The 48,981-nt window shown below is 59.6% G+C and carries 38 protein-coding genes and 1 pseudogene; 19 read left to right on the top strand and 20 right to left on the bottom strand.

The features are described 5' to 3' along the window. Positions 1 to 215: 215 nt before the first annotated feature. From Q0C28_RS12790 to guaA, 4 genes are all read right to left on the bottom strand, one after another. The gene (locus tag Q0C28_RS12790) at positions 216 to 1,118 is read right to left on the bottom strand and encodes a DMT family transporter (RefSeq protein WP_293576397.1); all 903 of its coding nucleotides are present in this window, start codon (positions 1,116 to 1,118) and stop codon (positions 216 to 218) included. Positions 1,119 to 1,272: 154 nt separating this feature from the next. Beyond that, entirely contained in the window at positions 1,273 to 2,043 is a 771-nt protein-coding gene (locus Q0C28_RS12785; RefSeq protein WP_293576395.1) for a TylF/MycF/NovP-related O-methyltransferase, read from the bottom strand. Next, on the bottom strand, positions 2,036 to 2,734 hold the full coding sequence (locus Q0C28_RS12780) for a phytanoyl-CoA dioxygenase family protein (protein ID WP_293576393.1): 699 nt from the start codon (positions 2,732 to 2,734) through the stop codon (positions 2,036 to 2,038). The genes Q0C28_RS12785 and Q0C28_RS12780 overlap by 8 nt, the downstream gene beginning before the upstream one ends. A gap of 223 nt (positions 2,735 to 2,957) precedes the next feature. Beyond that, on the bottom strand, positions 2,958 to 4,517 hold the full coding sequence (gene guaA / locus Q0C28_RS12775; RefSeq protein WP_293576392.1) for a glutamine-hydrolyzing GMP synthase: 1,560 nt from the start codon (positions 4,515 to 4,517) through the stop codon (positions 2,958 to 2,960). A 407-nt stretch (positions 4,518 to 4,924) separates the two neighbouring features. Here guaA and Q0C28_RS12770 point away from each other — a divergent pair, with 407 nt between their 5' ends. After that, positions 4,925 to 6,478 (top strand): trimethylamine methyltransferase family protein, encoded by a 1,554-nt coding sequence (locus Q0C28_RS12770; RefSeq protein ID WP_293576391.1) that lies wholly within the window; start codon positions 4,925 to 4,927, stop codon positions 6,476 to 6,478. On the opposite strand, the gene Q0C28_RS12765 is transcribed toward Q0C28_RS12770, so the two are convergent. Continuing rightward, positions 6,475 to 7,089: a DUF6477 family protein gene (locus Q0C28_RS12765; protein ID WP_293576389.1), complete on the bottom strand. Its 615-nt coding sequence runs from the start codon at positions 7,087 to 7,089 to the stop codon at positions 6,475 to 6,477. The two genes, Q0C28_RS12770 and Q0C28_RS12765, sit on opposite strands and share 4 nt — an antisense overlap. Before the next feature lie 237 nt (positions 7,090 to 7,326). Between Q0C28_RS12765 and Q0C28_RS12760 the strand changes: the two genes are divergently transcribed. Then, positions 7,327 to 8,577: a DUF6456 domain-containing protein gene (locus tag Q0C28_RS12760; protein ID WP_293576387.1), complete on the top strand. Its 1,251-nt coding sequence runs from the start codon at positions 7,327 to 7,329 to the stop codon at positions 8,575 to 8,577. Positions 8,578 to 8,613: 36 nt separating this feature from the next. After that, entirely contained in the window at positions 8,614 to 9,543 is a 930-nt protein-coding gene (locus tag Q0C28_RS12755) for a hydrogen peroxide-inducible genes activator (protein ID WP_293576385.1), read from the top strand. 179 nt (positions 9,544 to 9,722) lie between these two features. Here Q0C28_RS12755 and Q0C28_RS12750 read toward each other — a convergent pair whose 3' ends face one another. Continuing rightward, positions 9,723 to 10,271 (bottom strand): peroxiredoxin, encoded by a 549-nt coding sequence (locus tag Q0C28_RS12750; protein WP_293576383.1) that lies wholly within the window; start codon positions 10,269 to 10,271, stop codon positions 9,723 to 9,725. 744 nt (positions 10,272 to 11,015) lie between these two features. Here Q0C28_RS12750 and lipA point away from each other — a divergent pair. Together lipA and Q0C28_RS12740 are read left to right on the top strand one after the other, a co-directional pair. After that, positions 11,016 to 11,966 carry a lipoyl synthase gene (lipA, locus tag Q0C28_RS12745; RefSeq protein WP_293576381.1) on the top strand — a complete coding sequence of 317 codons (951 nt, stop codon included), beginning with the start codon at positions 11,016 to 11,018 and terminating at the stop codon, positions 11,964 to 11,966. Continuing rightward, positions 11,963 to 13,108 carry an amidohydrolase gene (locus tag Q0C28_RS12740; protein WP_293576379.1) on the top strand — a complete coding sequence of 382 codons (1,146 nt, stop codon included), beginning with the start codon at positions 11,963 to 11,965 and terminating at the stop codon, positions 13,106 to 13,108. Before lipA ends, Q0C28_RS12740 begins: the two co-directional genes overlap by 4 nt. 234 nt (positions 13,109 to 13,342) lie before the next feature. Here the strand turns inward: Q0C28_RS12740 and hpt are convergent, their stop codons facing one another. Then, positions 13,343 to 13,888 (bottom strand): hypoxanthine phosphoribosyltransferase, encoded by a 546-nt coding sequence (hpt, locus tag Q0C28_RS12735; protein ID WP_293576377.1) that lies wholly within the window; start codon positions 13,886 to 13,888, stop codon positions 13,343 to 13,345. A 73-nt stretch (positions 13,889 to 13,961) separates the two neighbouring features. On the opposite strand from hpt, the gene Q0C28_RS12730 reads away from it, so the two are divergent. After that, positions 13,962 to 14,411 (top strand): type II toxin-antitoxin system RatA family toxin, encoded by a 450-nt coding sequence (locus Q0C28_RS12730; protein ID WP_293576375.1) that lies wholly within the window; start codon positions 13,962 to 13,964, stop codon positions 14,409 to 14,411. Between the two features lie 89 nt (positions 14,412 to 14,500). On the opposite strand, the gene Q0C28_RS12725 is transcribed toward Q0C28_RS12730, so the two are convergent. The 4 genes from Q0C28_RS12725 to Q0C28_RS12710 all read right to left on the bottom strand — a co-directional run bounded on the left by Q0C28_RS12725 (position 14,501) and on the right by Q0C28_RS12710 (position 18,343). Further along, positions 14,501 to 15,682 (bottom strand): ammonium transporter, encoded by a 1,182-nt coding sequence (locus Q0C28_RS12725; RefSeq protein ID WP_293576373.1) that lies wholly within the window; start codon positions 15,680 to 15,682, stop codon positions 14,501 to 14,503. Positions 15,683 to 16,029: 347 nt separating this feature from the next. Next, positions 16,030 to 16,527, bottom strand: a complete 498-nt coding sequence (locus Q0C28_RS12720; protein WP_293576371.1) for a CinA family protein — start codon at positions 16,525 to 16,527, stop codon at positions 16,030 to 16,032. 71 nt (positions 16,528 to 16,598) lie between these two features. Beyond that, the gene (locus tag Q0C28_RS12715; protein WP_293576370.1) at positions 16,599 to 17,105 is read right to left on the bottom strand and encodes a phosphatidylglycerophosphatase A; all 507 of its coding nucleotides are present in this window, start codon (positions 17,103 to 17,105) and stop codon (positions 16,599 to 16,601) included. Further along, on the bottom strand, positions 17,102 to 18,343 hold the full coding sequence (locus Q0C28_RS12710) for a bifunctional 2-C-methyl-D-erythritol 4-phosphate cytidylyltransferase/2-C-methyl-D-erythritol 2,4-cyclodiphosphate synthase (RefSeq protein ID WP_293576368.1): 1,242 nt from the start codon (positions 18,341 to 18,343) through the stop codon (positions 17,102 to 17,104). Before Q0C28_RS12710 ends, Q0C28_RS12715 begins: the two co-directional genes overlap by 4 nt. 181 nt (positions 18,344 to 18,524) lie before the next feature. Here Q0C28_RS12710 and dusB point away from each other — a divergent pair, with 181 nt between their 5' ends. The 5 genes and pseudogenes from dusB to Q0C28_RS12685 all read left to right on the top strand — a co-directional run bounded on the left by dusB (position 18,525) and on the right by Q0C28_RS12685 (position 26,048). After that, positions 18,525 to 19,529, top strand: a complete 1,005-nt coding sequence (dusB, locus tag Q0C28_RS12705) for a tRNA dihydrouridine synthase DusB (RefSeq protein WP_293576367.1) — start codon at positions 18,525 to 18,527, stop codon at positions 19,527 to 19,529. Then, positions 19,526 to 20,863, top strand: coding sequence for an ATP-binding protein (locus Q0C28_RS12700; RefSeq protein WP_293576366.1), 1,338 nt, complete (start codon positions 19,526 to 19,528; stop codon positions 20,861 to 20,863). The genes dusB and Q0C28_RS12700 overlap by 4 nt, the downstream gene beginning before the upstream one ends. A gap of 3 nt (positions 20,864 to 20,866) precedes the next feature. Beyond that, positions 20,867 to 22,264, top strand: a complete 1,398-nt coding sequence (locus Q0C28_RS12695; RefSeq protein WP_293576364.1) for a response regulator — start codon at positions 20,867 to 20,869, stop codon at positions 22,262 to 22,264. 99 nt (positions 22,265 to 22,363) lie between these two features. After that, a pseudogene (locus Q0C28_RS12690) lies at positions 22,364 to 24,642 on the top strand (PAS domain-containing sensor histidine kinase). Beyond that, positions 24,639 to 26,048: a sigma-54 dependent transcriptional regulator gene (locus Q0C28_RS12685; RefSeq protein ID WP_293576360.1), complete on the top strand. Its 1,410-nt coding sequence runs from the start codon at positions 24,639 to 24,641 to the stop codon at positions 26,046 to 26,048. Before Q0C28_RS12690 ends, Q0C28_RS12685 begins: the two are co-directional and overlap by 4 nt. Positions 26,049 to 26,196: 148 nt before the next feature. Here Q0C28_RS12685 and Q0C28_RS12680 read toward each other — a convergent pair whose 3' ends face one another. Then, a complete protein-coding gene (locus Q0C28_RS12680) occupies positions 26,197 to 26,727 on the bottom strand; it encodes a hypothetical protein (RefSeq protein WP_293576358.1) in 531 nt (176 codons plus the stop codon). A 45-nt stretch (positions 26,728 to 26,772) separates the two neighbouring features. Here Q0C28_RS12680 and trkA point away from each other — a divergent pair, with 45 nt between their 5' ends. The 4 genes from trkA (at position 26,773) to hflX (ending at position 31,345) form a co-directional block, all read left to right on the top strand. Next, entirely contained in the window at positions 26,773 to 28,149 is a 1,377-nt protein-coding gene (gene trkA / locus Q0C28_RS12675) for a Trk system potassium transporter TrkA (protein ID WP_293576356.1), read from the top strand. After that, positions 28,149 to 29,705: a potassium transporter TrkG gene (locus tag Q0C28_RS12670; protein WP_293576354.1), complete on the top strand. Its 1,557-nt coding sequence runs from the start codon at positions 28,149 to 28,151 to the stop codon at positions 29,703 to 29,705. Before trkA ends, Q0C28_RS12670 begins: the two co-directional genes overlap by 1 nt. Before the next feature lie 129 nt (positions 29,706 to 29,834). Beyond that, positions 29,835 to 30,074 (top strand): RNA chaperone Hfq, encoded by a 240-nt coding sequence (gene hfq / locus Q0C28_RS12665; RefSeq protein WP_008204623.1) that lies wholly within the window; start codon positions 29,835 to 29,837, stop codon positions 30,072 to 30,074. Beyond that, positions 30,074 to 31,345 (top strand): GTPase HflX, encoded by a 1,272-nt coding sequence (gene hflX / locus Q0C28_RS12660; RefSeq protein ID WP_293576323.1) that lies wholly within the window; start codon positions 30,074 to 30,076, stop codon positions 31,343 to 31,345. The genes hfq and hflX overlap by 1 nt, the downstream gene beginning before the upstream one ends. 93 nt (positions 31,346 to 31,438) lie before the next feature. Here the strand turns inward: hflX and Q0C28_RS12655 are convergent, their stop codons facing one another. Next, positions 31,439 to 33,931 carry a penicillin acylase family protein gene (locus Q0C28_RS12655; protein ID WP_293576321.1) on the bottom strand — a complete coding sequence of 831 codons (2,493 nt, stop codon included), beginning with the start codon at positions 33,929 to 33,931 and terminating at the stop codon, positions 31,439 to 31,441. Between the two features lie 132 nt (positions 33,932 to 34,063). On the opposite strand from Q0C28_RS12655, the gene Q0C28_RS12650 reads away from it, so the two are divergent. Continuing rightward, positions 34,064 to 34,966, top strand: a complete 903-nt coding sequence (locus Q0C28_RS12650) for an NAD(P)-dependent oxidoreductase (RefSeq protein WP_293576399.1) — start codon at positions 34,064 to 34,066, stop codon at positions 34,964 to 34,966. A 210-nt stretch (positions 34,967 to 35,176) separates the two neighbouring features. Here the strand turns inward: Q0C28_RS12650 and Q0C28_RS12645 are convergent, their stop codons facing one another. Both Q0C28_RS12645 and hemB read right to left on the bottom strand, forming a co-directional pair. Beyond that, on the bottom strand, positions 35,177 to 35,752 hold the full coding sequence (locus Q0C28_RS12645; RefSeq protein WP_293576319.1) for a YSC84-related protein: 576 nt from the start codon (positions 35,750 to 35,752) through the stop codon (positions 35,177 to 35,179). Between the two features lie 375 nt (positions 35,753 to 36,127). After that, positions 36,128 to 37,129, bottom strand: a complete 1,002-nt coding sequence (gene hemB / locus Q0C28_RS12640) for a porphobilinogen synthase (RefSeq protein ID WP_293576317.1) — start codon at positions 37,127 to 37,129, stop codon at positions 36,128 to 36,130. Between the two features lie 234 nt (positions 37,130 to 37,363). Between hemB and Q0C28_RS12635 the strand changes: the two genes are divergently transcribed. Then, the gene (locus Q0C28_RS12635) at positions 37,364 to 37,888 is read left to right on the top strand and encodes a component of SufBCD complex (protein WP_293576315.1); all 525 of its coding nucleotides are present in this window, start codon (positions 37,364 to 37,366) and stop codon (positions 37,886 to 37,888) included. Positions 37,889 to 38,007: 119 nt separating this feature from the next. Continuing rightward, positions 38,008 to 41,475: a transcription-repair coupling factor gene (mfd, locus tag Q0C28_RS12630; RefSeq protein ID WP_293576313.1), complete on the top strand. Its 3,468-nt coding sequence runs from the start codon at positions 38,008 to 38,010 to the stop codon at positions 41,473 to 41,475. 105 nt (positions 41,476 to 41,580) lie between these two features. Here the strand turns inward: mfd and Q0C28_RS12625 are convergent, their stop codons facing one another. From Q0C28_RS12625 to Q0C28_RS12615, 3 genes are all read right to left on the bottom strand, one after another. Then, the gene (locus tag Q0C28_RS12625) at positions 41,581 to 42,804 is read right to left on the bottom strand and encodes a multidrug effflux MFS transporter (RefSeq protein WP_293576311.1); all 1,224 of its coding nucleotides are present in this window, start codon (positions 42,802 to 42,804) and stop codon (positions 41,581 to 41,583) included. Positions 42,805 to 43,018: 214 nt separating this feature from the next. Beyond that, positions 43,019 to 43,672 (bottom strand): DsbA family oxidoreductase, encoded by a 654-nt coding sequence (locus Q0C28_RS12620; protein ID WP_293576309.1) that lies wholly within the window; start codon positions 43,670 to 43,672, stop codon positions 43,019 to 43,021. Further along, positions 43,669 to 45,336 carry a class I adenylate-forming enzyme family protein gene (locus Q0C28_RS12615; RefSeq protein WP_293576307.1) on the bottom strand — a complete coding sequence of 556 codons (1,668 nt, stop codon included), beginning with the start codon at positions 45,334 to 45,336 and terminating at the stop codon, positions 43,669 to 43,671. Before Q0C28_RS12615 ends, Q0C28_RS12620 begins: the two co-directional genes overlap by 4 nt. Before the next feature lie 64 nt (positions 45,337 to 45,400). On the opposite strand from Q0C28_RS12615, the gene Q0C28_RS12610 reads away from it, so the two are divergent. Next, positions 45,401 to 46,024: an XRE family transcriptional regulator gene (locus Q0C28_RS12610; RefSeq protein ID WP_293576305.1), complete on the top strand. Its 624-nt coding sequence runs from the start codon at positions 45,401 to 45,403 to the stop codon at positions 46,022 to 46,024. A gap of 138 nt (positions 46,025 to 46,162) precedes the next feature. On the opposite strand, the gene Q0C28_RS12605 is transcribed toward Q0C28_RS12610, so the two are convergent. Then, complete coding sequence (locus Q0C28_RS12605; protein ID WP_293576303.1) at positions 46,163 to 46,393, bottom strand: hypothetical protein; 231 nt, start codon at positions 46,391 to 46,393, stop codon at positions 46,163 to 46,165. A gap of 387 nt (positions 46,394 to 46,780) precedes the next feature. Then, positions 46,781 to 48,505 (bottom strand): extracellular solute-binding protein, encoded by a 1,725-nt coding sequence (locus tag Q0C28_RS12600; protein WP_293576301.1) that lies wholly within the window; start codon positions 48,503 to 48,505, stop codon positions 46,781 to 46,783. Positions 48,506 to 48,981: the final 476 nt, after the last annotated feature.

Below are 48,981 nucleotides of genomic sequence, written 5' to 3'. Positions count from 1 at the left end.
CCCGCTTCGACGCGTGCGAACGCAGCAGCCCAAATCTCCAGTCGCCTACGGCTCGTTCCGATTTGGGCTGCTGCGGTACTAACTGAAGCGGACAATTGGCATGTTACCTACACCGGACAATTCAGAATGTTCTCGACATGTTTACGCAGGGGTAGGTAACGCAACGACGTTTTCCGCCTGTGACATAACTCGTGTAACGATTGGCTTGCCCCGTTTCAAACGACTGGCCGACGTCTTTCTTTGGAACGCAATTTTCCGGCTGCATCAAGTATATTGATGTAATTGGCCGAAAAAATCACCACAGCGCCAATCAGGATCCACAGATCCAGCGCCTCGCCATAAAGCACCATGGCCAACAGCGCGATGGTGGGCAGGCGCGCAAAATCAATCGGCATCACCACTGTGGCCGGTGCAATGGCCAGCGCCTGCGTCATGCAAAAATGCGCTGCAAGACCGGCGCAGCCGATGATCAGCACCCAGGGCAGCACGTCTGCGGTGGGCAGGGCCATGCGACCGTCCCACCCGGCGGTGATCAGCCCCATCACCAGCTGCATCAGCGTCAGCCAGAACAGGATCGAGGCAATCGGCTCATGGCGGGTCAGCTGTTTGGTGATGATGATCGTCAGGGCAAAGAAGATGGCAGAGGCCGCGGCCGTCACGATCCCGATATTGATGCTTTCCGGGCTGGGACGCGCCACAATCAAGATACCGACAAAGCCCAGGGCCGCGGCCAGAACACGGGGTCGGGTCAGCCGTTCGCCGAGAAGCAGGGGCGACAGAAGCAACGCCCATAGCGGTGAGGTGAATTCCAGCGCAAAAACCTGCGCCAAAGGGATCAACGTCACTGCGAAGAACCACAGGTTCTGTCCAGTGAAATGAGCCGCATTGCGCCAGAGATGGCGCCTAAGCCGGTCGCGCCGCACGTCACCCCAGCGGCGCGCCAGCGTCAGGCCCGCAAGCACAATCACCAATCCCACCGCACTGCGGTACGTCATGATTTCAAAGGTATCAAGCGCGCTCCCGGCTTCGCGTCCCGCGATGGCCATGGCAGAGAACGACACAATCGCCCCCACCATCCAAAGCGCCGCTTTGCCAATCTGCGCAGTCTGCTCTGCCATCGTGCCCTCAACCTGTCCGCGACTGAGGGGATAGGCAAAACCGAAGCCAGGTCAAGAGCTGTTGTCCCTATTGGACCAACGATGTCCGCGAAGATCATCAGTTTAGCATTTTTACATATGATGCGTTAGCCAACAGGTGCTTTTGCGGTTAGGGCTATTCAATCACCGCGTATGACACGTAACTATCAAAACTGAACCGCTGAATTTGAATATTGCTCAGTCCAAGGACTTCATCGACAGCACGTGTCTCACCCGGGAACATCTTCGCGTTCAATTCATCAAAGACAATAATCGCACCCTTCGGCATTCTTGGAACGAAAGTTTCAAGAAGAACCTTTGTCGGTTCGTAGAGGTCGACATCTAGATACAATAGACTGACTACCAGGTGCGGGTTGTCCTCGAGATAGGCAGGTGCGGTCTTTGCAATGTCACCTTCTACCAACTCTACCTTCTGGATATGGTTCAATGGGCGATTGAGATCGTAGGTATGAACCGCCTCTTTCACTCTGTCCAAGGGAGACCCCTTGAGTTCGCCAATTTTCGTCAGTGTACCGTCGTTGCCGCGCAAGTCTTTTTCATCGACGGACGGAAACCCACCAAATGTGTCAAACCCAATGATCTTGCGCGTGTGATTGGTCGGTTCCAATATGGACGAAAGTTTTGCCCAGGCCATCGTCCCACCACCGTGGAGAACCCCGCCTTCGACGATGGAACCGTTTACGTTAAGAATTTTTTGAAAGATCTCGTATTTCGTCAGGAATTTTGCAATCGACTGCCGGGAAGCGTATTTTGGAAACGCATCGAGGCGATCAACAATGCTGTCCGTATCCGAAAGAAAGAGATCTTCCATGGCTGCGAATTGATTCAAGTCGCCCGATGATTGATTTCGTGGTTCACGACTGTGTTTTATCATTGGTTCAGACATTTACGGTTCCTTTCATCAACGTCGAATGCGGTCCGGCAGTTGAAGATGAGTAGCGGAGTTGGATTGAGTAGCGGATCTGATCAGAAATGTTCAGATTTGACGAATGGATGAGGTATGAGCTGAAGAACAGCGCGCTGCCACGTTCCATTTCGATGATGTTTACGGGTTGATGAAAGATCCCAGTGGGCAGAGATTTCTTTCCAACTCGATATGTGTGCGGTATCGGTCCGGAACTGTGACTTGATGTCATGACCGACAAAGCACCAGTATGTGCAAATGTATCCTGTAGGGGGATCCAAACGGTTAGTTCTTGACTATTTCCCTGCACGTAGAAATCGTCTTGATGCCAGAAAGCGAGCTCTTTGTTTTCAAAGGGAACATCAATCCTGAGAGGGATCTTGTTGTAGAGCACGGGCGCGTCGATGAGCGATTTTACAACATCGACAATACTTCGATTGTGCCCAAGTTCGAGGATGCTTGGATGGTCCCTGATTGCATCATAAACAGAGGTAACAATCTCAGGCCTGTTTTTCGCAAGTTCAATCCATTCGGGATCTTGAATCGACTGCGATTGCGGTAAATGTTCGCGAATTTCACTCAGGATAAGTGCATCAATCGCCGACAGGTCGACAGATGAAAGAAGACCCTCTGAGAGATGCCAGCCCTGACGCTGGTAGTCCGTATCGTTCAAGCGACCAACCTTCCAATCTAAATCTTTGGCTTTGCAAAACACCGGAGCTCCCGTTGATCGGAAGCGCAACCCTAGGTCGTTGGAACAGATATCTCAAAAGAACCTAACTATTTTACTAATTTCGAAATAAATTTCTTCTCATTGGCGCACAGTGGGTCGCTCTAATGCTAAAGAGAAAACCCCGACCAATGGGCCGGGGTTTGCGTGTATTGGATTTTGGTGGTTATTCCCACTCGATCGTGCCCGGAGGCTTTGAGGTGATGTCATAGGTGCAGCGGTTGATGCCCTTGACCTCGTTGATGATGCGCGTTGCGGTTTCGCCGAGGAATTCGTGGCTGAACGGGTAGTAATCCGCCGTCATGCCGTCGACCGATGTCACCGCGCGTAGGGCGCAGGCGTAGTCATAGGTGCGACCGTCGCCCATCACGCCGACGGTGCGCACTGGCAGGATCGCGACAAATGCCTGCCAGATCTCATCATAGAGGCCATGTTTGCGGATCTGGTCGATGTAGATCGCATCCGCTTCGCGCAGGATCTCCAGCTTTTCGCGGGTGATTTCGCCGGGGCAGCGGATCGCAAGGCCTGGTCCGGGGAAGGGGTGGCGGCCGATGAAGCTCTGCGGCAGGCCCAGTTCGCGGCCCAATGCGCGCACTTCGTCCTTGAACAGCTCGCGCAGCGGTTCCACCAGCTTCAGGCCCATCTTTTCGGGTAGGCCGCCAACGTTGTGGTGCGATTTGATCGTGACCGAAGGGCCGCCAGAGAAGCTCACCGATTCAATGACATCGGGGTACAATGTGCCCTGCGCCAGGAACTCGGCGCCTTCGATCGTGTTCGCATGTTTCTGGAACACATCGATGAACAGCTTGCCGATGATCTTGCGCTTGGTTTCCGGATCCGACTGACCGTCCAGCTCGCCCAGGAACAGCTCTTGTTCATCCGCGTGGATCAGCTGAATGTTGTAGTTGTCCCGGAACATCGAGACCACTTCTTCTGCTTCGTTTTTACGCAGCAGGCCATGATCCACAAAGACACAGGTCAGCTGGTCGCCAATCGCCTCGTGAATGAGGATCGCGGCAACAGAACTGTCGACCCCGCCGGACAGACCGCAGATCACCTTCTTTTCGCCAACCTGCTCGCGGATCTTTTCGATCATCTGCTCGCGGTAGGCACCCATGGTCCAGTCGCCTTTGAAACCCGCCAGTTTGACAAAGTTCTCATAAAGCTTGGCGCCATTGGGGGTGTGGTGCACCTCGGGGTGGAATTGCACCGCATAGAAGTGGCGCGACACATCTGCCGTGATCGCGTAAGGCGCATTGGGGGAGGTGCCGTAAACCTCAAAACCGGGAGCGATTTCAGATACATGGTCGCCGTGGCTCATCCAGACCTGCTCGTCACCTTCGGTGAACCAGCCTTTGAGGATATCCAGCTCGCTTTTCGGGGTGACATAGGCGCGGCCAAATTCCGCGGTGCCGTGGCCGCTTTCCACTTTGCCGCCCAGCTGGGTCATCATGGTCTGCTGACCATAGCAGATGCCGAGGATCGGAATGCCGTAGTCGAAAATCTCCTGCGGCGCGCGCGGGCTGCCCTCGCGGGTGACGCTGTCGGGGCCACCGGAGAAGATCACCGCCTTGGGCGCGAATTGGCGCACAAAGTCCATCGTGACATTCTGATAGGGGTGGATTTCGCAATAGACATTGAGTTCACGCAGGCGGCGCGCGATCAGCTGCGTCACCTGGCTGCCAAAGTCGATGATGAGGAGGCGGTCATGGGCTGTATCGGTCATGTACGCGCCTTAGGGCAGTGGGCTGGTTTTCGCAAGGTCTTTGTCCTCTTGTTGGCATCAGCGCCTGCCAAAGACGCCGCCGTTGTACTCGACTGCCTCGATGCAGGGCGTGGAACAGCGCGGTGCGTGGTGCAGAGCCCTGGTTGAGGCGGGGCAATCACGGGTGCAACAGTCTGCGCCCCGATGGGTGCCGCAGCCGCCACCAAAAGCGGACTCCACCGCCCTTGCCAGATGGGCCGCGTGGGGATTTGTCGGGAATTTGACGAAACCTGCCTATAATTTGACGAAACCTGCCTATCCTGCCTATAATGTCGCTTTTCAACGTCAGAGGACGCAATCCTGCGGCGGCACCTTGGCAGAGGGTTGTAGGGGTTTCGCCAATGAAATGCCTGTGGTGAGGACAAACCATGACAGAAGCAGCTCCGGCAGCCCCCCGTCGTCGCGCCCGTGGAGGCGGTGGTGCCGCCCGCCGCGCTGAGCGCACTGGCGTCAAAATCGAGACCGCTAAATTTATCGAGCGCAACATCCCGAACTTCGAAGTTTTGAGCGAAGAAGCGCTGCAGCTTATTGAATATAACGCTGACACCATCCTGGAAGAAGTGGGCGTCAACTTTGTTGACAACCCCGCGGCACTGGATCGCTGGCGTGAAGCTGGCGCCACCGTCGAAGGCGAGCGGGTGCGTATCCCGCGTGGTCTGGCCCGCGAGCTGTGCAAGACCGCACCTTCCGAGTTCACCCAGCACGCGCGCAATCCGGAAAAATCCGTGGTTGTCGGCGGCAAGAACATGGTGCTGGCACCTGTCTATGGTCCTCCCTTCGTGCGCGATGCCAAAGGTGGCCGCCGCTATGCGACACTGGATGATTTCCAGAAGTTCGTGAAGCTGGGCTACATGTCCAAATGGCTGCACCATTCCGGCGGCACCGTCTGCGAGCCGACCGATGTGCCGGTGAACAAACGCCACCTGGACATGCTGCTGGCGCATATGACGCTGAGCGACAAGCCGTTCATGGGATCGGTGACAGATCCGAGCCGTGCCAAGGACTCCATCGAAATGTGCGAGATCCTGTTCGGCAAAGAGTTCGTGCGCGACAACACCGTGATGACCTCGCTCATCAACATCAACTCGCCCATGACCTTTGACGATGTGATGATGGGTGCGCTCGAAGTGTACGCCGCGCACAATCAGGCCTGCATCGTATCGCCCTTCATCGTGGGTGGCGCCATGGCGCCTGTGTCCGTTGCGGGCACGTTGACCCAGGTTCTGGCCGAGGTTCTGGCCGGTGTCGCCTACAGCCAGCTGATCCGTCCGGGTGCGCCCGTGATCTTTGGCGCAATGGTGACGTCGATCGACATGAACTCCGGTGCGCCGACCTTTGGCACCCCGGAAGCCTCGCACATCACCTATGGTGCTGGTCAGCTGGCGCGCCGCATGAACCTGCCGTTCCGTTCCGCTGGCTCTTTCTGTGGCTCCAAACTGCCCGACGCGCAGGCGGCCTATGAGACCGCGAACTCGCTGAATATGGGGCTGCTGTCTGGTGTGAACTTCCAATTGCACTCCTGTGGTTGGCTCGAAGGCGGTCTGGTGGCGGATTTCGAAAAATTCGTTATGGACGCCGATCAGCTGGGTGTTCTGCACGGGCTCGCCAAAGGGGTCGAGGTCGACGAGAACGCACAAGCGATGGACGCAATCCGCGAAGTTGGCCCCGGCGGTCACTACCTCGGCTGCGCCCACACGCAGGCGAACTTCAAGGACGCGTTCTGGAAGACCGAGTTGCTGGACTACAAGCCGTTTGAAACTTGGGAAGAGGAAGGCGCGCGCGACACTATGGTGCTGGCATCCAACCGCGTGGAAACTCTGTTGAACGCCTATGAGGCGCCGCCAATGGATCCCGAGATCTACGCGAAGCTGCAGGCCTATGTCGCTGAGAAGAAAGCGTCGATGGAAGACAGCTTTATCTAAGCGCTGATACCATTTGACCTGCGACGACAGGTTCTGAACGGCGGCTCCGATGGGGTCGCCGTTTTGCGTGGCGCGTGTGTTCCGCTTTTTTGTCTCTGGCTGACCGCTCTGGGCATGGTCTGTTGCGGGCTTGCCTGCACTGGTCGTTTCGGCGGGCGGCGGTGGGCAAGGCCAAGTGCAAGGCCTGTGGCAAAGTTAGATGAGATGTCAGGTGAGATGTCAGGTGAGATGTCAGATGAGATCTCAGGGGCCAGCTCGCGGGCGTGGCAATGCCTGCCGACTTGCGCCTGCGGCTGTCGATCTGCGCCACGGTGCTGCAGCGCCGCGCGACCCTCTGCCAGCGCCGCGCGCCCCTCTGCCAGTACCGCGATCAACACGGTCAGATGGGTGCGGACATCATAGCTGCCGTCTCCCAGGTGGCGGCGCTGTTCGTGATCCGTTTCCAGCTGCAACAGCCGCGCCAACCCGCTCTGCACCGGCGGCAGGGTGCTGGTTCCCAGAATGCGGCGCAAATCCCGTTTGCGGCGGTACTGCGCGGCACCAATCCGGGCTGCGCGCACCAGTAAAGAGGGCCGGTTGAGCTGCTGCACTTGGGTCAGGGTATCGGTCATCGTCCACTCCCATTTTTGCTGAAGGTGAGTCTCTCCTTATCACAACCTTGCCGGGTGTTGCGGGCAGGGGCTGTTCGGCGAACGGTCCGTTGGAGATTGATTGAGGAAAATTTGAAATTATTGATTCCTAAATCACACAATCGAACAAAAACAGATGGATAACAGCTTTGGAAAGGATCTTTAGCGCGAATTTTCTTGGTGGGAGTGGCGCCTCCTGATTTTGAAAGTGGGGTGAAAATGCAAACTATAGATGTATCATGTCTGCCGGATTGGGTGCCGGAAGAGGCATTTCGCTATCTGGAGCACACCGAAAAAGGCCGGTCGATCCGAAATCTGGCCAAACAGGCCGGCTGCCACCCGTCGACGGTGCTGCGGCAGGTGCGCCGGTTGGAGCGGCGTCGCGACGATCCGCTGGTGGACAGCGCGTTGAGCAATCTGGCCGCCAACCATTATGCCGATCGGGCCCGAAATCTCGGCTTTGGCCCGGCGCCGCTGTCGGCACGGTCGCTGGTTCACCAAAAGACAGGTGAGGGGGATTGCGAGAGCGAAGCGGCCTTTGACACGCAGGCACTGGAGGTGCTGACCTGTCTCAACTCCACCGGTGCCGTCCTGGCGATTGCCGATGGTATGGAAAAGGCGGTTGTGGTGCGCGAACCCACCGCCGGAGAGATTGGGGGCACCGCCAAGAAAATGGTGATCGAACGCAGCTTTGCCGAGGCGCTGGCGTTGCGGGACTGGATCGCGGGATCGGGGGGAGGGCGGCTCAATCGCTATCGCATCACCTCCGAAGGGCGCAGGGCTCTGAAGCGGATCATCGCGGCCTGTGAAAATCGGGAAAAACGCCGCCGAGAGGCCATCGGCATTGCAGGTGGCATCGCGGGTGGCAGCGTGGGCCGGGATTGGGTGGCTGACGCCCGCGACAAGGATGGCCCCGACGCGGCACGGTCGCGGCGGCGGCGGTATCGCGCACGATACGGTCTGGCCGAAAGCCCGCTGCATATGTTGGCGCGGCTCACCGATCAGGATGGTGTGCCCTTTCTCAGCGCCGATCTGGTGCGCGCGGGCGAGCGGTTGCGCGAAGATTTCGAACTGGCGCAGGTCGCGCGCCATCTGTCGGTCAAGCGGCAAGAGCCCTATGCCCCGATTGATCTCTTGTCTGATCCGCCTGCCGTGGCACGAGATCTGGTCGCGGACGCTGAACAGGAGGCTGGTGACACGCTGACAGTCATGCCCAGATCGCGGCGCAACCGGCGACCGGGCGACGCCGCGGTCGAGGCCGAGGAGCGCGCCAACAAAGCCTTCGAAGCCCTGGGCGCGGGACTGAGCGACATCGTGTTTCGCTGTTGCTGCCAGATGGAAGGGTTGGAAGCGGCCGAGCAGCAGCTGGGCTGGTCGGCGCGATCGGGCAAAATCGTCCTTCGGATCGCTCTGCAGCAGCTGCAGCTGTTCTATGCGGGACAGGCGGCACCTGATGACATGATTGGCTAGGCTTGTTGATTGGGGCAGATCTGATAAGAGGGGCTTATGAATTTTACCCTGCGCCAGCTCAGCTATTTCCGGTCCTTGTGCCAGCACCGCAACTTTGGTCGCGCCGCCGAGGCGGTGCATGTGTCACAGCCTGCACTGTCAGTGCAGATCCGCGGGTTGGAAGAGATCATGGGCGGGCCGCTGGTGGAACGGCGCGCTCGCGATGTGGTGCTGACGCCGCTGGGACGGCAGGTCTTGGATCTGGCTGATCACGTGCTGGAGGCCGCGCGCGATCTGGACCGTTTGGCACGGGATCAGGGCCATGGGCAACGCAGCCTCGCCCTGGGGGTGATCCCGACGCTTGCGCCCTATCTGTTGCCGGGCACATTGGCGCAGCTGCGTGCGCTGGATGTGCAGCTGTTGGTGACCGTGCGGGAGGCACGGACCGAACGCCTGTTGCAACTGCTGCAGGATGGGGAGCTGGACGCCGCGGTCCTGGCGCTGCCGAGCGGCGTTGAAAATCTGGTGGAAGCCGAACTGTTTCGCGACCATTTCCTGCTGGCAGGATCGCGCAGCCGATTGGCGCAGATGGATGAGCTGGACAATCAGATGCGCCCCACCGACCTGCGCACCGAACAGTTGATGCTGTTGGAGGACGGCCATTGTCTGACGGATCAGGCGCTGGAGGTTTGCGCCATGACACGGGCCTCTTCGGCGATCAATATGGGGGCGGGATCACTGGGGACGCTGTCGCGGCTGGTGGCGGCGGGTTTTGGTCTGACCTTGATGCCGGAGTTGGCGGCGCAGGCGGAATGTGACGCCGCAACCGGGCTGTCGGTACGCCGGTTCCCCGCGCCGCAGCCCTATCGGCGGATCGGGCTGGTGCGACGCGCCTCCAGCGCTGGGGGCGATTGGTTTGACCAACTGGCGCGGGTGGTGCGCGAGGTCGGAGAGACGATCATTCACGACAGCCGTGCGCGGTTCTGAAACAGCCTCGCAGCCGCATTAGGGCTTGGCGTTACCCGCAAAAGAAAACGGGCGCTGAAACAGCGCCCGTCTGATTTGTACGGTGTTTGTGGTGTTTTGTCTGTCTTGTGAGCGGCCAGCCGAGTGGTCTGACAAAGCCACGCGAGCCCAAAAACCAGGTCAGACAAAACAGCTGCCATTTAGGCGGCGACTTCGGCCTTGGCGGCTTTCAGGTGCTTCAGCAGGTTTTCAGGGGAGGACACGCCATAGGGGTCTTCGCCGTGGTTGTCGGACAGGCCGGGCTCTTCGAACCAGGCTTCGACAACGCCATTGTCTACGATGGCTGCATAGCGCCAGGAGCGGTTGCCGAAGCCGAGATTGTCCTTGGCGACCAGCATACCCATTTTGCGGGTGAATTCGCCGGAGCCATCGGGGATCACATCGACGTTTTCCAGCTCTTGCGCGCGGGCCCAAGCGTTCATCACGAAGCTGTCGTTCACCGACATGCAGTAAATCGCATCAATGCCTTCTGCGGTGAAATCACCATAGCCTTTTTCAAAGCCGGGCAGCTGGTAGGTCGAGCAGGTGGGGGTGAAGGCGCCGGGCAGCGAAAACAGGACAACGCGCTTGCCTGCGAAGTAATCGGCGGTGGTTTTGTCTTCCCAGCGGAAGGGGTTGTCGCCACCGATGGACTCGTCGCGCACGCGGGTGTGGAAGGTCACGTCGGGCAGTTGAACGCCAGCTTTCATGATGAAGCTCCTTAACGTCGATTTGATTGGATGTGAGTGTGTTTTCGCGGGTCGAGTTATAATAGTTCTAAGGCCAGTTCAACGGAAAAACGCTGCATGTGAAAAACACCTTTGAAGCGTCTAGAGGGTTGTGGATAAATGCAAATTTCTCCGAAAATCGTGCTTTTTTCTGCACCTGCACGGTGATCGCAAGCGGTTCCTGAGGCCGGGCTGCGGCCAGGTATCGCAGCAAGCGGCAAACAGGCTCTGATTTGCGACTCATTGCGCTTTTCTTCGGCGCTGTTTCGTCGGGAGTATCAGACCACGAACTGGCCCAGACCTGTGCTGGTGTCATGTCAGCCTTGTGCCCGTTGCAAAGCAGGGTTGCGTGGCTTGCGTGGGTCGTAGCCCGGTGTCGGCCGGGTCATGGGCAAGCGGTCATAAGGGATCTTGCGCGCTGATCACGCGCTGACCTCAGCGGAATGTCAGCGAACCGCATAAAAAATGACGAAAAACCCGCATGTTCTAGCAGTTTGGAAAGGAGTTTGCGTCAAGCTGCGCCGAAAGAGGCCGCGGAAAGATGTCAAAGGTTTGGGCAATATTCGGTCAAACGGGGCATTCTGACACGTGCCTGTCGTGCAGCGCGCAAGGCTGGTGACGTGAGCAGGACTGGTCCTGTAAGATCGGCCCTGCAATACTGGCGGTGTCAAACCCGCACAACTATGTTACGAAGAGTAAAGCACAAAAGCCGCAAGGGAACATTCCGTGAGAGATCTGAAAATCCCCGAGCAACGCCACCCGGAAAAGGCGCATCGCCCAGACAATGCGCAGCCCAAGAAGCCAAGCTGGATCCGGGTCAAGGCGCCAGGGGGCAAGGGTTATGCAGAAACGCATAAGATCATGCGCGACAACAACCTGGTCACCGTCTGTGAAGAGGCCGGATGCCCCAATGTGGGCGAATGCTGGAGCCAGGGCCACGCCACCATGATGATCATGGGGGACATCTGCACGCGGGGCTGCACCTTCTGCAACATTGCCACGGGTCGCCCCGATACGCTGGATGCGTTTGAACCGGGCCGTGTGGCCCATGCGGTGCAGAAACTTGGTCTGAACCATGTGGTTATCACGTCGGTTGACCGTGACGATCTCGAAGATGGCGGCGCGGATCACTTTGCCCAGACGATCCGGGCGGTGCGTCACCGCAGCCCCTCGACCACGATTGAAATCCTGACGCCGGACTTTTTGAAGTGTGCCCCAGATGTGCTGGAAACTGTGGTTGCGGCGAAACCGGATGTGTTCAACCACAATCTGGAAACCGTGCCGGGTCTCTATCCCGGTGTGCGCCCGGGCGCGCGGTATTTCCATTCCCTGCGCCTGTTGCAGCGGGTGAAAGAGCTGGATCCGTCGGTCTTTACCAAATCCGGCATCATGGTGGGCCTGGGTGAAAACCAGCAGGAGGTCAAACAGGTGATGGATGACATGCGCGCGGCGGATGTCGATTTCCTCACCATTGGGCAATATCTGCAGCCCACGCCCAAACACCACGCGGTGGATCGGTTCGTGACGCCGGAGGAATTCGCCGCCTATGAAAAAGCCGCTTATGGCAAAGGCTTTTTGATGGTGTCGGCAACGCCGTTGACGCGGTCGTCCTATCACGCGGGTGATGACTTTGCCCGCTTGCGTGAGGCGCGCAACAAAAAGCTCGGCCTGGCATGACGCCGGAACGTTTGGCGCAGCTGACCACGCTGCGCCAGGCTCTGCACCGGATACCGGAGGTGTCGGGCGCAGAGGAAAAGACCGCTGCATTCATCACTGAGTATCTGCGCGAGTTTGCCCCTGATCACCTGTTGACCGGCTTGGGTGGCCATGGCGTGGCGGCGGTCTATGACGGCGCAGCCGAGGGGCCGACGGTCATGATCCGCTGTGAGCTGGATGGATTGCCGATCCCAGAGCTGTCGGATCAACCCTATCGCTCGACCCATGTGGGGCGCGGGCATCTGTGCGGACATGACGGCCATATGACCATGGTTGCCGCCCTCGCAGAGGAGTTGTCCGCGACACGCCCTGCGCGCGGTCGGGTGGTGCTGATGTTCCAGCCGGCCGAAGAGACCGGCAAGGGCGCGCCTGCGGTTGTTGCGGATCCTGCTTTTGCTGACATTGCGCCGGATTACGCGTTTTCCCTGCACAATCTGCCGGGCCTGCCGGTTGGGCAGATTGCCCTGTGTTGCGGGCCTGCCAATTGCGCATCACGCGGGATGCGGATCCGGCTGAGCGGGCGGACCTCCCATGCGGCGGCCCCCCAGGACGGTGTGTCGCCGGCTGGTGCGATGGCGCAACTGCTGCCGGGTTTGGTCGCACTTGGCGGTGGCGCCGATCTGGGTGCGGATTACGCGCTTGTGACGTTGACCCATGCGCGTCTGGGCGAAGCAACCTTCGGGATCGCGCCGGGTGAAGGCGAGGTCTGGGCCACGCTGCGCACGGTGAATGACACCCGCATGGCGCGCCTGATCGAGGAGGCCACCGCGCTGGTGGCTGGGATCTGCGCGGATCAGGGGCTTGGCCACGATATCAGCTTTGACGATGTGTTTGAGGCCTGCACCAATGATGCAGAAGCCGCGGATCTGCTGCAGACCGCTTGCGCGCGCATTGGTTTGGATGTGGTTCTGCATGACCGCCCGCAGCGCTGGTCGGAGGATTTTGGCCAATTCGGCAAGGGGGCGAAGGCGGCGATGTTCTGGCTCGGCTCGGGCGAGGATCAGCCGCAGTTGCACAATCCCGACTATGATTTCCCAGATGCGGCGATCCCGGTCGGCGTGTCGGTGTTCCGCCAGGTGCTGCAAGAGATCCTGGCGTCCTGAGGGGGCAGCATTGCGGCGGGCCTGCGCCCGATCAAGGGGCCAGTTGGCCATGAAGTGTCTGTCCCGCGGAGGGCCGCGGGGCAAGGTCTATGCCTGAATGGCAGGCGACCTCAGGAACATGGCGCGACCGGGGTGCCTGCCGGGGTACCTGTGGCGCTGGTGTGCAGCCTGGATCCGCAGCGTTCAGCGCAGATCCGGGCCGCAGATCCAGGCCGCAGATCCGAGCCCTGGCCTTTAGTCTTCGCCTGTAAAGCGCACTTTGCCGATGTGGGGCAGGTTGCGGTTGCGCTGTGCGTAGTCGATGCCGTAGCCCACGACAAATTCATCCGGGATTTCAAATCCGATCCAGTCGGAGCGGAAATCCACTTCGCGGCGGGAGGGTTTGTCCAGCAGGGCAATGGATTTCAGGCGGGCGGGTTTGCGGCTTTGCAGCAGCTTCGTGACGTGGTTCAGCGTGTGGCCGGTGTCGACGATATCTTCGACCACCAGAACATCACGACCTTCGATTGCGCCGCGCAAGTCCTTGAGAATACGGACCTCTCGGCTGCTTTCCATCGCATCCCCGTAAGAGGACGCCTCCAGGAAATCGACCTCGATTGGCAGATCCAATTCGCGCACAAGATCTGCGATGAAAACAAAACTGCCGCGCAACAGGCCGACAACAACAAGCTTGTCGGTGCCCTGGAACTCCACCTGGATTTCAGAGCACAGCTCCTCGATCCGGGCGGCAATAGCTTTGGCTGAGATCATCACATCGATGACATATGGCCGCTGTGTCATGGGTGCCCCCTTGAAATTTTCGCGCGTTCATATGACATGACGCGCGTCGATCATAGCAGGAAATGCACAAAGAATGCCTACTCATTCAGAAACCCGGCCAATGCCTTACACCGCCCAGCAGATGTATGATCTGGTGGCAGACGTAGCGCAGTATCCGAAGTTTCTGCCCTGGTGCGCCGCGGCCCGGATCCGCAGCCGCACGCCGCAGGGCCCGGCCGTGGTGATGGAGGCCGATCTGGTGATTTCCTTCAAGGTGTTTCGCGAACGGTTTGGCAGCCGGGTGACGCTGTATGACGAGGACAAGAAGATCGATACCGAATATCTGGACGGGCCGTTTCGGTATATGAAATCGAACTGGGCCTTCGTGGACCGTGAAGACGGCGGGTGCGATGTGTCGTTCTTTGTGGATTTCGAATTCAAGAACGCGGTGCTGCAGGGCATCATCGGTGTCGTGTTCAACGAAGCGATGCAGCGGATTGTGCGCGCGTTCGAACGCCAGGCTGCTGCGCTTTACGGGCCATGAGATAGACGTCGCAACTCACGGATTGCAGTGGTGAATACGAAAAACGGGCCCGCGGTGCAGGCCCGTTTTCTGTGCAGCTGACAGGGCGATCAGCTGGTCATGTCATAGGCCCGTTCGCCATGGACAGAGATATCCAGCCCATTGGTTTCGGTTTCCAGATCGACGCGCAGTGGGGTGATCATGGCGACGAGTTTCACCAAAACCAGTGTCACCACCAAAGTGAAGACACCAACCACGGCGAGCCCGCCAAGCTGTGCCACCCACGCGCCCTGACCAAAGGCTGCGATCATGATCGTGCCGAAGATCCCGCCGACACCATGCACCGCAAAAACATCCAGCGTGTCGTCGATTTTCAGCGTGTTGCGCACCAGATTGACGGCTTCCTGGCACAGGACACCTGCCACTGCGCCGATCACCAGCGCCTCTACCGGGCCCACAAAGCCTGAAGCCGGGGTGATGGAAGCCAGACCCGCGATGGTGCCGGTGACCAGGCCCACCAGCGAGGCTTTGCCGTATTTGATCTTTTCCCACAGCGCCCAGGTCAGCGACGCGGTGGCCGCAGAGATATGGGTCACTGTCAGTGCCATGGCCGCGCCGCCATCTGCCGCGAGCTGGGAGCCGCCGTTGAAGCCGAACCAGCCCACCCAGAGCATGGCCGCGCCAATAAAGACATAGCCAGGGTTGTGCGGCGGTGTGGTGCGGTTCTTGCGCGGGCCCAGGCAGACCGCGATGATCAGCGCGGCAAGACCAGCGGTTTCATGCACGACGATGCCACCGGCAAAGTCACGCACGCCGATTTCGCCAAAAATGCCGCCATCGGCCATCATGCCGCCGCCCCAGATCCAATGCACAACGGGCGCGTAGCACAGCAGCATCCAGAGACCGGAAAACACCAGGACAAAGCCAAAGCCGACACGTTCGACATAGGCGCCGACGATCAGCGCGGGTGTGATGATGGCGAAGGTCATCTGGAAAGCAAAAAACAGCACTTCGGGCAGGGTGCCTGACAGGCTGTCGGCGGTGACACCGGACAGGAACATCTTGTCCAACCCGCCCCAGACGCCGGATGTGCCGCTTCCGAAGGCAATCGAGTAGCCAAAGGCGAGCCACAGAACGCTCATCAAACAGGCAATTGCATAGCATTGCATAAAGACGCTGAGCACATTTCGCGCCCGCACCAGACCGCCGTAGAACAGGGCAAGCCCCGGCAGTGTCATAAAGAGGACCAGGGCCGTGGCCACAATGATCCATGCTGTATCGGCTGCGTTCATCCGCTTTTCCTCCGCGCGTATCGCTTGCTGTCTGCAGGTTGGAAGGGTGATTGCGGAACTGCTGCGTCGAAAAAAGCGGCAGATGCGTTTTTCGCGCCTGAAAAACGGGCTTTTGTCAAAATGCCTAGAAAATAAGCGTGCGTTGCCGCCGGATGCATAAATTCCAACCAGCTTGGGAAAGACGGCAGCTGGGCTGTCGTTTGCGGCAGAGGACAGGGCGCAAATGCCTGCGGTTGCACCTGCGAGAACGGAAACGGGGTCCGCAAACAGAGCCCGGTAACGCCGCAGGTACGCAACAGCTATGCGACAGGTATTGGGGCGAGTGCCTGGTTTGGCGTGTCGAGGTGTCAGTGCGCCTGCATGAGGCGGTTCAGGATCAGGGACAGGGCGTGGTTGCGGGTCGCCGCACGCACGCCCGCGCGGCCAAGCGCGCCAAATTCGATGGTTTCAGCCAAGGTGCCGACACCGTCTTGCGCCAGTGCAAAACAGACCCGTCCTTCGGGCTTGTGTTCGGAGCCACCGGGGCCTGCGATGCCGGTGACCGCAACGGCCAGCGTGGTGGCGGCGCGGGTGCGCGCGCCTTCGGCCATCTGGACGGCGACCTCCTCGCTGACTGCGCCCACAGCGGCCAATGTGTCTGGGGTGACGCCGAGCATGTCGATCTTGGCCTGATTGGAATAGGTGACATAGCCCCGATCAACCACGGCGGAGGAGCCCGCCACATCGGTCAGCGCCGCTGAGATCATACCAGCTGTGCAGCTTTCGGCGGTGGCGATGGTGACGCCGCGCAGTTTTGCGGCGGCGATCACCTGTTCAGGCAATGGCGCGGTGGAGTTTGTCTGCACGTCAAACGCTCCTGTTGTTGAGGGGCTGCTGTTCCATGGCGGTTCTGAGCGAGGTCAGAGGAAGCAATTTCTTACAAGCCCAGAATCCCATGAGCGATCCCGGCCAGAACGGCCACACCGATGGCGGCCAACAGGCCTGCAATGATGTCATCCATCATCACACCTGTCGCGCCCTTTTGGCGGTCGGCCCAGCCCACAGGTCCGGGTTTCCAGATGTCAAACAGGCGAAACAACACAAAGGCCGCGATCCAGCCCGGCCAAAGCACGGTGATGTCGATCCCATGGGCCCAGGCCGGATAGGATATGGCCCAGAGCGCCACGAACTGGCCCGCCACCTCGTCCAAGACAAATTCTGACGGATCCATGTCCTCGCGGTTGCGGGTCATCGCTTCGGCGGCCCAGACACCGATCACCAGGCAGATCACGCTGGCCAGCGCCAGCAACAAAAAGCCGCCGATCTGATGCAGCGCATAGGCCATGGGCAGGGCCACAAGCGACCCCCAAGTGCCCGGAGCCGGGCGCAGGTACCCCACACCGCCCACAGTGCCAATCATACGGGCCAGACGATGTGTTGTCATGATTTCACCACGCAGGCGGTTGCGATGGCGGCAATCCCTTCACCGCGTCCGGTAAAGCCGAGGCGTTCTGATGTGGTGGCCTTGATCGACACTCGCGACACATCAACCGACAGGATTTCGGCGACGGCGGCCCGCATGGCGGGGGCGTGTGGGGTGATCTTGGGGAATTCGCAGACCAATGTGCAGTCGACATTGGAAATCTGATAGCCCTTGCTGCGGGTCAACTCAGCGGCATGGCGCAGGAAGATATCGCTTGCGGCCCCTTTCCACTGTGGATCGCTCGGTGGGAAGTGGCGGCCAATGTCGCCCTCGGCCAACGCGCCATAGAGCGCATCCGTGATGGCATGCAGGCCCACGTCTGCATCCGAGTGCCCCTGAAGGCCGCGATCATGCGCAACCGGCACCCCACAGAGGATCACCTGATCGCCCGGTCCAAACCGGTGCACATCGTAGCCGTTGCCGAGCCTCACATCCATATTGCCCCCCATGTTGCCCTTTATGTCTTCTCGGGAAGTGGTCCTGAGAATGCCAGCAGCCCGGTCGAAGTCTTCCGGGCGCGTGATTTTCATATTGTCCGGGTCGCCCGGAATGATGGTGACGTCAAGCCCTGCCAGACGCGCGACCTCCACATCATCGGCGGCATCACCGCCCGATGTGGCCAGTTTGTCATGCGCGGCTTTGATGGCGCTCAGGCGGAAGCCTTGCGGTGTCTGGGCCCCAAACAGCCCGCTGCGATCCTGGGTGCCTGTGACGTGCCCGTCGGACCCACGCCAAAGCGCATCGGTCACCGCTAGGGCCGGCGCGGCCGCGGCAGAGTGATCAAGTGCGGCGATGACATCATGGATGATGCGGCTCGACACACAGGGGCGTGCGGCGTCATGGATCAGCACTTTGGCAAAGCGATGCCTGTCAAGTGCCGCCAATCCACTGGCAACCGACCCGGCCCGCGTGGCCCCGCCGGAGGCCAGTGTGATGCCGTCTTGTTCTGCGAACTCCGACCAGGCGGCGGTGTCATCGGGTGACAGCACCAGCACGATGTGGTGCAGGCCAGCGTCGCGAAAGGCAGCCAGGGTCCAGTCGATCACGCGTTTGCCTGCCAGGGGCCGCCATTGTTTGGGCAGACCACCGCCTGCGCGGCTGCCGCGTCCCGCCGCGACGATCAGCACGGCCGTGTCATCTGTTTGGGTGGACGGGCCTGACCCTGCGATTTGGGTAGGAGAGGTGACGGGATGTGACATCAAAATCTGCTTTCAGCTTTCCCATTTGTTTAGGAGGTGATGCAAGGAGAGGCAATCACCCCTGCAGGTCTGCCTAAAAAATAGGCAAATGCTGCTTTATGTGGCCTTGCGAGTGGGCGTTTCATTGTCGCATAGCTGAAGGCTCCGGTAGAAACGTATCACATGCACAAGGATTAGGCAGTTGTCCTTCACTTTGGGAACCACATCTCTGACCCCTCCAATCGCGCTGGCCCCGATGGCCGGAATCACGGATCGTCCGTTTCGCGATCTGGTGCGCCGGTTTGGCGTCGGTTTGATGGTCAGCGAAATGGTCGCCAGCCAAGAGATGGTACAGGCCAAGCCAGGTGTGCGCGAACGCGCCGAATTGAGCGCGGATGTGGAAAACACCTCGGTGCAGCTGGCGGGGCGCGATGCATATTGGATGGCCGAAGCCGCGCGGCAGGTCGAAGACCAGGGCGCGCGGGTGATCGACATCAATATGGGGTGCCCGGCCAAGAAGGTTACCAACGGGTATTCCGGATCTGCTCTGCTGAAAACACCGGATCACGCGCTTTCGTTGATCGAGGCGGTGGTTGGCGCGGTGAGCGTGCCTGTGACGCTGAAGACCCGGCTCGGTTGGGACGACAATTGTCTCAATGCGGCGGATGTGGCCCGGCGGGCGCAGGATGCGGGCGTGCAGATGGTGACCATCCATGGGCGCACCCGTTGTCAGTTTTACAAGGGCCAGGCGGATTGGGCGGCGATTGCAGCGGTGAAACAGGCCGTGGATCTGCCTGTGTTGGCCAATGGAGATATTCTGGGCACCGAGACCGCGCGCCAGGCGCTGCAGCAATCGGGCGCAGATGGGGTGATGATCGGGCGGGGCGCACAGGGCAAACCCTGGCTGCTGGCCCAGGTGGCGCATGATATCTGGGGCAGCCCGGCCCCGGATGTGCCACAGGGGGAGGATCTGCTGCGTTTGGTCTGCGACCACTACGAGGCGATGCTGGGGTTCTATGGCCTCGATCTGGGCATCCGCGTCGCGCGCAAACATCTGGGCTGGTATATGGATGAGGCCGCAACGGCCACGCCTATTCGGCGCCGTGTGTTGACCGCAAAGGACCCGCAAGAGGTGTTGGCCTTGTTGCCAGAGGCTCTGCTTGGTGGCGAGGCGGCGGCTGCCTCGGGATCTGGGGCAGCAGCATGACGCGATCCAAGACTGGTCCCACAGATACTGATCCCACAGGTACTGGTGCCACAGGTGCTGGTGCTACAGATACAGGACCGACGAACGGCCTGACCCAAACGAGCGTTTCGGCTGTTGGTGCAAACACAGACACAGACACAGCGCCTGAAACCACCTCAACCGGATCCAAACAGGCCAACCAGACTGGTCAGGCAAATCAGGGGGCTGGGGACAGACCTGTGTGGCCTGCGCAGGACGCGGCACTCTGGGCCTCTTTGCCGATCCCGGCGTTTCTGATTGATGCGGCCAACACGATCTATGATGTGAATTCCGCAGCAGAGGGGTTTTTGAACACCTCACAGAAAACACTGCGGGGCCTGCCGGTCTGGGATCAGGTTGTGGTCGCCCCCTCCATCGCAGCAGCCGTTGATCGGGCGCGCAGCAATGGAACGCCCCTGTTTGTGAATGACATCGATGTCGGCGCACGGGGGCGCGCCCCATTGCAATGCAACGTTCAGGTCACCCGATTGCAAGGCGACGGGGATCTGATGCTGATGCTGCTGTCGCCACGTGAATTGGCCGCGCGGATGACGCAGAACCATTCGGCCAAATCCGCGGCGCAATCGGCCATCGGGATGGCCGAAATGCTGGCCCACGAGATCAAGAACCCGCTTGCGGGCATCACCGGGGCGGCGCAATTGCTGTCCATGGGGCTGAGCGGTTCGGATCTGGAGCTGACGGATCTGATCGTCAGCGAAAGCCGCCGGATTGTGAAGCTGCTGGAACAGGTGGAGCAGTTTGGCAACCTGTCGCCACCAGCATTTCGTGAATTGAACCTGCACGATGTGCTGGACCGGGCCCGCAGATCCGCTGTGCTGGGCTTTGGCGCACATATGACCATCATCGAGGATTATGACCCCTCCCTGCCGATGGCCTGGGGTGATGCGGATCAGCTGCTGCAGGTGGTGATGAACCTGCTGAAGAATGCCTCTGAAGCGGCGGGCGAAGCCGGGGGGACGATCCGGATCCGCAGCTACTATGAACATTCCTTCCGTCTGCGCCGCAGCGATGGCTCTGGTAAGCTGCTGCCTTTGCAGATTGAAATCCGCGATGATGGGCCGGGTCTGCCGGATGCGATCCGCGATGATGTGTTTGATCCTTTCGTCTCCGGGCGGGAGAACGGCACCGGGCTTGGGCTGGCGCTGGTCAGCAAGATCATCGCCGATCACCAGGGCTGGATCTCCGTGTCTTCGGAGCCTGGCAATACAGTCTTTCGTTTGTCTTTGTCGCGCGGGCCGCAGCCAGGTTCCCGCGGGCAGAGCGCTGACCCTCTTTCCCCGACGCAATTGGAGTAGACCATGGACGGCACCGTTCTTGTTGCTGATGACGATCGCACCATTCGCACGGTGCTGACCCAGGCCCTGACACGTGCGGGATGCAAAGTGCATGCCACATCCTCGCTGACGACGCTGATGCGATGGGTCGGAGAAGGCAAAGGCGATGTGGTGATTTCAGACGTGATGATGCCTGATGGCAATGGTCTGGAGATGCTGCCCAAGATTGCCGAGGATCGCCCCGGTTTGCCGGTGATCGTGATTTCAGCGCAGAACACCATCATGACCGCGATCAAAGCCACTGAGGCGGATGCCTATGACTATCTGCCCAAACCGTTCGATCTGCCGGAGTTGATGAAACGGACCGCCAAGGCGCTTTCCGAGAAACGCCCGCTGCACAGCGCTTCGCGCGGCGAAGGTCCGCGCAGCGCCGACACGATCGGGGAGGGGGCGGATGAATTGCCACTGGTGGGTCGTACCGAGGTGATGCAGGCGCTCTACCGGCTGGTGGCGCGGGTCATGAATACGGATATCCCGCTGCTGATCACCGGAGAGAGCGGCACCGGCAAATCCCTGATTGCCAGATCGATCCATGATCTGTCGGACCGGCGCACCATGCCGTTTGTGCGCGCGGAGGCCGCCGATCTGAGCGCCATCGATGGCCCGGCCAAAGTGCTCGCTGCCGCGCGGGGGGGTACGCTGCTGCTGGACGAATTGACCGATCTGTCCGAGGAGGCGCAGGCCCGCGTGGTGCGGATGATGGATGCGCCTGGTGACAGCCTGCCGCGGTTCATCGCAACCAGCCAGGAAAACCCTGCAGCAGCGATGGAGGCGGGTGCCTTACGTCAGGATCTGTACTACCGGATCAGCGGCACCGAATTGGCGGTGCCTTCCTTGCGGGCGCGGGTCGACGATATACCGCTGCTTTGTGCGCATTTTCTGACGCGTGCGGAAAACGAAGGCGCGCCCCATCGCCGATTGGGGGATGCGGCGCGCGAACCGCTGCGCCAATTTGCCTGGCCGGGCAATGTGCGCCAGCTGGAAAATGTGATCCGCCGTCTCGCTCTGACCGCGCGCAGCGAAGAGATTGCCGTGGAAGAGGTGGAAATCGCGCTGGGCGCGCAATCGGGAGGGGAGCCAGTGGTCAGCGGCGGTGCCACGCTCAGCAGTGAACGTCTGTCGGAATCAGTGGCGCGCCATTTGCAGCGTTATTTCGATCTGCACGGCGATATGTTGCCGCCGCCTGGGCTCTATGGACGCATCCTCAAAGAGATTGAAACGCCGCTGATTGAGATTTCGCTGGCGATGACCGGTGGAAATCAGGCCAAATGCGCCGATTTGCTGGGGATCAATCGCAATACTTTGCGCAAGAAGATCACAGATCTTGATATAGAGGTGACACGGCGGCGAAAGCTGATGTAATATAGCCACAGAACCGTGGCGTTTTGGCAGTCATGCTATAACAAGCCACGATATGTGGGGGTCGGCCAGAACGGTCGTACATCAGGGTGAGGGCAGCACGTGACGCAGAGGCCACATCTCCGCTCAGCATATGGGCCGTTTACGGCGCTGGATCGCTGGCGCCGCACGCGCAAAGCGCGCAATTTTGGCGCGCTTGGGCTTGTGGTGCTGGGACCGGTTCTGGCGGTTGCCACCTTCCTCATCATCGGACCGTTTTCGCAGGGCGCGGCCTCGCTATCGTTGCGGCTGATTCTGCTGGCGGATCTGATTTATGTGCTGGCCATTGCGGCGCTCGTGCTGACCCAAGTGGGCCGATTGATCGCTGCGCGGCGGGCAAAATCGGCGGGATCGCGGCTACACCTGCGATTGATCGGTGCTTTTGCCTTCCTTGCGTTGACCCCAACCGTGATTGTCGCGCTGTTTGCCGGGCTGACGGTGAACGTGGGCCTCGAAGGGTGGTTTTCGGATCGCGTGCGTCAGGTGGTGGGCAGCTCTCTCGCTGCGGCGGAGGCGTATCAGGCGCAACAGGAACGCGACCTGTCGGAGGATGCAGCGGCGCTTGCGCGCTACATCGACAACAGCCGTGCGCGCAATTTCTTCATCTCTGATGGTCAGCTCAGACAGGTTTTGACCCAGGGCCAGTTGCAGATCCAGCGCGGCCTGCAAGAAGCCTATGTGATTGACGGCGCGGGGCTGATCCGCGCCCGTGGCGAACGGTCCTATGAGTTCGATTTCGAAGCCCCTGCTAGCGCTGACGTCAGCGAAGCGACCTTCAATGGGCTGACGTTGATCCAGGATTGGGACAACAATGAATTTCGCGCCCTGGTGCGGTTGGATGCCTTTGTGGACCGCTTTCTATACGTCAGCCGCGATGTCGACGGGGATCTGCTGAGCCTGCTGGATGACACCAAAGAAACCGCGCACCTCTATCAGCAGTTGGAAAACGAACGCGGCCGGGTGCTGTTTGAATTTGGCCTTCTGTACCTTGGCTTTGCGGTGATCCTGATCCTGGCAGCGATGTGGCTGGGCATGTGGTTCGCCGAACGCCTGTCGCGGCCCGTTGGGCGGTTGACCATCGCGGCCCGGCGTGTTGGTGGCGGCAATCTGAATGTCCATGTCCCCGAAGAGGAAGGGGATGACGAGATCTCTCAACTGGGCCGGTATTTCAACCAGATGACCGATGAGCTGCGCGATCAGCGGGATACGCTCTTGGAAAACACCCGGCAGATCGAACGGCGGCGGCGGTTGTTTGATTCCGTGTTGATGTCTGTGACCTCCGGGGTTGTCGGGTTGGACGACAATGGGCGCGTCACGTTTGTGAACCGCTCGGCGGAGCGCCTGCTGGATTGGAACGAAACCCGGCAATCGCTGGCGTTGGCGGTTGCGGTGCCGGAATTTGGCGCTTTGTTCACCGAGCTGATGGAGACGGGTGCAGAGGTTGTGCAGGGTGAGGTGAAGGTCACACGCCAGGGCCAGCTGGAAAATCTGCTGGTGCGGATGTCGACCCGGCGCAGTGAAGTGGGCCACCTCGAAGGCTATGTTGTGGCTTTTGATGACGTGACCGATCTGGTCAGCGCCCAGCGGATGGCCGCCTGGGGCGACGTAGCGCGCCGGATTGCCCATGAAATCAAGAACCCGCTGACCCCCATCCAGCTGAGTGCGGAGCGTATCAAACGCAAGTTCGCGCCCAAGCTTGGCGAAGAAAACAGCGATCTGTTGCAGTCGATGACAGATGTGATTGTGCGCCAAACCAACGACTTGCGCCGTATTGTTGATGAGTTTTCGAAGTTTGCCCGCATGCCCGAGCCTGACCGCAGACAAGAAGATCTGGTGGCGCTGGTGCGCGATGCCGTGACCCTGCAAAAGGCGGGACAGCCCGATCTGCGCATTGTGGCAGATCTGCCCGATGAACCGTTGTTGGCCGATCTGGATTCCACCATGATCGGGCAGGCGCTGACCAATCTGATCAAAAACGCCGGAGAAGCCGTTGAAACTCTGGCGAAAAAACAAACCGTCTCTGGGCTTGTGCCAGAGGTGAGGATCGCGGTCACATCCGCGGCCAGCGGGTATGAAATCACCATTGCCGACAACGGCATTGGGTTGCCGGAGGATAGGGCCCGGTTGTTTGAGCCCTATGTTACCACACGCGACGAAGGCACCGGCCTTGGTCTGCCGATTGTGAAGAAGATTATCGAAGAACACGGAGGAACATTGGCGTTGGAGGATGCGCCGGTGTTTGAAGGTCAGTCCCATTTCGGGGCGATGGCCGTGATCCGTTTGCCCGCCGCATCACCGGCGTCGGGACAACAAAAGGTACAGTGAAAGCAGGTCTGACATGAGTGACATTCTGATTGTTGATGATGAACGCGACATCCGGGAGCTGGTTTCAGACATTCTGGAGGACGAAGGCTATGCGACACGCAAGGCGGGCAGTTCCGATGAATGTGTGGCCGCGCTGAAGGACGCCGAGCCTGCGCTTTTGATCCTGGATATCTGGCTGAAGGACAGTCAGATGGATGGCATCGACATTCTGAAGATGGTGAAGCGCGACAATCCCGAGATTCCGGTGGTGATCATCTCGGGCCATGGCAACATTGAAATTGCCGTCGCCGCGATCAAACAGGGCGCTTATGACTTCATCGAAAAACCGTTCAATATTGACCAGTTGCTGGTCGTTATTCGACGCGCGATGGAGACATCTTTGCTGCGGCGTGAGAACTCTGATCTGAAACGACGGGATTCTGGCACCAGCGAGATGATTGGCGCCTCCGCAGCCTTCCGCGCGTTGATTGGCCAATTGGACAAAGTGACCAAATCAAATGGTCGCATCATGCTGACGGGCCCCGCTGGCAGTGGCAAGGAAATCGCCGCCCGTTACATCCACACCCAATCCAATCGCGCGGCTGCGCCGTTTGTCACGGTCAACTGTGCCAGCATTGAACCCGACCGGATGGAAGAAGTTCTGTTTGGCCGCGAGGCCGCAGACCGTGGTGTTGAGCCCGGGTTGCTGGAGCAGGCCGATGGTGGTGTGATCTTCTTTGACGAAGTGGCGGACATGCCGCTTGGCACCCAATCGAAGATCCTGCGGGTGTTGGTGGATCAGCAGTTTCAGCGGGTTGGTGGCAGTGAGAAAGTCCGCGTCGATTTGCGGGTTATTTCGTCCACAAACAAAGACTTGGAAGCAGAAATTCAGGCCGACCGTTTCCGCCAAGAGCTGTTTCATCGTCTGAATGTTGTGCCGATTGCCGTGCCTTCGCTGGCCGACCGTCGGGAGGACATCCCGCTGTTGGCTGAGCATTTCATCCAGCATTTCAACGACAGCCAGGGTCTGCCCCTGCGCCAGCTGAGTGACGATGCCGTTGCGCTGATGCAGACCATGTTGTGGCCCGGCAACGTGCGGCAGCTGAAGAATATGGTCGAGCGGGTGCTGATCCTTGGGGAAAACAATGGTCCCATCGAGCCCCGTGATCTGCCGCGCGAGGAAGAACCAGTGAGCGATCAGGGCCGGGTCGTGCTGTCTGGTGCGCTGGCGACCTTGCCACTGCGAGAGGCGCGCGAGGCGTTCGAACGTGAGTATCTGCTGACCCAGATCAACCGTTTTGGTGGCAACATCAGCCGGACGGCCTCTTTTGTCGGCATGGAACGCTCCGCCTTACACCGCAAGTTGAAATCCCTTGGCGTCGTGACGTCCAACAAGGCCGGGGCGCGCATTGCGCATGTCGAAAAGGAAGAAGAAGAAGTCTGATTTCTTCGTTAATTCAATGGCTAACCGGGCATCTCTACAGCGGAGGTGCCCGTTTTCTATCAGGCCTGGTGTTCACCTTCATGATGTATGGATCATCTACCTCGAAAGATGGGTCTGGCGGCGAGGGGACCCACGCGGTGCCCCCGATTTATGGCAGTATGACCGGCTGGGCGTTGGTTTGTGGCACGGCGCAGCTGGTCTCGCTCAGCGCGGACAAACGCTCAGGTCTGATCGCGCCATCAAGGCGTTGGCGCGCGCAACGCGGCAGCGTGATTTCAGCGTATCCTTTGGCAGCCATGCAGCTTTGCTCCAACCGGGAACGCAGCGGTTTGTTGACATCGACGCTATAGATCGCGCCATCGGCCCAGTATCCAGGCGCCCGCGCGCAGGTCCCCGCATGGCAAATCACTGGTCCTTGCCGAAACACCGGCGGTCGCTGTCGCTGTTCGATTGCGACAGGTGCGTCCTTCAACGCGTTGACTTCGCATGACAAAAGATCTCGGTCCCGTTTTTGGACCGAAACATCCTCCTGCCAATAGACCGGCACGGGCCCGCAAGAAAGCAAACCCAGTAAACTGGCAAAGAGTGCGGTGCGTGTTGCAACTGTCATCATATCCGCAGTGTGCCTGGGCTCTGCGGTGAAGACAATTGAATTGACCGTTTTGATCGGTTCTGTCATTCAAATCGGGCACATGCGTCTTTCAGCGGCCCGAGGAATACATCAATGAAGGTCATCATCTGCGGCGCAGGTCAGGTTGGCTGGCAGATCGCCCGGCATTTGTCCGGTGAGCACAATGATGTCACCGTTGTCGACAACAACCCCGAATTGGTGCGTCGCGCGACGGATACGCTGGATGTGCAGGGTATCGCAGGTTTTGCCTCTTATCCTGATGTTCTGGCGCGTGCCGGTGCCCGCGATGCGGATATGATCATCGCCGCGACCCATTCGGATGAGGTCAATATGGTCACCTGTCAGGTGGCCCATTCGGTGTTTTCGATCCAGCGAAAAATCGCGCGCCTGCGTTCAAAAAGCTATCTGGAAGCGATCTACTCGGATCTCTACCGCCGCGACCATCTGCCGATTGATGTGGTGATCAGCCCTGAACGGGAGGTCGCCGCCGCGGCGATGCAGCGCCTGTCGGCGCCTGCGGCCTTTGATACTGAATTGTTCATGGAGGGCCGTGCCCAGCTTTTGGGGGTCCATATCGACGAAGACTGCCCCGTGGTGAACACCGCGTTGCGACAGCTGACGGATCTGTTTTCCACGCTGCGGGCCATTGTGGTTGGCATTCGCCGCGATGGCACCCTGTTTGCGCCCGAGCCCGGGGACCAGCTTTTTGTTGGCGACAGTGCCTATCTGTTCTGCCATGTCGATGACGTGAGCCGTGCCATCGAAGTATTTGGTAAAAAGCAGAAAAAACAAGATCGCGTTGTGATTGTCGGTGGCGGCAACGTCGGTCTTGAAGTGGCCAAAGCGCTTGAGGCTCGCACGGGCCGGACGCGGGCCAAGATGATTGAACGCAACCGCCAATGCGCGGAGCGCGCGGCCGAGACGCTGGAGCGGACCATCGTCTTGAACGGTGACGGCTTGGATCGCTCTCTCATGATGGAGGCGGGCATCGACCGCGCCGATGCGATGTTGGCGATCACGGACGATGACAAGGTCAATATGCTGGCAGCGGTCCGCGCCAAGGCCGAGGGCTGTCCTTTTGCCATTGCGCTGATCAATGATCCAACGCTGGTTCCTCTGATGGCACCCTTGGGGATCGACGCCTATATCAATCCGCGCGCCACAACCGTCAGCTCGATCCTGCGCCACATCCGCTATGGTCGGGTGCAGCAGGTCTATTCCATCGGCGATGCCGAGGCGGAGGTGATCGAAGCGGAAGTTATGTCCACGTCGCCGATGGCCGGGCAGGCGATCCGAGATATCGATTTTCCGGAAGGCGTGCTGGTTGGGGCCGTTCGCAAGGGCGATGAGGTGCTGCGCCCATCTGGTGGCCTGCGGATCGAAGAGGGCGATGTCATCGCGCTGTTTGCAATGGCGGCAGATGTGCCAGAGGTCGAGCGGCTGATGCAGGTCTCGATCGACTTTTTCTGATGGCAACGCCCCGTCACAAAAGCCGTAAGGATCAGCGCAGCCGTGGGGTTCTGCGGCGGCTGCCATTGTTCCTGCTCTTGATGGCGATTGGCGCGCTGGCGATGTGGATCCCCGCCGTGCATGCGCTGGTGCTGGACGATCACAAGACCTCGCGCAGTTTCTTTTACGCAGGCATTCTGGGCCTGATCCTGGTGGTGTTGATCGGTCTGAGCATGGGCAACCGCGTGCCACGCTATTCGATGCCCGGTCAGTTGACATCGCTGTTGGCCAGTTTTGCGGCCTTGCCTGCCTTTCTCGCCTTGCCGGTCTATGAGGCCATCGGCAACACCAGTTTTCTGAATGCCTATTTCGATATGGTCAGTGCGATCACCACCACCGGTGCTGACATTTTCAATGATCCCAACCGGTTGCCGCCCTCTGTTCATCTGTGGCGCGCAATGGTGGGGTGGCTCGGTGGCTTGTTGATGTGGATCGCGGCTTCGGCGATCTTGGCGCCTTTGTCGCTGGGTGGGTTTGAGGTCACCGCCCGTGGCGAGCCCGGACGTGGCACGGACACGCCCTTGCAGATGCAGATCGCTGATCCAAGGCGCAAGTTGATTGCGGTGACCCAGACGCTCGCGCCGCTCTATGCCGGTTTGACGCTTGTGCTGTGGATTTTGCTGATTGTGACAGGGGATAGCGCGCTGGTCGGGCTTGGCCATGCGATGTCGGTCATGGCCACATCTGGTATTTCGACCGTGGGCGGCGTGCCCAACGGCGGCAGTGGTCTCGCCGGTGAAATGGTGATGTTTCTGTTCATGTTCTTCGCCCTGTCACGCCTGACCTTTTCGACCGACACGGTAACCAGCGGTGACAGCCGTCTGGATCGTGATCCGGAGTTTCGCATCGGCCTGCTGATTATCGTATCCGTTCCGCTGCTGCTGTTTTTGCGCCACTGGATCGCAACGTTTGAAGTGGCCTCGACCGACAATCTGTCGGATGCGCTGCGCTCGCTCTGGGGCGCGAGTTTTACCGTTCTGTCGTTTCTGTCGACCACAGGGTTTGAAAGCGCGGATTGGGAAACGGCACGGCAATGGTCCGGTCTGGACACGCCGGGGATCATCCTGCTGGGCTTGTCGGTGATTGGCGGTGGTGTGGCAACGACGGCCGGTGGCGTTAAACTGCTGCGGGTCTATGCGCTTTACCTCAATGGATTGAGGGAGATGGAGCGGCTTGTTCATCCGTCATCCGTCAGCAACGAGGGGATCGGTAACCGCCGGTTGCAACGTGACGGTGCCTTTGTGGCTTGGGTGTTTTTCATGATGTTTGCCCTGTCGCTTGCGCTAATCACCACCAGTCTTGCCGCTGTGGGGGCCGAGTTTGAAGAAGCGTTGATTCTGACGATTGCAATGCTGTCGACCACGGGGCCACTGACCGAGATTGCCGGGACAACGCCCATTCAGCTGATCGAACAGACCGCAACGGCGAAATTGATTTTGTGCTTTGCCATGGTGCTTGGACGCCTCGAAACGCTCGCAATCATTGCCTTGATGACACCAAACCTCTGGCGCAGCTGATCCATCATGGTTAACCTGAGAAAAGTGTACGTGATTTTCGGGTGGAAACTCTGACTAACTACATACATAGTAATAAGTAACCGATGCGCTGGTCCGCAGCGCGGCAAGAACAAAGGCGAGATAAGAATAATGGCTTCGGACAGACAGAATCTTCAGGATGCCTTCCTGAACCACGTTCGCAAAACCAAGGTTCCGGTCACCATCTTCCTGATCAACGGCGTCAAGCTGCAGGGTGTGATCACATGGTTTGATAATTTTTGCGTTCTGTTGCGCCGCGACGGGCAATCGCAATTGGTTTACAAGCATGCGATTTCCACCATCATGCCGGCTCAGCCGATCAGCCTTTATGAAGGTGAAGACGCCTCTTGATGGAGCATGACCGGACGCCCACCCGGGCCTGGGTGGTGCATCCTGATATCAAATCAGACCGCGACAGACGTGATCCCGTGTCCGCGCTTGACGAAGGCGTGTCCCTGGCACGGGCGCTTCCCGACATTGAGGTGATCGGGTCGGACATCGTGCGTCTGCCGAAGGCCCATGCCGGTATGCTGTTCGGCTCCGGCAAAATCGACGAACTGCGCGACCAGTTCAAAGCCCATCATATCGAACTTGTGCTGATCGACGGACCTGTCTCGCCGGTGCAGCAGCGCAACCTTGAAAAGGCGTGGAAGGTAAAGATCCTCGATCGGACCGGGTTGATCCTGGAGATCTTCTCGGATCGTGCGCGCACGCGGGAAGGGGTGTTGCAGGTCGAGATGGCTGCGCTGAATTATCAGCGGACTCGTCTGGTGCGCGCTTGGACCCACCTGGAACGTCAGCGCGGGGGACTGGGGTTTGTCGGCGGACCCGGCGAAACCCAGATCGAGGCGGACAGACGCGCCATCGATGAACAGTTGGTGCGCCTGCGGCGGCAATTGGACAAGGTGGTCAAGACCCGCACGCTGCACCGTGCGGCGCGGGCCAAAGTGCCCTATCCGATTGTGGCTCTGGTCGGTTACACCAATGCCGGAAAATCGACCCTGTTCAACCGGTTGACCGGTGCTGAGGTCATGGCCAAAGACATGCTGTTTGCCACTCTGGATCCGACCATGCGGCGGGTGCAGCTGGCGGATGGGCCGGAAATCATCTTGTCGGACACGGTAGGCTTCATTTCAGATCTGCCCACCGAACTGGTGGCAGCCTTTCGTGCAACCCTCGAAGAGGTGCTGGCCGCGGATGTCATCATTCATGTGCGTGACATCAGCCATGAAGAAAGCCAGGGGCAGGCCCGCGATGTGGAGAACATTCTGGCCTCGCTCGGTGTCGATGACAGCCGCGCGCAGATCGAGGTGTGGAACAAGCTGGATCTGCTGGCCGAGGACGAAGCAGAGACGCGGCGCACGCGGGCGGAGCGGGAAGATGGCATTCATGCCATTTCTGCGATCACCGGCGAGGGGCTTGATGATCTGCTGTTCGAAGTGGCGCAGCGGCTGCGTTCTGTCCGGTATGAAGATGCGCTGAGCCTGACATTTTCGCAAGGCAAGCAGCGCGCCTGGTTGTTTGAACAGGATGTTGTGCAAAAGGAAACCCAGACCGAAACAGGGTTTGACCTGACGGTGCTGTGGACCGAAAAGCAGAAAAATCGGTTTGCTGCGCTGTAGATCTACGCGCTGCTGAACTGTTCTGATCTGTTCTGGGATGTGATTAAGGTGCCGCTGCTATAGTGCATGCGGCGCCTTTTCTTTGTCACCAGACTATTCGCTGTCCGCCGGACGTAGACGGGTGATCCCAACGGCAGCGGCCCGGGCCAGATCCTCATCCAGGGACATTGGGATGTATTCGCCACGGCGCCAAAGCTGTGACATGTCATCATAGTGTCGGGACAGGAAATGGCCGGACTGGCCGGTTGAGATCACAAAAACCGAACTGTCCGGGTCCGCGAAGTCGTAGACACCGCGATATCCGGCGGCATGGACATTGTGAAACGGGTTTGGATCTTCGCCAGAGGTGCGGCCCCGTTGCAGTGTGTTGTCGCCGCCGCTGGTGGATTGCTTGATGTTGACGAAGAACTTCAGCAGCGGCACGTCGCCCAGCACCTCGTGGTTTTGGGTGGCCTGATGGGCATCGCCCCAGCGCAGCGATTCCAGTGCGCTGCCATAGGTTTCATCAATCCACACCAGCGCGTCATCCAGCGCCAGTCGCGCTATTTCGGAACAGGTTTCTGCCCGTGCGCTTTGGCGCACATCACACCAACTGGCGGCGCCATCGACATCGCGGTAGACCCGCTCGATGAACAGCGGATCAACATGTTTGAAGTCCCCCTCGAGCGGTCCCAGATCATCGGCGATCAGCCGTTTTTGCAGGGCGCGCAGCCAGGCCGCATAAATCAGCGGTTCGGGCAGGTGCTCGTTCATCTCACCATTCCAGTCGGCGAGCAGCGACAGGGCGACCTGGCGCTGACGTTCCGGGGTGCCTTCGGCTGCGGCAGCACCGGTGAACCACAGATCCGCGCCGATCAGCGGCAGAAGGGTGCGAGCCGTGAAGGACACGGTGTCCAGCTGCGCTTCGATGAAACTGTCCCGCGTATGAACTTGGCGATCCTGCATCAGACGCTGCCACCGGTTGACGCGCTGGGTGTCCCCCCAATTGTAAGACACGTGATTGGGAAACGGCCGGTCCAGCAGTTTGTTGTTGGTGTTGCCCAAGATGCCCCCGATGGGGTCAACAAACTGCGGGTTGGCGGCATAGGGCTGGCGGCCAGCCCATCTGTTTTCCGGGCGCCAACCCTGGCTGGGCAACCGTCCCTGGCTTTGATGGCGCGGCGAACGGGCGGGAAAGGCACCAACGGTTTTCAGGGCGATGCTGTTGCGATCAGCCATGGTGATGTTTTGGGACGGCGCGACAAAGCCTTCGCCAATCTCAATCGCCTGAGCAACAGAATTGGCCCGCATCATGGCAATCGCCGCACTGATAGAGGTGTCTTGCGGGCTGAGCCCGGTCCAAGCCAGGCTGACCACATGACCCGGTGGGGTGATGCTGGCGAGGTTGAACAAAGACCCCGGCAGGACCGGCCCGTTTTCGGTCCAACGCAGGGTCAGTGTGACGGGGGCGTCATCTTTGATGTTGATGATCGAGGGGCGCGCACGAAAGGGTTTGTAGCCTTCGGGCGTCAGGTATTGCTCGGGATTTTCGGGGTTGATCCGCTCGATATAAAGATCCTGATCATCGAGGTAGGATGAGGTGACACCCCAGCCCATCACATCCGATCTGCCAGACAGTATGGCGGGAATGCCAGGAATGGTGGCCCCGATGATGCCGCCTGTGCCCAGTTCGAGCCGGGCCAGATACCAGATCCCCGGTGCGGTCAGCCCCAGATGGGGATCATTGGCCAAAAGGGTGCCGCCCGCAGCGGATCGCCCGGTGGCCGCTGCCCAGGCATTGGAGGCCCCGGCCTGACCAAAAGGCGCGACAGGCATCAGCGGAACCGCCGCGGTGGAAGCCGTGGATGCGATCTGAAGGTGTTCTCGCCCCAGCTCCGGGAAGAGCGCTGCATATTCCGGCAGAACAGTGATCCCCTTGCCCGGTGCGTCGGGCAGGATATCGCGCAGCCGGTCAGGATCGGGCAGGGCAAGCGACACTCTGGCGCGCAGGATTTCATCCTGCATCTGCCCAGACAGTTTCAATGCCATCAGCTTCATCACTGCAATGCTGTCCGCCGGTTGCCAGGGGGCCATCGGCACATTGAACAAAAACATCTCTGGTGCGCCGCGGCCCAAGGCGTCGTTGTTGATTTCCTGCAGACGGGCGTTGACCCCGGCGGCGTAGGCTTCGAGGGCTGTCATGGCCTCGGGTGTTTGGGCCGACACCGATTGCTGGGCCAAGCGGTAGATGTCCAGTCTGCGAATCAACGTATCCACCGGGACGGTACGGCTGCCAAATACCTCTGACAGCCGCCCCTTTGCGGTACGCCGCAGAACGGTCATCTGCCACAGCCGATCCTGGGCGTGGGCGTAGCCCAGCCCGAAATACACATCCTCATCGCTGGCGCCGTAACTTCCGAAGATATGCGGCACATTGGCATTGTCGCGCACGATCTCCACCGGTGCGAGCAGCCCGGGCAGCGCAATGTCTTTGTCGTAGTCAGGCAAAGACTGCGACGCCAGGAAATAGACCATCGCCAACCCCATCACAGACAGGAGGATGAGCCCGGCGGTGAGGCGCAGCAGCCAGCGGAAAAGCAGTCTCATCAGGGGTGCGGGTCCTTTGATCTGTGCCTGTCGTCTGGTCAGGGATCGCCTGAACAATGTGGCGACGGGAGGCGGTGTTTTTTTGCCCTCACAGATTGCGCCGCCGCTGCGGCCTGTTAGGGTGTCGCCAACATAGGGCAAGACGCATCAGGGGAAAAGCAGATGGCGACAGTTGCATTCTTGGGTTTGGGGGTCATGGGGTATCCGATGGCTGGTCATCTGGTGGCGGCTGGACATGAGGTCCGGGTTTACAATCGCACCACCGCCAAGGCACAAGCCTGGGCCGAGGCGCACGGCGGCAGTTTTGCCACGACCCCGCGGGAGGCCGCGGAGGGGGCAGAATTCGTGATGGCCTGCGTCGGCAATGATGATGATCTGCGCAGCGTCTGTCTGGGCGAAGACGGCGCCTTTGCCGGCATGGCGGAGGGCGCGGTTTTTGTGGATCACACAACCGTCTCTGCGCAAGTCACCCGCGAGTTGGCTCCTGCGGGCTCCGAGGCTGGTTTGGCTTTTGTGGATGCGCCGATTTCCGGCGGTCAGGCCGGGGCTGAAAACGGTGTCTTGTCAGTGATGTGTGGCGGCACGCAGGCGGCTTATGATCGCGCGGAGCCAATCATCGGTGCCTATGCCCGGATTTGCCGCCGCATCGGCGACAGCGGCGCGGGCCAGATGACCAAAATGTGCAATCAGATCGCCATCGCCGGTCTGGTCCAGGGGCTGAGCGAAGCGCTGCATTTTGCTGACAAGGCCGGTCTTGACGGGCGCGCCGTGGTCGAGGTGATCAGCCAGGGGGCTGCTGGCAGCTGGCAGATGGCCAACCGTCATGAAACCATGTTGGATGATCATTTCGATCATGGCTTTGCGGTTGATTGGATGCGCAAGGATCTGGGGATTTGCCTGGATGCAGCAGATGACACCGGCGCAAGCTTGCCGGTCACGGCGCTGGTCGATCAGTTCTACAAAGAGGTGCAGAAGATGGGGGGCGGTCGTTGGGACACCTCCAGCCTCTATAAGAGGTTGAAAGCATTGGATTGATCCAGATGCGCCGCTGACTGTGATTGCTGGCTGTGATTGCTGGCTGTGATCGCAGATTGTGCGCAGTGCTCTTGTGCGCAATGCGGTGTAGAAAAGAACGCGGGTCACAAAAGAAAGCGCAGAAAAGAAACTGGCCTTTCCAATGGAAAGGCCAGGCCTCCGGCGGGGATATTTTTGGCAAGAGGAAAGCGCCCTCGCGGTTGGCGCGCCTCAGGGGATGATGCGGGTGTATTTGGTGCCTTCCAGCGTGGCACCGAGGCGCAGACCTGCCTGACCAAACACTGCCGCCAGGATCGGCGCGTTCAACGTGTTGGTGTCGGCCGCAAGTGAATTGCCATCGTCGCGGATGACATATTCGAGATCCGCACCCGCAGCCCAACCGGAGGAGCGGCGGAAATTGATCAGCGCCTCGCGGGTCATGAAAAACAGAACATGTGCGTATTGCTGGGCACCGATCTGCAGGCCTGCGTTGCCTTTGACAGTGGAGTAATAATCGACTGTTACCCCATCAATTCGCAGCGCGCCGCGGCCAAAAGCGCCACCAACCAGAAAGCCTGCTTCGGTCACCAGCGGCATGACCAGCATCGCGGTCGATTTTTCCGCAAGGGCCACCGCGCCGGGATATTGGCTGTACATCTGGCTGAGAGTGGCATCCACCCGGGCGTCGATTTTGGCGCCGTTGGTGTTGCCGATGCCATTGCCGCAGGCGGCGGTGACACCTGCACCTGCGAGCGCGGTCAGCGCAAAGCTGCGCCGGGTCATACGGGACGAAAAAGAACTGCTCATTTTGCTGTACCTTCTTTGGGTCTTTGTGTCTGCGCGGTCGTCGCCGACCGTGTTTTGCCTGTGCTTACCTGTGGGCGGCAGTATGCCAGAATGATCCGGATTTGTCCCGCGCTGCCCGTTTGTTTGCGATTTTTGGCCGGTTTTCGGACCGTTGCAAGCCTATAGATCCAATGCGAAACACTGTCATCGCGATGGGGCAGCTGATCAGCGGGAACCTGCCAGTATGACCGCGAGGACCAGTGCGAACGCGAGGACCAGTGCCGATAGTATTCCAACGAGGCGGATGGCTGCGCTGCGCAGGTTCGTGACAGGCCGACCCGACACTCAGGTCCCCAATGGGACCTGAGCTATAACGCCTGACACATGCCAGCGGGATCACCCGCCGTTCAGGATCCGGGCGGCTTTGGGCGCATAATAGGTCAGCACCCCGTCGCAGCCCGACCGTTTGAAGGCCATCAGGCTCTCCATCATCACCGCTTCGCCATTGATCCAGCCGTTTTGGGCGGCGGCCTCAATCATCGCGTATTCGCCAGACACCTGATAGGCAAAGGTCGGGGCGCCAAAGGTGCTTTTGACGCGCTGGCAGATGTCCAGATAGGCCTGGCCGGGTTTCACCATCACCATATCTGCGCCTTCGCCCAGATCCCGTTCGATCATGCGCAGGGCCTCGTCGGTATTTCCGGGGTCCATCTGATAGGTTTTCTTGTCGCCTTTCAGCGCGCCAGAGGCCCCCACTGCATCGCGGAACGGGCCGTAATAGGCGGATGCGTATTTCGCCGCATAGGACAGAATGGTGACATGTTGATGGCCCGCGCGCTCCAGCGCGTTGCGCATGGCACCAATGCGGCCATCCATCATGTCCGAGGGGCCGATGATATCCGCGCCTGCATCGGCCTGCGCCAGGGTCATTTTCACCAAAGCCTCGACCGAGGCGTCATTGACGATTTCGCCGTCGACAACATAACCGTCGTGGCCGTTGATGTTGTATGGGTCCAGCGCGACATCGGTCATGATGGCCACATCCGGTGCCGCCGCTTTGATCGCGCGTATGGCGCGGTTGACCAGATTGTCGGGGCTCCAGGCATCGGCGCAATCTTCGGTTTTCAATGCCTGATCAGTGTAAGGGAACAGGCAGATGGCCGGGATGCCAAGCGCCTGGGCTTCGATCGCGGCGCTGACCGCTTTGTCAATGCTGAGCCGATGCACGCCGGGCATGGAGGCAATGGGCTCTTCGACACCGTCGCCTTCGCGCACGAAGATGGGCCAGATCAGATCATCGCTGGTCACTGTGGTTTCCCGCACCAGATTGCGCAGGGCTGGCGCGCGGCGCAGACGGCGGGGGCGGGCGGCAGGGAAGGAAGCGATGGTTGGTTTCATCTCGGTCTCTCGGATCGGTGCTACAAAATCGGTGCTGCAAAGAGGCGTCGGCGGCTGGGCCCACCCGGTACATCCCTTGGGTCGCATGGAATGACAGCCACGACAAGTGACAGATTCGTCGCGTTATCAACACGGTGACATGTTTGGCACGGGCTTGCCCTTGTGCCGGGCGGCGCGGCGGTGGATATAAAGGCGCAACATCGACACCCCAGTCGCCAGAAGAGAGGCCCGCTCGTGGATTTGTTTCACACTCTGACCGAATTGATTGATCTGCGGTCCTTTTCAAATCTCTGGTATTGGATCGCGCTTGCTGTGGTGTGGTCATCGGCCAGCCATTGGGTGCTGGGCGTTCCCTTCGACATGGTGTATCGCGCCCGCAAGAACGGTGAACAGGCGGCAGCGGATCTGGATGCGATCGTGCGGGTCAATGTCAATCGGATGCTGTTCATCCTTGAGGTCTCGGGCCATTGGGTGCTGGCGGCCAGCTGTTTTGTGCTGGTGATGCTGGGCATGTTGGGCTTTGTCTATGGGTTTGAATTTCCGCAGGCGGTGTTTCTTTTGGCCTTTCCGCTGGCGATTGTCGGGCTAATTAACGTGATCTCTGGTTTGCGGGTGCGGCGATTGGCATTGGCGGGGGAGGATCTGTGCCGCCAGCTGACATGGACCCGTTTGTTTGTGCAATTGGTGGGTGTGGTGTCGATTTTTGTTACCGCGCTTTGGGGCATGTACCAGAACCTGCAGATTGGGTTCATCGGCTAGGATCTGGGTGCCTGATGTTGAGCCGCGGACCAGCGTCGACAGCGCCGAGAGCACAGAGCTGAGATCATTGATCTGGGGCCAAGAAACTGGCCGCCGATAAAACGAGAGAGAGACATAAGATGGCGCAACGGGCAATCATCGCAGGCGGCGCACCAGAAGGGTACGACGCCAGGCTGATCCTGAAAGAGCTGGAAACCGCAGCCAGCAGCGTTGTCCATGTCGCCCGTGACGACAAGCGCATGGAGGCGATGCGTGCCGCTTTGGCATTCTTTGCGCCTGACATGCCGGTCATCACCTTTCCCGGCTGGGACTGTTTGCCTTATGATCGGGTGTCGCCCAATGCCGATATTGCGGCCGCGCGTATGGCGACCCTTGCGGCACTGGTGCATCAGATGCCGGGCAAGTTTGTCGTTCTAACCACGCTCAACGCGGCGACACAGCGGGTTCCTGCACGCCGGGTTCTGCAGGATGCGGCCTTCACAGCGCAGGTTGACCACCGCATTGATGAAGGGGCGTTGCGCACGTATTTGACGCGGATGGGTTTCACCAAAAGCCCGACAGTGATGGAGCCGGGTGATTTCGCAGTGCGTGGCGGCATCATCGACATTTTCCCACCCGGCCAAAGTGGACCGGTACGGTTGGATCTGTTTGGCGATGTGCTGGATGGCGCGCGTCGGTTTGACCCGGCCACCCAGCGCACCACCGAAACGCTGGATATCATCGAACTGGCCCCGGTGTCCGAAGTGATCCTGGATGAAGCAGCGATCACCCGGTTCCGCCAGAACTACCGCATCGAATTTGGCGCCGCGGGCACCGATGATCCGCTCTATGAGGCCGTGTCAGCCGGGCGCAAATACCAGGGCCTGGAACATTGGATGCCGTTTTTCCATGATGGTCTGGAAACTCTGTTTGAGTATCTGCCAGAGGCCACGATCACGCTGGATGATCAGGTGGACGCGGCGCGGCTGGCCCGTTGGGACAGTATCGAAGACCAATATGAAACCCGCAAACACGCCCTGGCACAAAAGGGGCGTATGGATACGGTTTACAAGCCGATCCCGCCGCAGTTGCTGTATCTGGATGATGCGGCCTGGTCGGACGCTGTCGCGCACCACCGGGTGTTGCAGTTCCATCCGCTTCCGCAGGCGACGGGACCTGGCGTGATCGACGCAGGCGGGCGGATCGGGCGCAACTTTGCGCCCGAGCGGCAGCTGGAAAACGTAAGCCTGTTCAAGACACTTGCAGATCACATCAAAGCGCGTCTTCAGGTCGGCCCTGTTGTGGTTGCCTCCTACTCCGAAGGTGCGCGAGAACGCCTGACAGGGTTGATCGAAGATGAGGGCCTGGCCGAGGTCATTGCCGTCAAGGATGCGTCGCGGATCGGGAAATCCGGCCTGCATCTGACCGTTTGGGCGCTGGAACATGGGTTTGAAACGCCCGATCTGACCGTGATCTCTGAGCAGGATGTTCTGGGCGATCGCCTGATCCGGGCTCCGAAGAAGCGGCGCAAGGCCGAGAACTTTCTGACCGAGACACAGTCGCTCAGCCCCGGGGATTTGGTGGTGCATGTGGACCATGGCATCGGCCGCTACAAGGGGCTGGAGGTGGTCACTGCGGCAGGCGCGGCACATGAATGTATCCTGTTGGAATACGCCGAGCAGGCGAAACTGTATCTGCCGGTCGAAAACATCGAACTGCTGTCCAAATATGGCCATGACGAGGGTCTGCTGGATCGGCTTGGTGGTGGCGCATGGCAGGCTAAGAAAGCGAAGCTGAAAGAGCGCATTCGCGAGATGGCCGACCGCCTGATCCGCGTCGCGGCAGAACGCGCGCTGCGCAAGGCACCGATCATGGATCCACCGCCCCATGCCTGGGAGGAGTTTTCTGCGCGCTTCCCCTATCAGGAGACGGATGATCAGCTGCGCGCCATCACCGAGGTGATGGAGGATTTGCAGTCCGGCACACCAATGGATCGTCTGATCTGCGGCGATGTCGGATTTGGCAAAACCGAGGTGGCGATGCGCGCGGCCTTTGTGGCGGCGATGTCGGGGGTGCAGGTGGCCGTTGTGGCGCCAACCACATTGCTGGCACGCCAACATGCGGCGGGGTTCGCCCAACGGTTCCGGGGATTCCCGCTGGAGGTGCGGCAACTGTCGCGCTTTGCCACCGCGAAAGAGGCTGCAAAAACCCGCGAAGGTTTGAGCAGGGGCACCGTCGATATCGTTGTCGGCACCCATGCGCTGCTGGCCAAATCCGTGAAGTTTCAGAACCTCGGCCTCCTGATCATCGACGAAGAACAGCATTTCGGGGTGGCGCATAAGGAACGCCTGAAACAGATGCGCAGCGACATTCACGTCCTGACGCTTACGGCGACGCCCATTCCGCGGACCCTTCAGTTGAGCCTGACCGGGGTGCGGGATCTGTCGATCATAGGCACGCCGCCGGTCGACCGTCTCGCCATTCGCACCTATGTGAGCGAGTTTGACGCCGTCACCGTGCGCGAGGCCCTGCTGCGCGAACATTATCGCGGTGGGCAGAGCTTCTATGTGGTGCCACGGATCAGCGATCTGGCAGAGATTGAGGCATTCCTGCAGGAACAGCTGCCCGAGCTCAGCTACATCGTGGCCCATGGCCAATTGTCCGCCGGTGAGCTGGATGAGCGGATGAACGCGTTTTATGACGGCAAATACGATGTGCTGCTGGCGACCACGATTGTGGAATCCGGGCTGGATATTCCATCGGCAAACACGATGGTGGTGCATCGAGCGGATATGTTCGGCCTGTCCCAGCTCTATCAAATTCGTGGACGGGTCGGCCGTTCCAAAACCCGCGCTTATGCGTATCTGACCACAAAACCGCGCGTTCGGTTGACGCCGGGTGCGGAAAAACGACTGCGGGTTCTTGGCTCGCTCGACACATTGGGGGCCGGGTTCTCGCTCGCCTCGCAGGATTTGGATATTCGCGGGGCGGGCAACCTCCTTGGGGAGGAGCAATCCGGCCAGATGCGCGATGTGGGCTACGAGCTGTATCAGTCTATGCTGGAGGAGGCGATTGCCAAGATCAAATCCGGCGAGCTGGAGGGGCTGACAGCAGCAGATGATCAATGGGCACCGCAGATCAATCTGGGCGTGCCGGTTCTGATCCCAGAGACCTATGTGCCTGATCTGGACGTGCGTCTTGGGCTTTATCGACGGCTGTCGGATCTCACGACGAAGGTCGAGCTGGAAGGCTTTGCCGCCGAATTGATCGACCGCTTCGGGGCGCTGCCCAAAGAGGTCAACACATTGTTGTTGGTGGTGCGGATCAAGGCGATGTGCAAACGCGCAGGTATCGCAAAGCTGGATGGCGGCCCAAAGGGCGCGACCTTGCAGTTCCACAACGACAAATTCGCGTCGCCGCAGGGATTGGTGGAATTCATCCAGGCGCAGGACGGTTTGGCCAAGGTGAAGGACAACAAAATCGTTGTGCGCCGCGACTGGAAGAAAGACAGCGACAAGATCAAAGGCGCCTTTGCGATTGCCCGTGATCTGGCGGAAAAAGTGGTCGCAGAGCGCAAAAAAGCAAAGGCCAAGGCCAAAGCGGGCTGAGGCTCGATCCTGCCAATAGTAAACGCCGCGCTTGGGTTCTGATGGCCAAAGCGCGGCGTTTTCCTACTTTTACGTCCGGTTGAACCGGCTGAGACTGAGCGCGGCCTAGGACGTGGCGAGCCGGCTTTCGATGCGCGCCATGTGCATCATCAGCCCAAATCCCGCGACCGACAGCAGCAAGATGCCACCCGCCAAAGGCACGAGAGAGCCGTCAAACAATAGCCCCACAAGGGCCGCCATCGCGGCTGCGAACACGGTTGAAATCCCGCCCATCACCGATGCTGCCAATCCTGCGATATGGCCCATCGGCTCCATCGCCATGGCGTTCAGGTTGCCGAGGGTCAAACCCGCCATGAAAAATACGCTGGTCTGCCAGCTGACAAACAGGGCAAACATCACCGTATCCGACAGGGCGTACCCGCTCATCAGAAGCATCGTGGCAGATAGAACAATCTGCCCGGCCAAGGCCGTTGTCACCATGCGGCGCATGCCAAGACGCACCACGACAGAGGCGTTGATCAGGCTGCTGGCCCCCGACATCAAAGCCACAAAGCCAAACCAGAACGGGAAACTGTCGGCCCGGTCGAAGACCTCATCAAAGATCGGCTGAACCAGTGTGATCATGCAAAACAGCATGGCAAGACAGGTGCCCTGGACCATGATCGACAGGCGCACCGTTGGATGTTGGATCATTTCGCGCAGTGCACTGACCAGATGGGGCAGGCGAAATGGCCGCCGGTCCTCTGGCGCCAGGGGTTCTGGCAGGCGCAGGCTCATCCAGCTGATCATGATGATCGCAAAGACCGCAAAGGCCAGGAAGATCCCTCGCCAGCCTGTCAGTGCAATGATGCCTGCGCCGATCATTGGCGCAATCGCCGGGACAAGGGTGAAGATCATCATCGCAATCGACATCATGCGTGCCATTTCGCGTCCGGAATACAGATCACGCACGATGGCCAGTGCAACCACCCGCGGCCCTGCCACACCTAGACCCATCAGGATACGACTGATCAGCAGCATCTCCATCGACGTGCTGGCCCAGGCGATCAAAGTGGCGGCGATATAGAGCAAGGTTGCCACCAGGATCACGGTTTTGCGCCCGAAGGCGTCCGACAGCGGCCCGGTGAAGAAAGTGCCGATCCCCATGCCAAGGGCAAAACTGGCGATGACCAATTGGGCTTGGTTTGGTGCATCTGGGCTCAGGCTTTGGCCGATTTCCGGCAACGCGGGCAGCATCGCATCGATCGAAAATGCGATCGTTGCAAACATCATTGCGATCAAAGCAATAAACTCCGCCTTTGACATGGCGGGTTTTGAAATCTGTGTCATTTGAAACCTCATGCGACACTTCAGGAGACCCGGTGATCGGGGGCTATCTGGGTGTCGACATGTCCGGCGCTAACACATCTTGGCGGATGCGACCAGTGGCGCAGATGCACATTGGTCTGTGCATCTGCTGGGGTCCTGGCATTTGCGGGTTTCTCTTCCTCTCGACTTCTGCCGATGTGGACCTCGCAGCTGTGTCTGGCACGTTGGCTTGGGATCAGTTGCCGTTGTCCGCCAACTGGCTGCGAATGTCGGCGATCACCTGCGCCCAAAGATCGGGCTGCTGGGCACCGGGCACAGCGTGCTGGTTGGCGATGATGAAGGTCGGCACCGAGCTGACCCCCATTTCGCGCGAATGGGCGTCCCGGTTCTTGATATCGTCAATTTCCGTGTCGCCCGCCAGCAGGCGCAGCGTCACATCCCGGTCCATCCCGGCGCCTGCTGCGATATCTGCGAGGATGTCTTTGTCGCCGATATCTTTGGCATCGACAAAATAGGCCTGGAACAGCGCATCGACCACGTCGTTCTGTTTGCCTTCGATGCCGGCCCAGTGGATCAACCGATGGGCATCCAGCGTGTTGGGCGTGCGCTGCATCGCTTCGAAATTGATCGAAAGACCCGCTTTTTCCGCATGTTCAACGACCGGTGCATAGGCGCGCACGGCGCCGTCCTTGCCGCCGAATTTACCCTCCAGATAGGCGCGACGATCCATACCCTCGCGCGGCATATCGGGGTTCAGCTGGAATGGATGCCATTCGATCACAAACGGATGGTCACCGGCTTCGGCCAGGGCCTTGTCGAGATGGGTTTTGCCGATATAGCACCAGGGGCAGATCGGGTCTGACAGAATATCAAGCTTTACAACGCTCATGTCGGGGTCCTTTGCGAAGACGAGAGGAATAGCGCAGGCAGGGCGCGGCGTAGCAGTTTGCCGTTTGGGCCGGTCGGCAGAGCCGGAACACGCAGATAGGCGCGCGGCTGCTTGTACCGCGCCAGATTGGCATTTGCAAAATCTGCCAGACGGCCTTTGGTCACATCTTCGCCATCAGGCCCGGCAGTGTGATCGTCATCCGCGGTGAAGAAGGCCACGATGATGCGGGTGTCTTCTTTGATCTCGACCTGGGCCACGGCGATGCTCTGCAGACCGGGGCAGCCCTGCAAAACGCGCTCCACCTCTTGTGGTGAGACGCGAAACCCACCGGCATTCATCATGTCATCTTCGCGGCCGAGATAGGTGATCTGGCCGTCCTCTGCCATCTGGCCACGATCCCCGCTGACAAACCAATCGGTCGCGATAGGCGTGGGGGCGGAGGTTTTGGCGTCAAAATACCCCAGCATCAGGCCCGGATCCGTGGCAGCGACCGCAATGGTGCCCGCTGTCCCGGCTGGCGTCGGGGCACCATCTGCATCCAAAATGGCCACACGGCGGCCCTGTTGCGGCCATCCCAGCGCGCCGGCCGTTACCATGCGGCCTGGGCGCGCAGACAAGAAGGTCGAGCATTCCGACATGCCAAAGGCTTCGTAGATGGCGCAGTTGGTGATATCGCGCCAGCGCTGCGCCAGTGTCTCGGATAGTTTTTCCCCAGCGCTGAGGCCGTGGCGCAAATGAGGCAGGTCAGGCCACTGTGTGGCCTGTAGGGCCTTGCGATAAACACCTGGAGCAGCAGCAAAAAGCGTGGCCTCACTTGCGGACAGGCAGTCTGGCAAATGGGCCGGGTTCAGACCTGCTTGCGGGATCACCGCGGTGGCGCCAACGCTCCAGGGGTCCATCAGGCCGGTGCCAAGCGTGAAGGTCCAGTTGAACGCCCCGGCATGCAGCAAACGGTCTGTGGGGCGCAGATCATACCAATCCCGGATCATCATCTGGCGCGCCCAGATTGCGCGATGGGCATGTACAACCGCGCGCGGACGCCCGCTGGTGCCCGAGGTGTAGACCAGATAGGCAGGGCGATCTGGATTGGCGTGTTTAAAATCGCAAGGCGGCAGGTCGCGCATGGCCCGCAGCTGTTCAAGCGGGATCTGCCGCGGATGGGGCGGGCAGGGCACATCATCAGCGCAAAGGACAGCGACAGGCGCGAGTTCGTCGAAAATACGCTGCACTTCGGGCTCTGTGAGTTGGGCAGATGTCGGCACCGGAAGAGCCCCGATGGCAATCGCCCCGAGATACGCAATTGGAAAGTCGACGGTATTCCCCAGTCGCAACAGAACCCGGTCGCCTGCCGTGACCCCAGCCTGACGCAGACCCGTTCCCGTGGCGCGCACCGCCTGTCGCAGCGCGCCATAGGTTAGCGTGGTGTCTGGTTCGGCCAGTCCGTTTTGTGTTGTTCCGGCCTGTTTTGTTCCGATTTGTTGAACTGCCACCTTGCTATCTGGGGCGGTCGCTGTGGTCTGACCCGTTTCTTCGCCCGTTTCCGGACCTGTGCGCGGCACAGTCATCGCCAAGGCCTTCGCGGCGCCTTGATACAGCACATATTCCGCAAGATTGAACGGATCGGGACAGGGGGGATGGGCGCCGGTGTCGAACAGGGAAATCATCTGATCTGGCTATCGCGACAAAGGCCACGTTGCAAGATTGCTCGCCGCGGCCTATAGGGAGATCATGACAGAACGAGACCCAAAATCGCTCATCACCATTGCCCGGGCTTCTGGCGAAGATGTGGACGCCGAACCTTTGGATCTGGGCGCGCGGGTGCGCGAGCTGCGCAAGGCCCACGACTGGACGCTCGAATATGCGGCCAATCAGGCAGGGTTGGCCCGCTCCACGCTTTCGAAGATTGAAAATGGCCAGATGTCACCGACTTACGAGGCTTTGAAGAAGCTGGCGGTTGGTCTGCAGATTTCTGTGCCACAGCTGTTTATCCAGCCGCAGCGCGATCAGGTGAACGGGCGTCTTACGGTTACCAAAACTGGTCAGGGCTCTGCCCACGCCACCGCAACTTACGAACATGAGCTGCTTGCGGACAGTCTGACGCGCAAACAGATGTTGCCCTATCGTGCGCGGGTGCGCGCCCGCGCGATGGAGGAGTTCGAAGGCTGGGTGCGCCATGATGGCGAAGAGTTTCTCTATGTGCTGACGGGGGTCGTGCGGCTTTATACCGAGTTCTACGAGCCGATCGAAATGCGGCGTGGCGACAGCGCCTATTATGACGCAGCCATGGGCCATAACGTGGTGTCGCTGAGCGATGAAGACGCCACCATCCTTTGGGTGACGTCGCTACAGTAAATTGGGCTGAGCCGTCCCCACAGGACCCCGGTGGGACTCTGGCAGGACATGGCCTCGGGTCTATAGCCTGCCGAAGGGCAACCTGTGTGGATTTGTTCCCCTTGGCGCTGGCGGCCTTTCCGGGGACAATCGGCCGGATTATACCGCCTGTTGTTCCAGTTCCCGGTGCAGGCTCTCTGTATAGAGGAAATCATCGACCTCCTCACGCGCTTCTGTGAGGGTCAGGTGATGGGTCTGCGCAAGGTAGGCAACAAAGTCATCTTTGTGATCGATGAGCGACGGGGCCTTGCGGGTTTCGAGATGCGGAAACCGTTGTTTGATACGGGGCATCCTGTCGAACCAGCAGGCACGGGCTGTCTGAACAGGCATGGGGGGCTCCCTTATGTCAGATTGGCATAGTTTTTTTCTCGGTCGTGTTTTCGGACCTACAAATTAGCATTAATTGGAAAACAAACCAATCTGAGCCGCTGGGTTCCGCAGATCGGGCCGCTGGCCGTGCTGGAACCTTTCTGGCAGAGAATGGGTTTTTGGCTGCAAATTCAAAGCTTCACCCAGCGCCGTTCAAACGCGCTGGGTGGCAAAGTTTTGCGAAGAATTTACGGTAATTCCGGCGAAAACACGCTCATTCAGCGGCAAACAACCGCGTCAACACAAGATGCGCCACGCCCACTGCGATCAGCTGCATGATCGAAATCGGACCAATTTGCACCCTCAATGGGTGAAGCGGGCTGCATCACGGTCGCTATGTGGTGGGCTTCACTGCTCGTCGTACCACCACACCTCTGGCATGAAGGCGATGCCGTCGCCGCTGATGGGCAGCCGCTCTGGTCTGCGCATTTCCTTGATATGGGCGATGCGGCCTTCAGCGTATTGCCAGATCGGCACCACGTAGCGACCGGCTGTCAACAGCCGGTCCAGCGCGCGGGTGGCGGCGATGAAGTCTTCCTGACTCACGGATGTCAGCATTGCATCAATCATCGCATCCACTGCTGGATCGGCAATGCCCATCAGATTGCGCGAGCGTTCGACCTCTGCTGCGTCGCTGCACCAATAGAGATACTGTTCGTTGCCAGGGCTGAGCGACAGGGCACGGCGAAAGAAGGTGAGGTTAAAATCGAAACTGGCCTGGCGTTCGACAAACTGCGCGCTGTCCACGATGTCGGCGCGCAGGGTTATGCCCAGGCGCTCCAATGCGCGGGCGTATATTTCCACCACGGCACGCATTTCGCCTTCGCCCAGATTGCCGGGGGTCAGCAGTACATCCAGTTCCATGGCCGCGCCTGAGGCATTGCGCATCACCCCGTCCACCACGGTCCACCCGGCCTCTGCCATCAGCTTGGTCGCGCGGCGCAGGTTTTTGCGGTTGCGTTCGGTGCCATCGCTGGCGGGCAGCGCATAGCCCTCAAGCGTGCCGGGCAGAAGATCGGCGGCAAAGGGGGCCAACAGGTCGCGCACCTTACCCTCGGCAGGTCCTGGCCGCATGGCGAGATATGAGTTGGAGAAATAGGAGGTGATCCGGGGTTGATTGCCGCCGGTCAAAGCATCGTTCATGTATTCAAAGTTAAACGCCTGGATCAGCGCCTCGCGGACGCGCCAATCATTCAGCGGCGCGCGGCGGGTGTTCATTCCCAAACCGGTCATGCCGGAGGGTTTACCGTTGGGAATGGTGGATTTCACCACATCGCCGCTGGCCACGGCAGGGAAATCATAGGCTTTGTCCCATTTGGCTGCGTTGAATTCCCGGATGGCGGAGATTTCGCCTGCCTTGAAAGCCTCCAGCAGGACGGTTTGGTCGCCGTAGTAATCCAACCTGATTTCGTCAAAGTTGTTGGTGCCGCGTCGCAGGGGCAGATCCTGGGCCCAATAATCCGGGTTGCGGGCAAAGGTGACAAAGCGGCCTGGTTCAAAATCCTGCACCACATAGGGTCCGCTGCCGATGGGGGGCTGATCCAATGCTGCCTCGCCAAAGTCTTTGCCGTCCCACTGCGATTTCTTCAGGATCGGGCGCAAGCCCGCGATCAGGGCCAGTTCCCGGTTGTCCTGATTGAAGGTGATGCGGAGGCTGCGCGGCCCGGTCTGGGTGATGCTGTCGATCTGTTGGCCAAACCGGCGGTAGCGCACGTGACCTTCGCTGGCGAGCGTTTCGTAGGACCAGATCACGTCCTCGACGGTGACCGGGCTGCCATCGGAAAATCGGGCTTCTGGGCGCAGGGTGAACTCAACCCAAGTGCGATTCGCTGGAACCTCAATGGACTCGGCGAGCAAGCCATAAAGGGTAAAAGCCTCGTCTTGCGAGCGCCCCATCAGGCTCTCATAGCCCCAAAACCGCATCTGCCAGGGAGCGCTGCCTTTGGGGGCAAACGGGTTCAGCGAGTTGAAGGCACCGGTATTGCCAAAAACGACACGGCCCCCTTTGGGCGCATCAGGGTTTGCATAAGGTAAAGACACAAAATCCGGTGGTAGGGCAGGGTCCCCATACATAGCTATGCCATGCGATGATTCTGCGGCGGCGAAATTCCCACTTGCAAGAAGCGTGATTCCCGTCATCATCGATCGAACTGTAGATAAAAAAATTGGCTGCACTTGACCGGCCTTCCCGCTCTGCCCTTATTTTCATGATTGCCGACGCTAACGGCGCTCAGACGTCATTTCAAACTTTTAGCTTGGATGCAGCCGAGAAATTGCTTATAACAGTGTCACTGCTCGATAGGTTTCTTGCCTGTATGAAACCTGCCTCAATAACTCAACGCCCGCTTCGTGCGGGCGTTTTTTTGTTGTGTAATGCTGTGCTGTAACCCTGCGATATGGCGCATTTGTTTAATGCATTGAGCCCTTATGTTGAGGCATATCCTGCATCGCAGAAGTAGTTGTAGCATTCGTCTGGGGTGAAGAGGTCGCAGACTTCGGCAAGCGCGTCGAACATCTGGTCGAAGGTTCTGGCTCCGATACGCCTGAGA

Origin of the sequence: Phaeobacter sp., from assembly GCF_022825805.1 — a bacterium.
In the GTDB taxonomy this organism is placed as follows: Bacteria; Pseudomonadota; Alphaproteobacteria; order Rhodobacterales; family Rhodobacteraceae; genus Phaeobacter.
This window is presented reverse-complemented; position numbering and strand designations above follow the sequence as displayed.

Bases quoted from the DNA above. Each gene is read 5' to 3' on its own strand.
- Q0C28_RS12790 (WP_293576397.1), bottom strand. From the start codon at position 1,118: ATGGCAGAGCAGACTGCGCAGATTGGCAAAGCGGCGCTTTGGATGGTG.
- Q0C28_RS12785 (WP_293576395.1), bottom strand. From the start codon at position 2,043: ATGTCTGAACCAATGATAAAACACAGTCGTGAACCACGAAATCAATCA.
- guaA (WP_293576392.1), bottom strand. From the start codon at position 4,517: ATGACCGATACAGCCCATGACCGCCTCCTCATCATCGACTTTGGCAGC.
- Q0C28_RS12770 (WP_293576391.1), top strand. From the start codon at position 4,925: ATGACAGAAGCAGCTCCGGCAGCCCCCCGTCGTCGCGCCCGTGGAGGC.
- Q0C28_RS12765 (WP_293576389.1), bottom strand. From the start codon at position 7,089: ATGACCGATACCCTGACCCAAGTGCAGCAGCTCAACCGGCCCTCTTTA.
- Q0C28_RS12760 (WP_293576387.1), top strand. From the start codon at position 7,327: ATGCAAACTATAGATGTATCATGTCTGCCGGATTGGGTGCCGGAAGAG.
- Q0C28_RS12755 (WP_293576385.1), top strand. From the start codon at position 8,614: ATGAATTTTACCCTGCGCCAGCTCAGCTATTTCCGGTCCTTGTGCCAG.
- Q0C28_RS12750 (WP_293576383.1), bottom strand. From the start codon at position 10,271: ATGAAAGCTGGCGTTCAACTGCCCGACGTGACCTTCCACACCCGCGTG.
- Q0C28_RS12740 (WP_293576379.1), top strand. From the start codon at position 11,963: ATGACGCCGGAACGTTTGGCGCAGCTGACCACGCTGCGCCAGGCTCTG.
- hpt (WP_293576377.1), bottom strand. From the start codon at position 13,888: ATGACACAGCGGCCATATGTCATCGATGTGATGATCTCAGCCAAAGCT.
- Q0C28_RS12730 (WP_293576375.1), top strand. From the start codon at position 13,962: ATGCCTACTCATTCAGAAACCCGGCCAATGCCTTACACCGCCCAGCAG.
- Q0C28_RS12725 (WP_293576373.1), bottom strand. From the start codon at position 15,682: ATGAACGCAGCCGATACAGCATGGATCATTGTGGCCACGGCCCTGGTC.
- Q0C28_RS12715 (WP_293576370.1), bottom strand. From the start codon at position 17,105: ATGACAACACATCGTCTGGCCCGTATGATTGGCACTGTGGGCGGTGTG.
- Q0C28_RS12710 (WP_293576368.1), bottom strand. From the start codon at position 18,343: ATGTCACATCCCGTCACCTCTCCTACCCAAATCGCAGGGTCAGGCCCG.
- Q0C28_RS12700 (WP_293576366.1), top strand. From the start codon at position 19,526: ATGACGCGATCCAAGACTGGTCCCACAGATACTGATCCCACAGGTACT.
- Q0C28_RS12695 (WP_293576364.1), top strand. From the start codon at position 20,867: ATGGACGGCACCGTTCTTGTTGCTGATGACGATCGCACCATTCGCACG.
- Q0C28_RS12685 (WP_293576360.1), top strand. From the start codon at position 24,639: ATGAGTGACATTCTGATTGTTGATGATGAACGCGACATCCGGGAGCTG.
- Q0C28_RS12680 (WP_293576358.1), bottom strand. From the start codon at position 26,727: ATGACAGAACCGATCAAAACGGTCAATTCAATTGTCTTCACCGCAGAG.
- trkA (WP_293576356.1), top strand. From the start codon at position 26,773: ATGAAGGTCATCATCTGCGGCGCAGGTCAGGTTGGCTGGCAGATCGCC.
- Q0C28_RS12670 (WP_293576354.1), top strand. From the start codon at position 28,149: ATGGCAACGCCCCGTCACAAAAGCCGTAAGGATCAGCGCAGCCGTGGG.
- hfq (WP_008204623.1), top strand. From the start codon at position 29,835: ATGGCTTCGGACAGACAGAATCTTCAGGATGCCTTCCTGAACCACGTT.
- hflX (WP_293576323.1), top strand. From the start codon at position 30,074: ATGGAGCATGACCGGACGCCCACCCGGGCCTGGGTGGTGCATCCTGAT.
- Q0C28_RS12655 (WP_293576321.1), bottom strand. From the start codon at position 33,931: ATGAGACTGCTTTTCCGCTGGCTGCTGCGCCTCACCGCCGGGCTCATC.
- Q0C28_RS12645 (WP_293576319.1), bottom strand. From the start codon at position 35,752: ATGAGCAGTTCTTTTTCGTCCCGTATGACCCGGCGCAGCTTTGCGCTG.
- hemB (WP_293576317.1), bottom strand. From the start codon at position 37,129: ATGAAACCAACCATCGCTTCCTTCCCTGCCGCCCGCCCCCGCCGTCTG.
- mfd (WP_293576313.1), top strand. From the start codon at position 38,008: ATGGCGCAACGGGCAATCATCGCAGGCGGCGCACCAGAAGGGTACGAC.
- Q0C28_RS12625 (WP_293576311.1), bottom strand. From the start codon at position 42,804: ATGACACAGATTTCAAAACCCGCCATGTCAAAGGCGGAGTTTATTGCT.
- Q0C28_RS12620 (WP_293576309.1), bottom strand. From the start codon at position 43,672: ATGAGCGTTGTAAAGCTTGATATTCTGTCAGACCCGATCTGCCCCTGG.
- Q0C28_RS12615 (WP_293576307.1), bottom strand. From the start codon at position 45,336: ATGATTTCCCTGTTCGACACCGGCGCCCATCCCCCCTGTCCCGATCCG.
- Q0C28_RS12610 (WP_293576305.1), top strand. From the start codon at position 45,401: ATGACAGAACGAGACCCAAAATCGCTCATCACCATTGCCCGGGCTTCT.
- Q0C28_RS12605 (WP_293576303.1), bottom strand. From the start codon at position 46,393: ATGCCTGTTCAGACAGCCCGTGCCTGCTGGTTCGACAGGATGCCCCGT.
- Q0C28_RS12600 (WP_293576301.1), bottom strand. From the start codon at position 48,505: ATGTATGGGGACCCTGCCCTACCACCGGATTTTGTGTCTTTACCTTAT.